Genomic DNA, 57,671 nt, shown 5'->3' with positions numbered 1-57,671 from the left:
CCGGCAAAGCGGAAGCCGGCGCCACTATCACGGTCAAAATCGGCACAAAAACATACAAAACAGCCGCGCGTAAAGACGGCGCCTTCTCCGTTGCCATCGGCCGGCAAAAAACGAAAACTGTGCTGATCGTCACCGTTGCCGACCGCGCCGGCAATGTCAGCGCGCCGGTGAAAGTGCAAGTTCGATGACAAAGCGCTGATCTAAAAACGATCTACCCTAACATCATAGCGTGACAGAAGCAGACAGTGCTTGTATATAGCAATAAGAGAGGGTGTCCCAGTCCTTTTTGGACACCCTCTTTGCTCCTTTGCTCGTCCCTTTTTATAAAATTTGAATGGACACCGGATAAACGTATGGATGCGGCGGCGGGGAAACCACCTTCCAACGCTCTGCAGCGATGACTGGAACGGCAGCTCCGTGAGATCGTACTATTTGTAGCCTCCCCTCTATTTCGAGCCACATATCCTGTTTATACTGACCTGCTTCGCTAAATTCAACTAAAAATCCAATCACGCTCGCATCAGCTAAGCAATGAGTGATAAGAAACCTAGATAGAATAAGTTGATGTGGCTTCAATCCGTCTTCCTTATACACAAATCCTGTCAGTTTGATTTTTCTTCCATCATATCGTTCAGGATGGGTTTGGATCTCCTCATAATAAGGAGCAAACAGTTCATTGTCCATCTCAATTACTGGGGCTGTTTTTAACCAGTCCATTTTCTCGTTATACTCTTTTTCGGAAAGATGATGCCCGCCCGTCCCCTCACCGCTCTGGCGATTAGCGGCCGGCGAATTTGGTTGCCGCTCGCTCCCCTCGACCGGAAGCTGAATCACCCCTTTTTTTTGTGCCAGTGAAGCGTCTAAAATGACCGGAGGAAACGCAAAACCAGCCAACAGAGGAAAGAGAAGAATGCATGTACTGACAGCATTCGCTCTCATGGAACTTATTGAATGACTATGCTCGCACCCGTCATGGCAGTGATGATCATGAGGGTTCTGCTCCCATATACGGAAAAGCTGGACAAGTAGCAGCACGACAAACAAGATAGCAGCCAGCTGACTTACCCATACATACTTCGGATTGACATACTTAGTAATGTCACCAGTAATATGGAGGTAAATAAAAAAGAGGGAAAAACTCGCCAACATGACAGCTTGGCTGAACATCCACCAACGAAATCGCATTCGTTCACCACCCTTGAATCATGTTCGCCACCCATACGCTCAACCATACAACCGCTGTAACCAACATAAGCAAAACAACGACAAACCTCGCCCGGAAAACATTAAACAGCATGATCGTATTTTTTAAGTCAATCATCGGGCCGTAGATTAAAAACGCGAGGATCGAAGAAGTGGAAAAAATGTTTCTAAACGAGGCAGCAATGAAGGCGTCAGCCTCCGAACATAAAGACAAAAAATAGGCCAACCCCATCATTGTAAGCATCTCACCGGCGTCACCGCCGCCAAACAAAAGGAGCGACTCCGTATGTACATGCGTCTGCACCCAAGCGGCGACACACGCGCCGATCATTAGATACTTTCCTGTATCAAAAAACTCATCAATGGAATGTTTCAGCATTTCTTCGAACCGATAAAACAATGAAGTTGATTTGCGCCTTTGCACCGGTAAGGAGACAGGTCGCCTCAGCTGATTCGAGGAAAAGAACAGACTGATGCTCCACGCAATCAACAGCGCGGCCGCAAAACCAAGCCCCATTCGCCATCCCGCGATCGTAGCATCGTTTCCAAACGCCATATACGTCGATAAGATGACGATTGGATTAATCAGGGGACCGGTTAAGAGAAATCCTACTGCCGCCCCTAACGGCACGCCTTTGCTAACCAGCTTTCGCACAATCGGAACAATCCCACACTCACACGCCGGAAAAAGAGCCCCAACCACACATCCCATCGCAACAGCCTTAAAAGAATGGGCAGGAATCCAGCGCCGAATATGCTCCTCGGTTACAAAAATTTGAATCGCCCCTGCTACAATAACACCAATGAGGACAAACGGAAGTGCCTCGATCACCATACTTAAAAAAATAGTCACAAACTGTCGAAACGAGTCCGGAATCTCTGCCGCCCATAACCCCCCAAACCACTGGCTAAACACGATCAAATACGCTGCGACCCCTATAACCACAATCCCCGTCATATCGATCAACATTGAAGAAAACAAGCGCCTCATTCCTCTTCCCCTCCCCCGCAGCCATGTGTTAAGACATTTTTCACTTAACCTAGGAGGCCGGTGATTGGTGATTGACTCGTGATACGGCTTTGCCATCTCATTTCCCAACTAGAAAAATTTTGTTGCCTCGATCCTAATTTTCACGCGTCTCCCCATTGATGAAGGGAAGCCGCGGTTTTTCACCGACCTTGTAGTCTAAGTTGGAATAAAGAATGACTGATTTTATGTTTCGGTTTCGTCCAAATACAAGCGGATATGTATAAAACGATGAATGATCATCTAGATGAAAAACCGACTTTCAACTGAACATAATTAGGACATAAACGAACCGATGTACGTCGATTTATTGTATTAAAGCGTAACCATTCCTATTTATAAACGATATGTCGGACTGCCCGATTACATGTCCACTTTTATACGACAAGTTTTTCTTTCAACCCTTCTTGAAATACGTACTAGCCCACTTTATTCTTGACTACGTATGAGTCGTTCTTTCACTCGGCCGGTAAAGGAGGACGCAGGCAATTACTATATACATGCTCATTGAAAAATGAACATTTGGCTTCTCCTGCAACGAACTTCCTCTTCCATGGCTCAGCTTGCAGGTTGAGTCTACAGGATCTTTGGAAAAAATGATGCAGCGCGTAGGGTGTGCAGGATAACGGAGAGGCGAACTCTTTATGTTGCATATATCACCACAACATGTACTTGACAGACGGTACACTTCTCTGTACAAATGTATGCAAAACACGACTTGTTTTCTGTTCTTTCTTGGATGCATCAGTAAGAGATGTGTGATGAAAAAATCAAGTGCAGCTTTTGGTAAAGAGCAAAAAATAATGTAAAGTCGCGAAATGTGAGTGAACAGCAAACCCGCTTCCCAAAAACAAAGCCAATCTACGAAAAATCGCAAGCACATGCATCGGTTGCGGACAACACAATGCTTAAGTGGTTGTGTGATTGAAGGGCGCCGACAGTAAAAAACCTCGCTTCCGCATGAAGCGAGGCTACCGTAAATTAAACCCTTTCCCCTCGACAAATTCTTTCATGTACATCCGGACCGAGCGGCTCAGCATATCGGCCATCTGCCCCGTCCATGTATCGCGGCGGCGTCCGTTTGTCCGCTGCTCATAATACGCCGAAACCGTGTCGTTGTAGCGCTGCAACTGTTCGAGGAACGGAGCGCGATCTTGGTTGTATTCGTCCTCATGATAAACGTGCGCAAACGGCAGCCGCGGCTTGCGGTCCGGCGTTTGCGCCGGATAACCGACGGCAAGGCCAAACAGCGGAATGACTCGTTTCGGCACGTTTAAGAGCGCACACACGTCCGGCAAGTTGTTGCGCAATCCGCCGATATAGCAGATGCCAAGCCCCATCGACTCGGCGGCGATGGCGGCGTTTTGCGCCGCTAACGCGGTATCGATGAGCGCCACCATAAACTTTTCCGTGCTCTCAAGCGACGGGATCACGTCTTTTCCTTCAAGCTCCCCGATGAGTTCATGGCGATGAAAATCGGCGCAAAAGACAAAGAAATGGCCGTTATGCTCGACATAAGACTGATTTCCCGAAAGCTCGGCGAGCTTCCGTTTTTTCTCCGGATCTTTCACCCCAATGATCGAGTACGCCTGAATGTAGCTTGACGTCGACGCCGCTTGGGCGCATTCAACGATCGTACGAATTTGTTCATCCGTGAGCGGCCGATTTTCGAAGCGACGGATCGAGCGATGTTGCAAAATCGTTTCGATAACGGGATTCATCTTGTACACACCCTCCTGTACAATGAATAGCTTGCCATCCATGATTATCATAGCAAAAAAGAAAGAGCCGAAAAAACGATCGGCTCTTTCCTGTCATTACTGTCCAAACCGCCCTTCTTGGTAATCGCGGATCGCTTCGCGGATTTGTTCCGGCGTGTTCATGACAAACGGCCCGTAAGCGACGACCGGTTCGTTTACCGGCTCGCCGGCGTAAAGAAGGAGGCGCAATTTTTCATTGGCGGTCACGCTCAGCTCCGTTTCCTCGCCGCGGTCGTGGCGGCTTAGCAACAACACTTGCCCCGCTTTCCCTTCCGTGCGGTCAGCACCGAACGTGCCGCTTCCTTCTAAAATATACAAAAAACCGTTGTAATGGCCCGGCAAATCTTGGGCGACGGTAACTCCCGGTTCAACCGTCATTTCGACCATCGTCACCGGAACGATATTTTTCGTCGGCGCTTTGACACCTTTCGATGACCCGGAAAAGACGCGGATCGTTGCCCCCTCTTCCTTGCGCACAGGCATGTCTTTGGCGCGCAAGTTTTGGTAGCGCGGCTCGGTCATTTTATGCGCGCTCGGCAAGTTGATCCATAGCTGAAGGCTGTGCACGGTCGAACCGGGCGCCGGATCTTCCTTATGGACGACGCCGCGGCCGGCGGTCATCCATTGCACATCCCCGGGTCCGAGCGTGCCGTGACCGGCTTTGCTGTCGAAATGTTCGAGTTCGCCGCTGATCACGTACGTGACCGTCTCAATGCCGCGGTGCGGGTGAACATCAAAGGCGCCCCGCTGAAAAATATCCTCCATCAATAGCAAAAACGGGTCATACTCTTGCCAATTCCCAGGCTCGAGCACTGGGCCACTTTGGTGAATCGGACTGTGGGCGGTCATTTGCACCGTCTTGATATGACGAATGTGGCGTTGAACAGCCATAACGTCTCCTCCTCGTTTTCCATATCGAATCCAATCGGATTAGAGAGAGCCGGCCATCGCCAATCGCTCCCTTTCCCCCATCGTATCCGATCCCACCAAAAACAGGCAAATGATCTGCTCAACAGCCAGGCGCCGCCGGGGCAGACCAAAATAAGGTTCATCACCACAGCGTGTACTTGACAAGTGAGACTTCGTTTCATGTCACCATGTATAAAATTGTTGATTTACTGTTTTTTTCAGAAAAGATCCATGGGCGGCGATCTTCCCTCCACCCGAGGATGAAAATCCGCGCCAGTTCGGCATTTTCACGGAAGGAAGTATGGCATGTTTTGAAACAGTCAAGCACACCTTTTAGCGAAGAGCCCAAAACAAAAACCTGCCGGAAATCGGCAGGTTGACGTTCCTATGTACAATGGCGGAGGAAGAGGGATTCGAACCCCCGCGGGCTGTGACACCCCTAGCGGTTTTCGAAACCGCCCCCTTCAGCCAGACTTGGGTATTCCTCCGTACGAAAATGGAGCCTATCGGATTCGAACCGATGACCTCCTGCGTGCGGGGCAGGCGCTCTCCCAGCTGAGCTAAGGCCCCAAGCAAGGATCGGGAAGACAGGATTTGAACCTGCGACCTCACGGACCCGAACCGTGTGCTCTACCAAGCTGAGCTACTTCCCGTTGATTGCTTACCCTTGCGACAATTTTTATTTTATATGAACCTCGCAAGAAAGTCAATGATTTTTTATCACTTTTCCCCACCGCCCGGGCTTGACAGGTTTTCCACCGCCTGCTGCATAGCGGCCCCCCTTTTTTTCCTATACTAAAAAAAACACGGCGATCGGACGCAACGCGGAAACGTTCCATGGTCAACGGTTTCCCCTCCACCTAGGGATGAAAACGACCGCTTGCTGCACGACATGTTCGCGGAAAAGGGGGAGAGCCCATGAAATTCATCCCGCCGGCGCGGCGCAAACGAGCATATTTGTCACAGTTTACCACCACCAACCTCCATTTGCGCCATCCGCTTGTCGTCGCCTTTTTTTCCTTTTCGTTTCCCGGATTCGGCAATTTGATGCTGCACCGTTACGCCACGGCTTTTATTTTAATCGTTTGGGAGCTGTTTATCAATACAAAAGCGCACGTCAACGCCGGAATATTGTACTCGCTCCTCGGCGATTTCGAAAAGGCCAAAGCCGTTCTTGATGAGCGATGGCTGATGTTTTATGTCGCCATTTACATATACGGAATCTGGGACAGCTATCGCGGCGCCGTTGACATGAACAAGCTGTATTTGCTCGCTGACCGGGAAGACGCACCCATTCCCCCGCTGCGAATGGGGGGATGGGACATCAATTACTTGGACAAACGTAAGCCGTGGCTGGCGCTCGCTTGGTCGGTGCTCGCCCCCGGCCTCGGCCATTTGTACGTTCATAAGGTGATTGCTGGTTTGTTTCTGTTCGGCTTTACCATTATCGTTTCCTATTTTGCCCGCTTGCCCGAAGCGATCATTTATACGCTCACCGGCCGCTTTGATGAGGCGGTGCGCATCGTGAATATGCAATGGGCGCTGTATTTGCCTTCCATTTATTCGTTTGTCTTCTACGATGCGTACGTTTCAGCCGTCGAATACAACAAGCTGTTTGAAAAAGAGCTGTCCAACTATTTGCGCCGCCGCTGCCAACCGAAACCATTTCGATGGCCTATTTGATCAGGAGGCTTTCTATGATTGTCGTTGCCACTTTTGAAAACCATTTGTTCGTCGAACTGGTAATTTCCGCTTTGCGCGAAAAAGGAGTTCCTCCACACCATCTGTTCGCCGTTCCGCTTGACGGCCGCCCGGAGCCGCCGCAGCTGTTAGATACGATCCACCGCGCGGACGGCTTGAGCTTTCTCGATCTAGCGGCGATTTTCGGGACGTGTTTCATGCTGCTTGGTTCGATTTACGGCTATGTATTAACATGGGGACCGATCATTTGGGGGGTGATCGGGGCGGTGGTCGGCATCTCGTTCGGCCTGTTGTTGAAATGGGGGCTCAACCGAAACACGGCGCGCCGGCAAACGAACAGGCGCGCGGAAATCGTTCTCCTCATCCGCTGTGATGAAACGCAGTGGCCGATGATCGAGCGGCTGTTATGGAATCATCATGCGCTCGGCCTCGCCGGCATCGACGATGAAAAGAGAGCGCGCCAATGACGGTCGCCATGGCGCCCGCAACATAAGATGCTAACGCGCCTCGCTTTGCCGATGTACCACGCCTTCCCGTTTTGGTCCGCCCGATGCCGGCAGCCTACCTTTCCCGTTTTGGAAGATTCACCGCTCCCGTCGAGGTGCAACCTTTTTAATACACGTCGCGCCGTGCAAAGACAACAAAAGCGACAGCGAGAGCCATAAGTCCCCACACGGCCAGCACCGTCATGGAAAAGCCGAGCGTCATTCCTTCAATCGGAGGAGCGGCGCCTTTCAAGTAATCGGTGAGCCGCAAATTGACCATAAACAAATACTTTGCGGACTGCCATGACGACACCATGTTCGACAAAATGGCGCCCGAAATGAGAGCCGCCAGCATCACTCCCATCACCGCCGCTGTGCTCCGAAACAGCACGGAAAGCATCAATGTCAACGTGCCGACGACCGTGCTGACAAACGCGGCTAACCCAAACTCCATCAAAATGTATTTCCATTGTGGAATCATATGCACATTGTCCGTATTCAAGTCCTCGCCTTGGGGAACAAAACCGGTCAACAACGGCAAATGAAAGCCGCCATACCCGAATACAAGGCCGGAGATGGCATACGACAGCACCGCTGTTGTCAGCATAATAAACGACACGGACAGCAGCAAAGCGATATATTTGCTAAGCAGCACTTTCCACCGTTTGACCGGTCGGACGAGAAGCAGCTTGATCGTTCCAGCGCTCGCCTCCGAGGAGACAAGATCGGCCGCCACCACCATGACGAGCAGCGGCAAAAACAAGTCGATGGCGTTTTCGATAAACGTGCGCATAAACGTCGGCGCCCCTGGGGCGGACGGATTCACGTTGTGCTCTAAGTAATACTGTTGCTGCTTGAGGCGGATTTGTAAATATTTGCGCCACTCCTCGGACATGCTCGGCGACTGGAGGCGATTTTGCAAGTCAACGATTTGCTGCTGCAGCTGCGTCCGCCAGTCGGTCGTGCCGAGCCGTTTTCTCAACTCTTCCGTCTCCCGATATTGAGCGTATGTAAATAAGGCGACGAGCACCGCCACAATGGCGGCGATCACCCATAGCCGCTTTTTGCGGACGATTTTCAGCATTTCATTGTACACAAGCTTACTCAATCGTTTCGCCCCCTGTCAGCTCGATAAATAAATCTTCGAGCGTCGGCAGCCGCGGTTCAATGTGAGCTACCGCCACGCCGGCGTGGACGAGCTTAGCGTTCCAGTCAGCGAGCTTGGCCGGCTCATACGGCGTGACAATCTCCTCCCCGTCCGCCCGCAGCACCTCCGTCTCCTCAGCGAGCAGCGCCTGCGCCTTGTCAGCCGGAGCGACTTTCCAAACAACGCGCGCTTGTTCGTTTAACAGCCGCTCGACTGTATCAACAGCCAGCAGGCGCCCTTTCGCCATAATAGCGACGCGGTCGCACATGAGCTGAATTTCGCTTAACAAGTGCGACGACACGAGAACGCTCAGCCCTTCCGTTTCCGCCAAAAAGCGGATGAAGGCGCGCATTTCACGAATGCCGGCCGGATCAAGGCCGTTGGTCGGTTCATCCAAAATGAGCACCTTCGGCTTCCCGAGCAGCGCTTGGGCGATGCCAAGCCGCTGCCGCATGCCGAGCGAATACGTGCTTACCCGGTCGTGAATGCGCTGCTCGAGCCCAACGAGCTTCGCCACTTCCATGATTCGATCGGCGCCGATTCCCGGCATCATACGGGCGAAATGTTCAAGGTTTTCCCACCCGGTTAAGTACGGGTACATTTCCGGATTTTCGACGATGCAGCCGATTTGGCGGATCGCCTCGGTAAACTGGCGGTGAAGATCATACCCGCCAATCATCACCGTCCCTGACGTCGGGCGAATGAGCCCAACGAGCATGCGGATCGTCGTCGTTTTGCCCGCGCCGTTCGGCCCTAAAAAACCGAACACTTCCCCTTCGTGCAAAGCAAACGAAACGCCTCGGATAATTTCTTTGCCGCGGATCGTTTTCCGCAGTTCATGGACCGCTAGTGTCACCGGTTTCATCATCAGCGATTCTCCTCCGTCAGCGTAATCAGCGAAGCGACACGCTCTCCGATTCGTTTGTATCCTTCTTGGTTTGGGTGGAAATGATCGCTGTACAAATAGTCGTTGACGTGCAAAGCAAACAGATCAAACGTTGGCACCGCGACGACGTTCGGATAGCGAGCTGCCACTTCCGCCGTGACAAAATTCCAGTCGCGGACGACGGCGGACGTGCGTTTGGCATCGCCTAAATCGCTGAACGGGTTGTATAAGCCGATCGCCAAAATGACGGCATCGGTGTTGAAGCGCCGAAGCATGGCAAAAATGCGGTCAAGGTTCGCCGCATACTGCCGTTTTGCCGCGTTCAGCTCTTTTTCATTCAGCCGAAGCGCTTCCCCGCCCCGAAACAGATCGTTGCCGCCGATCGTCATGACGATCAGATCGGCCATGGCGATTTGCCGCTGAATCTCAGGCTGGCCGAGCTGGCGAAGCAAGCCATCGGAGCGCAGGCCACGAACCGCCAAGTTCGTAACGCGAATCGGCGCCTCCGTCTGCTTTCGCAGCTCATCGACCATATAGCCGACATACCCTTTGCCGCTTTCATCGCCCGTCCCCCGCGTCAACGAGTCGCCTAAAGCGACGATATCGATATCGCCATCGCCCTTCTTTGCCCCGTGGACCGAGGGCTGCGTTTGCTCCGGGGGCTTAGAGGGGGGAGCGAGCTGGTCTTGCACGGCCAACACGAGCCCGCCAAGCCAAAGCGCTGCTGACATGGCGGCAGCCGCGATCACAAGCCCCACAACGCCCAGTCGCATACCATTCACCTCATTTCATTTGCTTTGTCGCTGCCTTTCACCATCGGTTTCAGCATCGTTAGTTTGCTCCGGCCGCCGTTTTATTCGCCAACGTTTTGGATTTGGATTCCAGTACTTCCTCAGCTTTGCCGCTGCTTCCTTTCCCACCAGCCATGCCCCGGCCCAAAACAACATTTCGGCGAGCATAACGGCGCTCGTCACCACCAATGCCTTGACGGAAGCGGAAAACGGCAAAAATGGAGCGATCGGCGGAACGACCCAAACAACGAACGAGGCGATGATCAGTCCGACACCGATGCGCTGCCTAGCGGACGGCTTTCGCTTCACTCTTTCGCCCCCTTTTGCCTGAATGACAAAAGCAAACACTCACGTATTTCCACTCTAACATATTATCCTCGTTTTCCAAAACGGTTCGCTTGGCTTCCCATGCGCGCCGGCAAGAAGGAGAGCTCGCTTCAACGCCGTCCGCCCGCAGCATAGGGCAGAATCGAAGAAGAGGGTGTTCCCAAAGGATCGGAACACCCTCTCTCATTGCTATATGACACTAAACACCCTCTCCACACTATATGCTGTGTCTTTCTTGAGAGGAGACCGCCTTTTGGGTCATTCCCCCATGATTTACTCGCGCAATCGCTTCTCGGAATCGTTTCCTAAGTAGAAAAAACTTGTTACATCAGCCTCTATGTTCACACGTTCAATCATCGTTCAAGGCAAACGGCTGTTTTTTACCAACGTTCTAGCCGAACCGGCCGAGTTCATTTCCTGATCACCGCTGTTTCTGGCAGTAGTCGATGATTCCCATCGCGCACACTTGCAAATCAAGCTCGATCGCCGCATGCGCTGACGATGAAGATGGAACGCCATGATCGTCAAGAAACGCCATGATCTCGTTGCGCAACCGATGTGCTACCTTTTTCACCAGTTCGGAAACCGGCGCTTCCGAATGACGGTCGACCGCTTCTTTTCCCGCCGTCACGAACTTCGGCAGCCAAAAACGAAGCTGGCGGAAAGCTTCCTGCGGGTCATCGAGCATGCCAAAATGGCCAAAATAAATGCGTTCCGGCCTCAGCTCCTCCAGCCTTGCCGCCGACCGCTCCATGGCCTCGGGATCAAACTGGTTTGGGGATGTGGAAGGCAAACAAAACGTAAGCCCCGCCTCTTGCAGCTGCGGATAAAAAACGCCGATCGTATCGCCGGTGAATACGCCGCCGCTGTATGAATCATAAATCGAAAAGTGGTGGTTCGCATGCCCCGGCGTATCGTAAAAGGTAAGCGTCCGCGCGGCGCTCAGCGCGAGCGTCTCCCCGTCCTCCTTCACGATCACCCGTTCTTCCGGCACCGGAACAATCGGAGCAAAGAGCGCATCAAATTGGGCGCCATACACCGCTTTCGCTCCAGCGATGAGGCGCGATGGATCGACTAAATGCCGCTTCCCTTTCGGATGGACGACGACCGTGGCGTTTGGGCAATGCTGAAGAAGCAGTCCGACGCCGCCGGCGTGGTCCAAATGAATATGGGTCACGATGATATAGCGAAGATCCGCCGGGTCGATTCGAAGCGCTTTCAACCCAGCGAGCAAGCGTGGCACCGACGGGCTTGGGCCTGTTTCCACGATCGCCAAGTTCTCTTCGTGCAGCACGTATGTACCGGTGCGGTGCGGCATACCTAAGTCGTATAAATCGATGAGCGATAGGCGATCGCCTAAGGCAAGCGGATCCGCCATATTCCCCTCTCCTTTCCATCGATGATGCAGAATATTCTAACATAAAACCGCCGTTTGCGCTATTTCTTTGCGAACAAAAACAGAGACAAGTAAACGACGCCCTGCAGCCAGTCTAGGAGACCGGTGATTTAAGCGGACAAGCCGCTGATCAAGCCAGTTTCTCAAATAGAAAAGCCTCGTCGCATCAGGATCACCTTTCAAACGATCCCCCATTGCTCAAAAGAAACAACCGTTTTTCACCAGCCTTCTAGAAGGCCGGTGAAAAAGTACACGCCAAGGCAGGGATGTAGGGGGCTTATGTCGAAAAAGGAAGAAGAATCTTTGAATGGAGCGTGAGCAGATCATGAAAGCCCCCAAACATCCTTCGACTCAGCCTCGTCTGTTTCAAGTCATCGACATGGAGGAACTGGTTCCCCCACATCATATCCTGCGCCAAATCAACGAAGCAGTTGACTTTTCCGTCATTCACGATTGGGTGGCTCCCCTGTACACGGAAAAAACGGGTCGTCCGGCGGCGGATCCGGAACGGCTGCTTCGCCTGATGCTGCTATCGTATTTGTTCGACCACTCCGAGCGGGAGTTGTATGAGATCCTCCCCATGCATGCCGGATACTTGTGGTTTTGCGGTCTCGACTTTGAATCCGTGCTCCATCCGGATCCTCATCACCCCACACTGCCGGATCGAACGACGCTCGTCAAAACACGGAAGCGCTGGCGCCAACACGGAATCTTTGATCGGCTGATGACCTACGTGGTGGATCAGTGCATCGCGGCAGGGCTGGTCTCGCCGGATGTGCATGCGGCGGCCGATGGCACTCAAGTGCGGGCGAATGCTTCGATCCACAGCTTGCGGGAAGTCAAGCTCGCTCCGGTGGAACCGTTGGAGGACTACCTCGCCCGCACCGCCCGGGAAGATGAACAGGCCGAGTCCCCGGAGGCGGACCGGGATCCCGATGACGACCCGCCTTCTCCGTCTCCCCCATCAGGGGAACGCGTCCATGCCGGAGAACGAGGAAACTTCCGTGGAACTACGTTTTCCAACCAAACCCATCGAAGCGTGACGGATCCGGATGCCCGGTTGTACAAGAAAGGCAAAGGACAGGAAGCGTATCCTCGGTATCTGGTGCACGACGTCATCGACGTCCAGTCGCGCGTGATTTTGTCCAGACGAGCCAGCCTCGCCACCGGAACGGCGGAGCGGGAGACGAGTTTGGAGCAGCTGGCTTCCATTCGGTTTCGCCACCCGTCGATCACGATTCGAACCTTGTCCGCAGACAAAGCGTATGGCACCACGGAGTATTTGAAAGAGCTCTTCGTCCAAGGCATCACGCCGCTCGTGTCGCTGCGCCGCAAGGAGATGGAAGAAATTCCAACCTGGAAGCGCCGGGCGAAGGATCCCGCTCAGGAAGCACAACGCCAGGCGAAAGTCCGGGAAGTTCAGATTCGCAACCAAGCGAGGCTCATTCAGCAACAGGGCGGTTATCGATCCATTCAAGCCCTTCGCACGCGTTGTGAGCATGTGTTTGCCGAAGGGAAGGAATGTCATGGGCTGGACCGGGCCCGAAGCCGAGGCCTTTACGCCATGGAAGAACAGGCGCTGTTGACCGCCGTCGTGCAAAATCTGAAGCGATTGTGCCGGTTTCGAAAAAAACGAGGGGAGACCGGCTCTTTGGCGTGCGCAAAAATGGAAGTTGGAGCAGGAAGTCCTGCTCGTCCTCCCGTCCTTTGGCGCCAAATGGCGGGGAGAATGGTCTCCAAAATTCGACATGAGGGAAGTCTATGCCCCATTAATTCACCGGCCTTCTAGGCATCACCGGATAAAGGCGGCGCGGCGACAACGAAAAAAGCGGCTCCTGTGTCAACAGGAAAACCGCTTCACGGCACAGTCGGTTAGGAAGCCATCTCCTTGCTCCCCACTCCTTTCCGTCCGTTCCGTACAGCCAAGATCACCGCCGCCGCCCAGCCGATCACGATAAGGCCATAAACGGTCGGATACACGGGCGCCGGCGCCTCCCAAGCGTGTAGAAGGGTGCGGACATTCGTCAAAATGATGAGACCGCCAACTAGCACCCCAAGCAAATGGGACGGCAGTTTGCGCACAAGCCAAGCGGCAATCGGCGCAGCGATGATCCCCCCCGCCATCAGCGTCAGCACCCAATACCAGTTGACCTGCTCCCAGCCGAGGGAAATCGCAAATCCAAGCGTCGCTGAGAGCGCAACGGCAAATTCGGACGTATCAACGGTGCCAACGACCTTGCGCGTCTCCATGCTCCGATTCGCGAGCAGCACCGGCGTCGCAATCGGCCCCCAGCCCCCTCCCCCAGTGGCGTCAAGAAAGCCGGCCGCCAATCCGAGTGGGACGAGCTGTTTGTTCGACCATTGTTTTCCCGAAGCTGATGGCGCGCGGCCGTTCAATACCAAGAATCGATAAATAATGTAAAAGCCAAGCACCAATAAAAACAATGAAACGTACGGTTTGATCAAATCTCCCGGCAAGTTGCTTAAAAAGCAGGCGCCGACAAACGCGCCGACCGATCCGGGAATAATCAGCTTCACCACCATAGCGCGGTCGACGTTGCCAAATTTCCAATGGGAAATACCGGACGCCGCCGTCGTCGCCACTTCCGCCAAATGGACGGACGCTGAAGCGACGGCCGGGGCGATGCCGAACGTCAGCAAAAGCGTCGTTGATGTGACGCCGTACGCCATCCCGAGCGATCCGTCAATGAGTTGAGCAATCAATCCTACAAACAGAAACACAATCAATTTTTTCATGATTCTCCCTCCGTTTGCCATAGTTGAGCACGTTACTTATTATTTAAATCCAACTATTCATAGTTGCCAACTATGATTTTTACAAAAATAAAAAAATTCATTCCCTCCCCATCATCCGGCTCTTCATCAAAAGTCGGACTTGATTTTATGCTTCCAAGAAAGAACAGAACAAATCATGTTTTGCATACACTTGTCCGGTGAAGTAAACCGTCTGTCAAGTACATATTATGGTGATGAACTTGACCGAATCATAACGAAACACAAAAAGGAGGAAGGGTCTGTCAAGTACATATTGTGGTGATGAACCTACCATCCGTTGTGAACAGGAAGAAACATATCGAACGAAAAAAGGCGCTCTGCGTTTTGCCCAGAGCACCTTTGACAACGAGGCCGCCACCGCGACCGCTTCACCGGATGGCGGCCTGCCGCTCCATCATCCGCTTAAAACTTTCCTTGGTATCGTTCGATTTCCCACGCATGAACCGCCGTGCGGTAGCTGTTCCATTCGTCTTTTTTCATCGCTACGTATTCATGGAATACATGCTCGCCGAGCGTTGCACGGCCGATTTCGCCGTCTTCGAACGCCGCGATGGCAGCGCCTAAGTTTTCCGGCAAGTTGTCGATGCCAAGCGCCGCGCGGCGTTCTTCTGACATATGGAAAATGTCTTCGTCAATCGCCGCTGGAGGCGTCAACCCTTTTTCCACGCCGTCAAGGCCAGCCGCTGCGATGATGGCGTAAGCCAAGTACGGGTTGGCTGACGGATCCGGGCAGCGCAGTTCGACGCGCGTCGCCATACCGCGCTTCGCTGGAATGCGAATGAGCGCTGAACGGTTGGAAGCCGACCACGCGATATAGCAAGGCGCCTCATACCCCGGCACCAGCCGTTTGTACGAATTGACAAGCGGGTTGGTCACAGCCGCAAAATGTTTGACGTTTTTTAACAAACCGGCGATAAACTGGTACGCTGTAGCCGACAACTGATTGGCATCGTTCGGATCAAAGAACGCGTTTTCCCCGTCTTTGAAGAGAGAGATGTTGACATGCATCCCCGAACCGTTGATGCCGAACACCGGTTTCGGCATGAACGTCGCGTGAAGACCGAATTTGCCGGCGATCGTTTTAACGACCCATTTGTATGTCGTCGCGTTATCGGCCGCCCCGAGCGCGTCCGCGTATTTGAAGTTGATTTCATGCTGGCCTTCCGCCACCTCATGGTGCGACGCTTCGATCGTAAAGCCCATCGCTTTTAAGGCGCGGTAAATTTCAAGGCGAACGCGTTCCCCTAAATCTTTCGGGGACGGTTCAAAATAGCCGCCGTTGTCATGAAGCTCAAGCGTCGGGTTGCCGTGTTCATCCGCTTTGAACAAGAAAAATTCGAGCTCCGGGCCGACCGAAATCGTGTATCCTTTTTCCGCCGCCCGCTCAACCGTTTTTTTCAGCACGTTGCGCGGGTCGCCTTCAAACGGCGTGCCGTCCGGGTTGGTCACCGAGCAAAGGAAGCGCGCTTCTGCATAACCTTCTTCCACCGTCCACGGCAACACCGCGAACGTATTCAAATCCGGCAACAAGTACAAGTCAGAACGATTGATCGGTGAAAATCCTTTGATCGACGAACCGTCGAACATGATTTTTCCGCCGACGACGTCATCAAGCTGCTCGGCCGTGACGGTGACATGCTTTAAAATCCCTTCAATGTCGACGAACTGCAAATGAAGCAGCTCTACATTTTTTTGTTGGATCGTCTCTTTGATTTGCTCCAACAGCCCCGTTTGTGTAGAGGAAACGAACAAATTTGACATGTTACATTACCTCACATTCGTACGTTTATTTTTCTAACATGCTTTTATTATAGAAAAAGAGCCGCCGTTTGGCAACCCTTTTTTCATTAATTTTTCTGTATTTTTATAACGTTTTTTGGAACCGTTTACAAAACAAAGTGCGAAAACGCGAATGTTTATACAAAAACGAAACAGCTTGCGAAACGATGTTTCCTGCAAGCTGTCCTTTGTCATCCGCCATCAATGTTACATTTTCTCCTTGCGGCGTCGCCATGATCCGGACGGGATGAGCGGCAAACCGACCGCTTTTTCCGGCCGATAAACGTACACATATCCTTCGAGCGGTTGACAGACATCGCGAACCCATACTCGTTCGTATTCATTGTCGTCCCGTCCTTCCCCGTAGTCTTCAAGTTCATCCATCGCCTTGAGCCCCTCTTCCGTCACCGTCAGCCATTCCCCCTCCACTTCCCTCTCTTCTCCGAGCACAAGTGCGGGGTACAACCCGACGTTGTATAAACGGCCCTTGACTTTTCCTGGGCGTACGTCGCGAACGTACGGCGCCGCGATAGGGTGATTGTCCTCACCCGTCAGCAATGTTCCGTACACAAACACCCGATATCGTCGTTCCGCCATCTTCTCGCCCCTCCCTTTTGTTTACATAATAATGATTATGAAAACTCAAAGGATGAAACAAAAACAATGGAAGCCCTACCTCTCATCCATCCTTGCCGCTCCGTGGCGGCGCCAGTGTGAATTTGTTGAGCGATTGGCGGCGCAAAAAAGCCGTGTCGGCTGCATCCGCTGAGCAACGACACGGCGGTGACAATTTCGTAACGAACGAATGGCGCTTTTCTTAGCATACCTGTTTGAGTATGAAATGTCAATCATTTTTTACGACGATGGTTTCCATTTAATGCTGCAGCCAATGCTCGGCTTTTGGTGTTCCGGCACCGGACGACCCGCCAACAAAGCGTCCAGCGCGGCACGAATCGATTCCCCGGTCACCGGAATGCCGTTGCTTGGGCGCGAATCATCAAGCTGGCCGCGGTAGACGCATTTCAGTTCGCGATCAAAAATGTAAAAATCAGGCGTGCAAGCCGCATCGTACGCTCTTGCCACTTCCTGCGTCTCATCGTATAAATACGGGAACGGATAGCCGAGTTCTTCGGCCACCTTTTTCATGTTTTCCGGCGAGTCGTCCGGATATTGTTCAACATCGTTCGAATTGATAGCGACAAACGACACCCCTTTGGGCATATAATCGTTGGCTAGGCGGACAAGCTCGTGCTGGACATGTTTGACAAACGGACAATGGTTGCAAATAAACATAATGACGGTCGCCACATCCGACTTGACGTCATCTAGGCGGACAAGCCGGCCGTCAACGACGTTGGTCAAGGCGAACGGCGGCGCTTGTTTGCCGAGCGGGAACATGTTCGACTCGACAGCTGGCATGATGACCACCCTCTCTCTCCTGTTTTCTTCCTCATTATACCAAAGAACCGCTCAGCATGCATCTTTCATCGCTTGGTGGCCCGGCGAGCGTAGCTAACAAATGTTCGCAATCCTCGGCCGGAATTCTTCCTGAACGTCACCCACAACGATTTTACTCACACCGCTCGCTTTGTTGTTGCTCGCTCCCATCGAGCGAAGCGCTCTGCCCATCCTTGACCAGCCAACCGCCCAAACCGGACGACACGGCCGCGCATATGATGCCACATAGAAGAGAAAGGAGGCTTCTGCCCTTGCTTTACATGAACAAACAAATGACCCCCCGCGTATACAGCGCGCCGCCTCCTCCATCCTCTCAAGTGATGTTTTCTTACCGGCGGACGGCCACCGATGAACGGCTCGACCAGCAACACGAGCTGTTGACTGAACTGGCCGACACGCTCGCCCGCCTCGAGCAGACGATCGCCGCTCACCAGCAACTCGAAGGCGAACATCAGCACCGATGGCAAGAGCGATTTCAAAAGGAGGAGGAGGCACGCCAAGCGCTCATTGAGGCGCTGACCATGCAAAACGAAATGATGCATCGCCTCGAGCAGCGAGAAGCCGAACGTCAGCAGCAAACAGAAGGCATGGCGAGCCGCTTGGCGGGACAAGAAAAATTGTACGAAAAGCTGATCGATCAGCTTGAGCTGCAGCACATCTTTCACCAGACCGTGATCGAGCGGCTCGAAGCGCAAGAAGCGGCACAATACAAAATCACTCGCCAGCTTGACAGCTTAAAAGAGGCGCTGTACGAACGGTGTTCGTTTATCGTCGACAGCATCAAACAACTCGTTGTTTCCTTTCTCCCCGGACGCAGTCCAAACACTCGCCAGTCAACGGCCAAACCGAAAGAATCGCTCCACTTTTCGAAGGCCGGTAAATGAATGAAAGAGACGCCTTAGTTCCACTCGAGAAACCTTGTCAAAGCTGTGCTGTCGATCAAGCCGAGCCGGTTCGAGCAAAAAACTCGTTTTTCACCGGTCTCTTCGGGGTGATGGAAGGAAGCGCGCCGCTTGGCGGCGTCATTTCCCCAATCGAAACCCTTAGCGGCATCAGCGTAGCTTTTTACACGTTCCCCTAACGGCACGATCGGTTTCTGACCCGCCGCGCCGGGCAAATCGATGGACAAAACACAGCGAACCGGAGCATAATAAGAACTAACCATTTTCAGCTGACAAACAGAGGGGGAATGATGATGCCGCTCGAACTCAGCGTCCTTGACCAATCGCCGATCGCGGAAGGCACAACGGCCGAGGAGGCGCTTGCCAACACCGTCCGGCTCGCCCAGTTCGTCGAAGAACTCGGCTACAAGCGCTTTTGGGTGTCCGAACATCATGACACGAACAGCCTCGCCGGCTCGTCGCCAGAAGTGCTGCTTGGCTACATCGGAGCGAAAACATCGCGCATCCGCATCGGCTCCGGCGGGGTGATGCTGCCGCATTACAGCGCCTATAAAGTGGCGGAAAACTTCCACGTGTTGGCCGGCTTGGCGCCCGGGCGCGTCGACTTAGGCGTCGGGCGGGCGCCCGGCGGCATGCCGCGAGCGACGATGGCGCTTCATGAAGGAAAGCAACGTCCGATCGACCGCTATCCAGAACAAATTGCCGAGCTGCTTGGCTACCTGCATGATGCACTCCCGCCCGTGCATCCGCTTTATGGCGTCAAAGCAACGCCAATCGTGCAGTCCCCTCCGGACGTATGGTTGCTCGGCTCAAGCTCGGAAACGGCGAAGCTGGCGGCGGAAAAAGGGCTGCCGTATGTGTTTGCCCAATTTATTAACGGCGACGGCGGCGAAGCGGCGATGCGCTCGTATCGCGAGCGGTTTGCGCCGTCCCCGTATCTGGACAAGCCCCGGTCGATGGTCGCTGTCTTTGCCGTTTGTGCAGAAAGCGAGGAAAAGGCGGAATGGATCGCCGGCAGCCTCGATTTGACGCTGCTGATGATTGAGCAAGGGATGGCGGTCAACGGCATTCCCGCGCCGGAGCAAGCGGCAGCGTATCGATACAGCCCGTACGAACGCCAACGGGTGGCGGACAACCGGAGGCGGATGATCGTCGGCAGTCCGGCGCGCGTCAAAGACGAGCTCTACCGGCTAAGCGAAGCGTATGAAACAGAAGAAATCATGCTTGTTACGATTACATATGATTTCCACGACAAACTCACTTCGTTTCGGCTGATCGCCGAAACGATATGGGGGTGAACCGATGCGGATCGTTTCTATTAATGTCGGAACACCGAAAACGCTCGACATCAACGGTCAGCCGCTCGTGAGCGGCATTGACAAAACCCCAGTCGCCGGGCCGGTGGCCGTCGGCAAACGCCATTTAGCCGGAGACGGCCAAGCCGATCTTGTTCATCACGGCGGCGAAGACAAAGCGATTTGCGCCTACCCATCGGAACATTTTGCCTACTGGGAGCGGCACTATGGCCGGCCGTTTGCGGCCGGGGCATTCGGGGAGAACTGGACGCTTGCCGGTTTGACCGAGGACGAGGCATGTCTAGGCGACATCTATGCGGCCGGCACGGCGCTCGTGCAAGTGTCACAGCCGCGCCAACCGTGTTCGAAACTCGCTTTGTTCCATCAGCTTCCGGGATTGCCGAAAGCCGTCATTCAGACAGGGAAAAGCGGATTTTACCTGCGGGTGCTGAACGAAGGCGTCGTCGAGCCGGGGGCAGCGTTGCTCCTTGTTGAGCGCGGCCAAGGAGCGTTGTCGATCGCCTACATCAACCGCATTTACTATCATGAGCGGGACAATGTCACCGCCATGGAACAGCTTGCCTATCATCCGGCACTGTCAGCGAGTTGGCGGGAAGCGTTTCTTCACCGTCTCGCCGCCCGGACGGAGCCGTAACCCCTTTCCGCTGGCGCAGACCGCCCGCTGCGCGCCCAATGCCTCCTTCATCCGCCTGCGCCGTTCGGTTCTATCTGCCGACCGATTCGTTTCGCTACGCCCGCTGCCTGCCGCGCTCCCAATAGCGGCGGTACAATTCGGAGTAAAATCCTTTGGCCTCAAGCAGCTCCTCGTGCGTCCCTTGCTCCACGACTTTTCCTTCATTCAATACGAGAATGCGATCGGCGTTTTGCACCGTGTTCAACCGGTGGGCGATGACGAAGCACGTTCGGCCGGCCATCAGCCGCGCGAGCGCTTCTTGAATGCGCACTTCCGTCACCGTATCAATATTGCTCGTTGCCTCATCCAAAATCAACACGGCCGGATCGGCGATCATCGCCCGGGCGATGGCCAGCAGCTGCCGCTGTCCTTGGCTGATTCCGCCGCCGTCCGCCGTCAAAACCGTATCGTAGCCGTTCGGTAATTTCGTGATGAAGGAATGGGCGTTCGCTTTGCGCGCTGCTTCCTCCACTTCCTCATCCGTCGCCTCGAGCCGGCCGTAACGGATATTGTCGCGAATCGTTCCCGCGAACAAAAACGTATCTTGAAGCACAAACGCCATATGGCGGCGCAAGCTCGCCCGTTTGATCGTCCGACTGTCGCGCCCGTCAATGACAACAGTCCCCGCATCCGGATCATAAAAGCGGGCTAACAGCTGAAGGACAGTCGTTTTGCCCGCTCCCGTCGGACCGACGAGCGCAACGGTTTCTCCCGGAGAAACGGAGAAGTTCACGCCGCGAAGCGCGGGGCGCTGCTTGTCGTAGGAAAACACCACATCGCGAAACTCGATGCGCCCGTGAAGCCGATCGATCTCTTCCGCTTCCCCCTCATCTTCCTCTTCTTTTGGCAAATCGAAAATTTCCAACACCCGTTCAGCGCCGGCCAATGCTGACAGAAGCGTATTCCACTGGTTCGCCAAATCGTTGAGCGGGCGGGTAAACTGTCGGGCGTATTCGACAAACACGACAATGGTGCCGACCGAGATCATCCCTTTGACCGCCAGCCATCCACCGACGCCGGCGATCAAGGCGAAGCTAAGGTTGTTTAAAAAGTTCATCAGCTTCGGAATAAAGCCGGAATACGTCTGCGCCCAAAATCCCGCCTGTTTCAGCTCGATATTTTTGCGCACCACTTCCGCTGTCATCCGCTCTTCTTGGGAAAACAGCTTCACCACTTTTTGCCCTGACAAAGCTTCTTCAATCAATCCATTCATCTCGCCAAGGGCGCGCTGCTGCTCGCGAAAGCGCACTTGCGTCCGCCGCGTAATCCAACGCATGCCGGCGTACATGAGCGGCACAACGACCAGCGTCACCGCGGTCAAAATGAGGCTTTTGAACACCATGACGGCGATGGCGCCTGCGAGCGTCAATGTGCTCGAAACGACTTGAATGACCGTGCTGTTGAACGTCTGGCTCATATTGTCGATGTCATTCGTAATTCGGCTCATCAGCTCGCCTTGCTGACGGCGGTCAAAAAAGGAAATCGGCAGCTCATGGAAGTGGCGGAACAAGCGGGCGCGAATCGCGTGCACCGTCCGTTGGCCGACGGCGATCATCCAATAGTTTTGTAAAAACGTCGCCGCCCCCAAAGCGGCATAAATCGCCAGCAAAAACAAAAGCGTTGTGAGGAAGCCGTCCGTTTTCCTCTCAACAATATACACATCAATCGCCGAACCGATGACATACGGTCCGGCCAGCGCCAGCGCCGTGCTGGCGACCACCATCCCCAACGCAGCAAGCAGCTTTCGCTTTTGCGGAGCGATAAACGCCCAAAGGCGGCGCAGCGTGCCCATGCTGCTTTTGGCCCGCTGACGCCCCGGCTGCCGCGCCCCATGGGGGCTATGCCGTAGTGACATGGCTTTGTCCCTTCTTTCCTTCCTGCGTGGCGACGATCCGCCGGTACAGCTCGCTCGCCTCCAGCAGCTGTTCATGGCTTCCTTGTGCGGTGAGACGGCCGTCTTCCAACAACAAAATCGTATCAGCCATCATCGCCGTGCTCACCTTCTGCGTCACGATGACCATCGTACAAGCATAGCGGCGAAGCGCGGCCAGCAGCTTCGCCTCCGTTGCGGCATCGAGCGCGCTCGTGCTGTCATCAAGCAACAGAATCTGCGGCCGGCCGACGAGCGCGCGGGCGATGGCCAAGCGCTGCTTTTGCCCGCCCGACAAATTGACGCCTTTTTGGCCCACGACCGTCTCGTACCCATCGGGAAACGTGGCGATCGTTTCGTGAATTTGAGCGGCACTTGCTGCCTCGACCAGTTCTTCCATGGTCGCCTCCGTCTTGCCAAAGCGAAGATTATCGGCGATGGTGCCGGAAAAGAGCAGCACCTCTTGCGGAACGAAGCGAACCGCCTCGCGCAGCTGCTTCGCCGGCCACTCGCGTACGTCGACGCCGTCGATCAGCACCCGTCCGGCACTCGGCTCATACAACCGCGGGATCAGCTGAAGAAGCGTTGATTTCCCCGCTCCTGTCGCCCCTAAAATGGCGACCGTCTCTTGCGGGCGAACGACAAACGACACGCCGGAAAGCGCATCGCGCCCGCTGCCCGGATAGCGAAACGACACGTGTTCAAAGCGAATCTCCCCGCGCTTGGCGGCAGGAGGCTCGACGGTATGGCCGCCGTCCCGCTCGCTTGGCGCGTCAAGCAGTTCCGCCAAACGAGCGGCGGACGCGCGCGCCCGCGACCACGCCATCGTAATAAACGTGAACATCGAGAGCGCCGCCGTCGCCCGCGTAGCATAGTTGACCACCGCGACGACTTGCCCGGCGCTCGCCGTTCCCGCCTCAACGTCATAACGGCCGAAAAACAGCACCGCGACGATGGCCGCATTCATGACAAACAACAAGACCGGGGTGATCGTTTCCACTAGGCGAAACACGCTGATCGTTCGCTCCATCAGCGCATCGTTCGCCCCTAGAAACCGCCCTTGTTCATACTTGTTTCTCACCCACGCTTTAATGAGGCGCATGCCGGCCAAATTTTCGCGCATCACGCCGTTCACCCGGTCAAGCGCCCGCTGAACGGCAGAAAACGACGCTCCTGCCTTTTTCATCACCCACAATAAAAACGCTGCTGACAGCGGAACAGCCACCGCCAGCACGAAAGCAAGCCGGGCCTGAACGACAAACGCCATCCCGACGCCGAAAATGACAAGCAGCGGCGCACGCAAGGCAATGCGCAAGCTCATAAACAGCATATTTTGCACTTGAGTGACATCATTGGTCATGCGGGTAATCAACGAGGCCGTCGACAGCTGTTCGATCCGCGCCAGTGACAGCGATTGGATTTTCGCAAACAACGTTGTGCGCAGCGCAAACCCATATTCTTGGCCGACATAGGCAGCGGCAAACGAGTTGGCGATGCCCGCGGCAAACGCTAAAAACGATGCGCCCAGCATCACGCTTCCCCACGTGGCGATGGCGGTCAAATCCCGGTTCATCACGCCCTCATCAATGATTTTGCCCATCAAGAGCGGCTGCCACAGCTCGATGACCAACTCCGTCAACATCAACAACCAAGCCAACGCCATCCATTTCTTGTGCGGGCGCAAATAAACAAGCACCTGCCGCATGTTGTGCCACTCTCCTCTCCACTTTGCGGCGCCGAACCGCCATCGATTTCTCACCCTTGATTTTATTCTAAACCCGAAATATTGTTTTGACAACGAAGACGTGCGCGGAAAAAGGAACAGCGACCGATCAAGGCTGATGGCCTTCGTTCCCCCCATGGTGACCCGACGGCCAACGGCATGGAAAAACCCTTGAGCCTCGAGCGCTCAAGGGTTGACACCAAGCACGATGGACGGCGCCGCGATATCGCGCCACAAGCTTCTTCCGTCTCCATTCTATCGGAGCGGGTCTTCCATGCTTCTCGCACACCAGCGCGGATCTTCCGTGTTCCCCGCACATCGGCGCTCGTCTCCCCTGTTTACCGTCTTGTTCTCCTGAGAACGACCGGAAAGCACGCGGCGCTGGGAGCAGCCGCTTCCATCTCCGCCTTCTGCCCACCGCTGTTGCCACGCCTCTAGCAACACCGCCTGCTCGATCGGTCCGGCGGAAGACAGCGGCGCGAGAGCGAGCACTTGCTGTTCATCGGCGGCAATCGGGAGCAGCCGATCCAATTTGGCGATGAACAAAATTTTTTCGATCATGGCGTTTTCCCCAACGACAATAGCCATGGCGCGACCGGCGCTAACCACTCGTTTAAAAAAGCGGACAAGAAGCGCCAGCCCGGTGCTGTCCAAAAATTGGAGTCCGCTTGTATCGACGATGACTAGCGGATGTTCAACGGCGGCGGCCGCCGCCGCCAATTTTTGTTCCGCAGCGAGCTGCGTATGATAGGCGAGCCGTCCGGTGAGCACGACACAATCGTATGCAGGTTTTGCAATCCGTTCCAGTTCAAACAAAAATCGATGCTGTTCCATCATATCCCCCTATCGTTGGCCAGTCTCCTTCCGTCCGCGCCATCCGCCCGCCAAACATCGGTGAACCCCTTTGCCTTTCCCATCAAACGGCGCAAGGAGGCACCTAGCGCGTTCGGGCGCCCTTTCCGATGAAAAAACAGGCCGGTTGCCCGCCGCGTGTTTTCATCCATCGCCGCCCTCCCAGCCCGCCTTTCGCTTCATGGCCATCACGAGCACCCGGCGGCCATCCGTCCGCTCCATCCACGCCATCGCGTCCATCGCCTCGCGGATCAACAGCAGGCCGCGCCCCGATTCGGCGAGCAGCACATCAGCGAGCGTCATGCCAGCAAGCTGCTCAATCGTCTCCAATGAAATGCCGTCGCCTTCGTCTTCCACCATCACTGTCACATCGTCAGCAGTGACAAAAAAGGAAAGCGAAATCGTTCGGGAGCCGCCCCCTGCCCGCTTGGCCTCCTTCACCGCATTGACCACCGCTTCATGCACCGCCAGCACAAACAGATCGGCATCGCGGACGGCCAAAAGGCGCGCAGCTTGTTTAGCGATGAAATCGAACCACTCAACCGCCTCTTCGCCCGCTTGGCAAGACACAACCCAACTCAGCCACACGTCCGCTCCCGCCTCACCCGCGGAGCGTAATCGACAACAAACAAATGTCATCCGCCGGAGCGGCGAGCGGGGGACCTTCATTCATCAGCCGTTCAAGGAAGCATTTATCCGGCAAGTGACGGCACATTTGCGTGCAAGTGCGGATCGTTTCCATGCTTTGCAAAATGGACGGCTGAATTTCTTCTAAAATGCCATCGGTGTACAAAAGCAGACGAGCCCGCTTGTCATAATGAACGACCCCTTTTTCAAACGGCAAGGAAAACGGGCTGCCGATCGCCAAACCGCCTTTGTCCAACTCATGGATGCTTCCGTCCTCAAAAACGAGCAAGCCCGCTGGGTGACCAGCGTTTGTATATTCAATTTTGCGCTCTTTTGTGTCAATCACCAAATAAATCATCGAGAACAAGTAGCGAATGTCATACACTTCCTCCGGAAACAAGGATTGCACGTGCTTCTCGAGCTCGCTCGCCACTAAAACCGGATCAACGACGCGAACGATCAGCCCGCGCAGCAGCGAGCGAAGCAGCATGCTCACCAAAGCCGACGAAATGCCATGACCCATGACATCAATGACAATGACGCCATAACGGTATAAATCAATTTGATAACAAGCGTAAATATCGCCCGACAAATCGTCGGATGGGATATAAACGGCCTCCATCGTCACCGTCTCGTTTTGAATGAGCGGCGTCAATAAGTTTTGTTGAATTCGTTTCGCCAATTCGATTTGCCGGCGATGCTCGGTCTCTTTTTGCTTCCGCCTCGTCACATCTTCCGCCACCATGACGTACCCGTGAGAACGGGAAACGGGAATGATCGTATACGAAACATTAACCGGCACACCATCACGGCGCTGCGCCACTCCCTCGCCGCATTGCGGTCCGGCGGACGGAAACGGAAGCAACGCTTCACCGCCACGAAACAGCGTCCAAACCGGACGACCAACCGCTTCTTCCCGCCGCCACCCGAACAGCCGCTCCGCTCCTTGCCCCCAATCTTGCACAGTTCCATCCCGGGCCAGCAAGACAACGGCAAACGGCGCAGACGCGTAAATGGCGTGCAACACATCAGCTGGCTGGAGGCCGTCAGCCGGCGACGCAGCAGCACGCTCCACGAACTGCCAAAGAAGCCATTCCCCGTCGCGGCTCCACAGCAGCGAAACGCGCATCCAACTCGTACAGATCCGCCCGCTTTTTGTCATATGACGCGCTTCTCCTTGCCAACAGCCCTCTTGCCGCACGCGGCGGATGATATCGTCAAACCGAGCGGCCGACCATCCGGCGGAAAATAAACTGGCAACCGGCCGGCCGATTAACTCATCTTTGGAAAACTCAAGACGTGCAGCTACCCGCTCACTGACCGCCAAAATCAAACATTGGGAACTGGTGATGACAATGCCTTGATTCAACTGCCCCGCATCTTGCTGATCGATCGCCTGTACGTTCACCTTCACTGTCGTTCAACCCTTTTTCTTCATAATCAGTCTGTCGCCCTCAGCTGACACCGACTTCGCGAAACAAAACGCGCCGCGGCGCCGGACTTCCTCCTCTAATCTCACGGCGCAGCCGCCTCATTGTTCCGGTCGGGAACAATGGCGCTATTGTTCCCTATTCGCTATGAGCGGCTCGTTTCCTGCTTCCGTTTCCAAAAATCATCTAGTCCGTTTGTCTTATTTTGTCGGCTGGCTGAATCGTTGGCGAATCGCGGCGATGACAAGCAGTGAAACCGGAATGATGACTTGCAGCGGAACATGCAAATAAAACGTGACGATTTTCAATCCTTCATGAATGTGCTCGACATAATTGCTGGCGATAGCGACCGACAACAATAGGACGAGCAGCCCGAGCGGATAGACGAGCCGCTGATAGCTCGAAATGCCAAGCAAGTTGGCCGCCCCGACGACCCCGGCATAAAAAAAGACGGATATTTTAAAAAAGCCGCCGATGATCAACGCAATCATAAACAACACGTCAAGCCGCTCTAAAAAATGGGCCACTTGCACGCGGCGGATCGTATCCAAGAGCGGAAACGACGAACGCGACACCGCATCGGGGCCGAGGACGGCCGTATTGATGGCCATAATGATCGCCAAATTGATGCCGCTTAGCACCATTCCCCCCAAGGCCACTCGATTCACTTTGACCGGATTGTTCATATACGGAAACAACATCGTAAAGACGATCATTTCACCAAACGGAACGTACAGCGTTTCGGTCCAGACCGTCTTCCACACCCGCCCCCAGCCTTCCTCCAACACCGGCTGCAACTGAGTCACATCGACCAGCCCTGAAACAAACACAAGAACAAAGCCAGCGAGCGCCAACAAGTACAACACCGTCAAAAACAGCTCGCCAGTGCGCGCCAACACTTCAATTCCTTTATAAACGCCGTACATGACGGTGAGCGCCATAATGGCGTTCAGCACAAACAACGGCGTTTCCGGGTAAGCGAACGTCAACAGCAGCTCCCCGAAATCGCGCAGCACGCGGGCGGCAATATAAAGAAAATACGTAATATACACAACCGCCAACAGCTTGCCGAGCGGCGCCCCAACGATTTGCGGCAAATAAGCGGTCAGCGGCTGATCGGGATAGTACTCGAACAGCCGGCGATAAACGAAAAACAACAGCAGGCCAAACGCCAACCCAAGCAAAATGGCGATCCATACGTCTTGCTTCGCATCCACCCCAAGGGGAATGACGATGGCGCTGCCATGTTCAAACAGCACAACCAACACAAACAATTGACGCGCGTTGATTTTGACGGATTCCAACCGACTTTCACCGCCTTTGTTCTAGAAGGCCGGTAATTGAAGGGGGGATGCTTACCAGCCTTGTTTCTCAAAAATAGAAAAGCGTTGTGGCATCGGCGCTGTTTTCCGCCGATTGTCCATCAAGGGAAACAACGGTTTTTCACCGCTCGTCTCAATGACGGGTGATTTAAGGGAAAATGCTGCTGACCCCACCTATTTCTCAATTAGAAAAACCTTACAGAATCAGCTTTTCTACGAAAATGCCGAACTGGCGCGAGATTTTCATCCCCGGGTGGAGGGCAGATCACACTGTCCATGGATCTTTTCTGAATGAACATGCCGCCGATTGATGTGTGACAGCGGTTTTTCACCGTCCTTTTAAGGTTTCATGCGGCCGTCATTCCTCTATATATGGCCGATTCCGCAGCCCGGTGCGGCGGATGTACAGATCAGCCGTGACGGTGACGTCCAGTTCGGGAAAATAGCGGTCGTGCCACTCTTTCTCAATCTTTTTCCATAAGCGCGGGTCGGCGCGGCGAACCGCTTCGCCAAACCCGAACACATCCGTTCGTTCCCGCTGGGCCGTTTCAATGGCTTTGGCCACCTCCTGCTTGACCTCCCGTTCAAATTCTTTTTCTAAACGAAATAGGACGCCAGCGTCGGCTAAGTTGACCGGCACGTGCGCTTCGCTGATGTCGCCTTCCGCCTTAATATGAACGGAGATGGACGGCCGTCCGTTGTTGACACTCGCCTCTACATCGGTTTTCGCCCGCACTGCGCGGTAACCGATTGCTTCGTTTTTATCTTGCCATGAAATCGTCAAATTGGTTTGCCGAATGCGGTCAAGCACCCACATCATGCCGCGCGCGGTCGGTCCGTTCACCCAACGGACAAGGCGGTCGTTTTTAAACAGCGCCAGCCCGTCCAATGTGACACGGGCGTCAGGCACGGATGACTGCACGTTTTCTTGCCGCTTCCCTTCCTTCGGGTTCCCTTCAATGACTACGCCGGTAACGATCGGATTTCTTCCAGGCGAGGCCAAACTGCGAATCGCCCACCATACATCGGTGTTCATCGTCTGTCCCCACGCCAGTTCTGAAAACTCGAGCGTTTTAGTAATTTGATTGGCGGAAATTTTATCGATCGGCGTCAACACCGAAAGCGTGTCTTTCGCCGAATGGCCGTGGGCGATCACTAAGCGCGCCGTCGTTCGGAACTGCTGATTGCGCTCCAAGGCATCGAACACCCCATCCAACCCTTCGCGCGCCACTTCTTCTCCGACGACGACCAAGTTCGTATGGGCGTAATACAAAAGGCGCGAGACTTTTTCCGACGCTTTCCGGCTCGCCTCGACCAAACTGTCCCCGGTTGACGTATAAATCGACACCGGTACCCCGGCCGCCCCGCCGCCGCGCTGCGTCGCTCCGGCGACGTTGCCCGGGTTGACGACTTGAAAGGACGCGAGATACTTGCCGTTTTCCGTTTTATCGAGGCCAACGGCAATGACAAACGCCAAATCGGTCAACTCTTTTTTGCTCCAGCAGCCCGAGAGCAAACAGACGCAGACGGCAAACGGCAAAAACACGGCGAGCGGCCGTTTCATGACTCATCCCCCTTCTCTTGGCGCGATGGTGCCGGCGGCTGCGGCTTTTGGCCGCCTGATTGGCGGACAATGTTCTTTTGGTTGATCAAGCGCGGTCGCTCGCGGAACATCCATGTCGGGACGCGGAACAACGTGTCACCGGTGTTCGAAGGAATGAGCGGAGCGAGCGGTGACATATACGGAACGCCGAACGAACGCAAGCTGCATAAATGAATCGTCATGACCAAAATGCCCATCATAATGCCGTAAAACCCGAACATCGCCGCCAAAAACATGAGGCCAAAGCGGATCAGACGCGCCGAGATGGCGATGGCAAACGACGGTGTGGCAAAGCTGGCGATCGCCGTAATCGAAACGACGATGACCATCGCTGACGACACAAATCCCGCCTCCACGGACGCCTGACCGATGACTAACGCCCCGACGATCGACACCGCCTGGCCGACGGCGCGCGGCAAGCGGACGCCGGCCTCGCGCAGCACTTCAAACGTCACCTCCATCATAAGCGCCTCAACAAACGCCGGAAACGGTACGGATTCACGCTGAGCGGCGATGGCGATGACGAGCTGGGTCGGGATCATCTCTTGGTGAAACGTCGTCGCCGCGATGTAAATGGCCGGGGCGACAAGGGAGATAAAGAAAATGAGCACGCGCAAAAAACGAAGGGCCGTCGCGATGTCAAAACGGGCATAATAATCTTCAACCGCTTGGAAAAATTGAATGAACAATGCTGGTGCGACAAGGACAAATGGCGTCCCTTCGACAAAAATAGCGACCCTTCCTTCAAGCAAATTGGCGGCGACAATATCGGGCCGTTCCGTATGATACGTCGTCGGAAATGTGGTAAACGTCTGATCCTCAATCAATTGTTCGATATAGCCGGACTCGAGCACGCTGTCAATGTCGATGCGGCGGAGGCGCGCCTTCACTTCCTCGATGATTTCGTCATTGGCGATTCCTTTCACATACATGATGGCGACATCGGTTTGCGTCACCGTGCCGATTTGCATCGTCTCGAGCCAAAGGTTCGGGTTTTTAATGCGGCGGCGAATCAGCGCCGTATTCGTGCGCAACGACTCGGTAAACCCTTCGCGCGGGCCGCGGATGGCGATTTGGGTTTGCGGTTCTTCAATCGAACGGTATTGCCCACCTTTTGTGCTCGCGCTAATGGCCAACGCCGCCCCATCGAGCAAGAGAATCGTCGCTCCGGAAAACAGGTTGAAAAACAGCCGCTTCCAGTCACTGACTTGCTCGATGCCGCCCACTGCGGCGAGCTTTTTTTCAATCCATTGAAACCGCTCTTTTTCCTCGAGCGCGAGCGGAAACGACGCCGTAAGGAGCGGCATAAGCAAAAACTCGTACACGTTTTTTTCATCGACGAGCCCGTCGACAAAGACGATGGCCGCTTTCATTTGCGTTTCTTGGCCGAGGGAAAAACGGCGAATGACGACATCGCTGCTTTCACCGGTCGCCCGCCGAATGATGTCAATGTTCACCGCCAGTTCAGGTGACAGCGGCTCTTCTGGGACGTCCGCCGCTTCGCCGCTATGGTCGGTCCCTTCCTGCTGCACGCCGTCGTTCATCCGCTCCTTTTGCCGACGCATCCCCCACTGAAACAGCATAGTCCTTTCCTCCTTGCTCCGTGTCACGTTTATCCTCCATTATAGGCAATCCGCCAAACGTGTATACGGGGGTGTATCATTTCTCCCTTGCCGGAGAACACTAAACGAAAAAGCGGCAGGTGGCTTGCATTGAAAGTCGTCTTCCTCTCCCTCGCCTTTCTGCTGCTGTTAGGTGGGACGGCGGTAGGAATGGACTGGCTCCTAGGATTAACGCTGCGACAATCGCTGCATAACGTGCTCAATCCGTTTCGCGTGATGGAAACACCTGAGCTGTTTCTGTTATTTCTTTTTATCGCTTTTTGGCTGCTTGACTTGCTCACCGTATGGCTTTGGCGTCGGAAAAAGACGGCGTCTTAACGGACAAAACGGGCAGAGGATCGGCCCCTGCCCGTTTTTTATTCGTTCATTTTTTGATCAGGTCATCTCCCACATGCCGCCGTTCGAGCCATTGACGCACATGTGTATAGTTTTCCGCGAGCCCCAAGCCGAACGAATCGCCGTCGCTTTGCAGCAGTTCGACGTCTCCGTACCATATGCCCACGGTGCCCATCATGTTTTCAACCGGTTCGTTCCACAAGTCTTGTTTCAGGGCGCCGATAAACGATTCAATTTCCTTCGGCTCAGCTAAAACAAGCACCGGCTGCCCTGTATTCATGTTTCGTATCGTCACTTGGCGGATCGGCGAATATCCGCCCGGGCGAAGCAGTAAATGGTACTGCTGTTTATACTCTTTCGACTCCATAATGCGGCGAAAATGCGTCATATACGGTTCGACCGGCACTTCATAGCAGCGGAGGAGGCGCGTGCCGTCTTTGAGCACATAGCCGATCACCACCGACTGAACGTTGCCAAGACGGGGCGGCGACGGTTGATCGTGCGCGAGCTGCTGATGAAACGCCCGCACCGCCTCGATATTTTCTTTCGTGCGGAGAAATTGGTCATATTCTACAAACGAGCGGCCAATCTGCTCCGGGTGTTCAAAGTTCATCGTCGACTGGCCAAAGTACACTTGCTTAATGTCTGCCACTGCCGGCACGCGCTGCTCATAGCCGGTAAGATCGATGCGGATGAGAAAGGCAAGAACGGCCATCACCGTCGCAAACGCGACATACCCTTTCCAGCGGTGAAATACGCGCCACGTTTTCGCGATGACCATCTGGGCAATCGCGTACCCAAGCAAAGAAAACGTTATATAGCCGAAGACGATCCAGCCCCATTGCCGCTCCACTTCTCCAAAATAAAAGCCGCCGACAAGCCACGAGCAAAACGCAACCCCATACACAAACAGCGGACGGAGCGCCGGAAACGCCAGCGCCTGCCCGGCCGCTTCTGCCGGCCGCCGCTCATACAGCCAAACCGCGAGGCCAAACAAAAGAAGCGCCAACAGCAGCAACAATCCCGCCTCCCCCGCGTTCATCGCCTGATCCATCAACATCGCATAGCGAAGCGGAATCACCAGCCGATCCAACTCTGTTGATAAATAATACGCATCCGGAAACCCAGACAATAATAATGATAAATTCGTGTAAATCAAAATCAGCATGCCGGCCGGGAAAAAGAGAAAAATATTCGTCAGCACGACATGAAGCGCCGATTGGCCGACGAGAATGCCTACAGCGATGCCAAGGGCGAAGATGACCGTTTCCATGACAACCGTTTCACCGAACCAGCGCCATACGTCCGCCGGCTCGATCGGCCATGGCAGGTCAAGCCCATACAGGTAGCCGATGGCAACAAGAGCTACTGTAAAAAGCGGCACAACTAACATGAGCCAGCCGAATACGATTTGGCTTGTGAGCAATTCGGTGCGGCGGATGGGTAAACTATGAATAAAGTCGGCCGACCGTTTGTCATGCATGTAGCGAAGCGCCCCAGCCGATGCCAGCACGGGGACAAGCCAGGCGATCAATGTTTCCAACCCATTGGATATATAGTATACATTTTCCCACTGCGGCACATTGCCCACTTTCGGGTCATATTCGGAATACGCGAGCGCGATCGGCAGCACGATCGCCGCCAGCCATAGCAGCGAATGAATGATGGCAACCCAGCCGATTTGACGAAGATTTTGCGTCCACATGGCACGATTAGCCGACCACCGTTTCACGGACATGAGCATCGCCCCCCATTTCATACATAAAAATTTCTTCGAGCGACAGCGGCAGCACATCAAGGATTAGCGGATGAAACGTGCGGACCGTCTCCTCTATGCGCCGCTTTTCCCCGCGGACAATCAGGATGGCGATGCTGCCGCGCTCCTCGCGGTGGACGATATCGAGGCGTTCGGCCAATTCGCCCGGAAATCCATCACGAAACGCCAGCTGCAGTTTATGCATGCCGGCTCGCAATTCATCCAAATCGCGCTCAAGCTGCACCACACCGCGCGCCATCAATCCGACCGTGCCGCATAAATCTTCGAGTTCGCGCAAATTGTGCGATGAGATAACGACGGTCATCTCCCGTTCGACCACCTCATCAATCAACAATTGTTTGACATGGCGGCGAACGAACGCATCGAGCCCATCGAGCGGCTCATCCATAATGAGCACATCCGGCTGAACGGAAAAAGCGAGCCAAAAGGCAGCTTGGCGCTGCATCCCTTTCGAAAACTGCTGAATTTTTTTGTTGACATCCAATGAAAACGATGACTGCAGCTCGACAAATCGCCTGCGGCTGAACGATGGATACACTTGTTCGTAAAAATCGGCCATCTGCTGAATCGTCGTCTGAGGAAAGAAATAGACCCAATCGGGCAAAAATAAAATCCGTCGTTTCACCTCCATGTTTTCCCATACCTCGTCACCGTCGACCGTGATCGTCCCGCGGTCCTGGCGGAGAATGCCGGCCATCAGCTTCAACAGCGTCGTCTTTCCCGCGCCGTTCGGTCCAAGCAGCCCGTAAATCGATCCTTTCGGCACAGTCATCGTCGCCCCGTTGACGGCGGGAAACCGGTCAAACGTTTTCGTCACGTCTGCGAGTTGAATCATCGCTCTCCCCCTCTTTCTCCCCTTCTATGATCCATTGCCATAACTGCTCGTTGGTCACTCCTAAAAACCGCGCCTCTTTGACAAGGCGGACAAACTGTTCGTAAACGGCAGCGATCGCCTCCGCATTCGGCTCTTTCGGGCGCGGCGCGACGAAACTGCCTTTTCCCGGAACGGAATAAATCCAGCCATCGCGTTCCAGTTCACGGTATGCTTTTTGAATCGTATTCGGGTTGACCATCAGCTGTTTCGCCATCGCCCTGACCGACGGCAGCTGGTCGTGCGGCCGCCATAATTCGCGGATGACCATTTCTTTCATTTTTTCCATCAGCTGCTCATAAATCGGTTGCCGGCTTCGTAAATCGAGCTCAAACATCCTCCCCTCCTCCTCTCGTTGTTACAACCGTACTATAACTAATAGTACACATAAAACAAGAGAAACACAAGCGTCGTTTTTTGATGATCCGCTTGTTTCAGCACGCTAATTTCTCCGTCCGCTCCCAAAAAGCAAAACGCCACTTCACGGATTGAAAACGTCTCATGTTTGCGAAGCAAGCTTTGCAGCTGGTTGAGGGTGAGGCGGCTTTTTTCAATGCCTCATAATCGATGACGCCGTTTCGAATGAGCAGCGTTGGTTTTCCTTCGCTCCATAGACGGAAGGAAAGCCACTTTTGGCTCGCATACTCGACCAAAAGCAGTATCGCTCCCCAAAGGGTGATCGAATAGATGATGTACCAAAGGTGAATATGGTCGTCATACAGCGCATTGCCAAGCAGCTCACCAAGCACGATGGCGACAATAAACGTAAACGGGCTCATTTGGCTGATCAGCTTTTTGCCGGCGATTTTGACGACGGCGAACAATAGAATCAAGCCGATGACAAGCTCAAGCGTCAACTGGAGCCATTTCATGCTGCGCCCTCCTTACCATGCTGTGAATTTTCGCTCTTCCTTTGTATTGTGCCTCTGACTCCTCAGAAGTTTCGCTATTGGGTTGACGTTTGAAAGAATAAATCCCCCTGTACTGGAAACACTACTAAAGATAGTCATAGAAAGAAAGGGATTCATAATGAACGGACAGACGCTCAGCGTTCTGCAGGTTTTATGTATGGTTATGCTGTCAGTTGGGCTGCTGAATCATGTGATCATTATCCCCTTTATGCTCGAGGCTGCTCACCGCGATGCATGGATCGCCGCCTTGGGAGCATTGGGGGGCTTGCTCATCTGGCTGCCGCTTCTTTATTTCATCCTTAAACAATTGAATGGCGAGCGGCTGTTTGACTGGCTAAAAAACCATTTTTCAAGCCCAGTAGCCTATATGGTGGCCGGTGTCAGCACCATATTCTTGCTTCTTCATAGCTTTGTTACATTAAATGATACCATCACGTTTACCACAACTTCTTATTTGACGGCGACGCCGCGGTGGGCGCTGATTGTTCTCATCGTCATCGTCTGTTTTTATAACGCGTATCGAGGCATCGACTCGATTGCTAATACAGCGATGATTATTTGGCCGTTTGTCATTGTCTTCGGCTTTTTTGTCATGCTGTCAACCACTCCCCATAAAGACTATTCGCTGCTCAAGCCGATGCTTGAGCACGGCATGGCGCCTGTGCTTCGTGGCATGATGTATGCTGGGGCGGGGTATGCGGAAGTGGTCGTTCTTTTATTCCTCTCTCACCGCCTGCCGCGCCCGTTTTCATGGAAAGCGCTTGCCGCCATCGCCTTCTTGACGGCCGGTCTGAGCATCGGTCCGACGATCGGGGCCATTGTCGAATTCGGACCCGAACAAGCGACACGTCTTCGCTATCCGGCGTTTGAACAATGGCGGATGGTCAGTTTAGGGACGTACATCGAACATGTCGACTTTCTGTCGGTCTATCAGTGGCTGTCCGGTGCTTTCATCCGTCTTTCTTTGGCAACGGCGCTGATTGTGGAACTATTCCCGATCCGCCATTCGCAAACGCGCCGTTGGGTGCTTATCGTTCTTTACTTAGCGATCACATTGGCAGCCTTGGCACCAGGTAGCGATGAACAATTTTTACGTTTTGTCAAACATTGGGTATTGCCATCATCACTGCTGTTTAGTCTTGCACTGTCTGTTGTGTTAGTCAGCTTAGCTCTATTGACATACCGTAAAGAGAAAAGAGGGATGGCATGATGAAACAGCTCATGCGCGCCGCCCAAGGTAAGCGGCTGAAAGACGATTACACCGGATTGGAGACTGTGATCATCTCCGAAGAGGCGTTACGAATAATGTACGCCAAATGCAGCGACGTCATCATGACAGAAGCGGCCGTTCCATCGTTGCTCCCTGACGGATTATCAAAAACTGTACACCTGTTATTTATCTATTGTGAAGAACTGTGCGATACGCAAATGTTGCAAAAGACCATCTATCCAATGTTCCGCAAGCTTTGTGAACAGCATTCATGCCTTTCGACCGCTGACATCGAAACATGCAAGCCACCCGCACTCGAATATATGGGGCACGAAGTGCGAATCGATGACCTCAACCTGAGACTGTTTAGCGGCGATTTGCTCATTTACTTTCGCGAGGCCGGTGCTTTATACGCAATGCCGCTTGCCAGCCCGCCCAACCGTGACCCAGAGGAGCCGAATACGGAGGTGTCGATTCGTGGACCAAAAGACGGGTTTATTGAAGAGATCAACAAGAATGTGGCGCTCATCCGCAAGCGGCTGCGCTCCCATCGACTCGTCTATGAGCCGTTCATCATCGGTACGCGCAGCCAGACAAAAGTCGGGCTGCTCTATGTTGATGATATTGCGAACACAGCCATCATCGATGAGGTGAGAAGCCGTCTGCTCAGTTTATACATCGACTCGGTGACCAGTACGAGCCAAATTGAGGAATGGCTATCCGACAGTCCGTTTTCTTTGTTTCCGACGTTTGGTTATACCGGACGGCCTGATTTTGCCGTCAATTCGCTTCTTAACGGCCGTTTTATCATCTTAGTGGACGGAGCACCGACCGCCCTGATCGGTCCGGGCAATTTAACCTTTTTGCTGAACACATCGGAAGATAACAACACGTTTTTCCTGTTTGTTGTGTTTCAGCGTCTGCTTCGGCTGGTTGGTACGTCGGTTGCCATTTTTTTGCCGGGCGCCTGGGTCGCCTTGACTTCCTTCCATCCGGATCAGTTGCCGTTCACCTTGCTGGCCACGCTGATTTTATCGCGCCAGGGGGTGCCGCTTCCGGTACCGCTGGAAATGTTTGTGATGATGATTTTGTTTGAAGTGTTTAAAGAAGCTGGAATGCGGCTGCCGATCGCCATCGGGCAGACGCTGTCGGTTGTTGGCGGCTTGATTATCGGACAAGCGGCGATCAACGCTGGACTTGCCGCCCCGGCCACACTCGTTATTGCCGCCATTTCTGTCATCTCGACATTTACGCTTGTCAATCAAAACATCGCCGGCAGCGTCACTTTGCTGCGCTTTATCGTTCTCACTTTCGCTTCCGTTCTTGGTTTGTTTGGGTTTATCTTGTCGCTGTTTCTCATTTTGACTTATGCGGTCAACTTGCGCACTTTCGGCATTCCGTATTTGACGCCGCTGGCGCCGCCTTCAAAAGATATCGGGAAAGTGTTTATCCCGAGCACGTGGAAACAGTTCCGCACGCGCGACCGCATCGTTCGTCCGAATGATCTCGTTGCAAAAGAGAGGGAACGAAAATGAGGAAGCAGGTCATTCCCATCATCGCCTCTATCATGCTGCTTGGCGGTTGCTGGGATACGCGCAACATCGATCACATTGTCTACATTCATTCAATCGGGGTCGACTACAAAGATGGCCAAGTAATTGCCTACGTGCAGTTGGTCGGTTTCACCGCCCTTGCCAAAGTCGAAGCGGGGGGCGGCAAAGAAAAAGCGGCGGTTTCCATCGGCAAAGCGCTGGGCGAAACATTTAACATCGCTACCGACAAGATCTATCCTTCCATTCAACAAAGAGTGTCGTGGGGCCATGTCAAAAGCATTGTCTTTACGAAACGCGCCTTGCAAAAAGATATTGTGGCCGATGTGATCGATGTGCTGAACCGTTACAATGAAATTCGCCATACAGCGTGGGTGTACGCTACTGATGAGCCGCTTTCCGACTTATTTGAAACAACGCCGCTGCTAAATGCTTCCTCATATTATTCACTGTTGTCTAATCCGGAAGAAATTTTCCAACAAAGTTCGTTTATCCGCCCGATCCGTCTCAGCCGATTGATTGCTGCGATGGATGAAAAAGCTGATACAGCTAGAAGGCCGGTGAATTAATGGGGCATAGACTTCCCTCATGTCGAATTTTGGAGACCATTCTCCCCGCCATTTGGCGCCAAAGGACGGGAGGACGAGCAGGACTTCCTGCTCCAACTTCCATTTTTGCGCACGCCAAAGAGCCGGTCTCCCCTCGTTTTTTTCGAAACCGGCACAATCGCTTCAGATTTTGCACGACGGCGGTCAACAGCGCCTGTTCTTCCATGGCGTAAAGGCCTCGGCTTCGGGCCCGGTCCAGCCCATGACATTCCTTCCCTTCGGCAAACACATGCTCACAACGCGTGCGAAGGGCTTGAATGGATCGATAACCGCCCTGTTGCTGAATGAGCCTCGCTTGGTTGCGAATCTGAACTTCCCGGACTTTCGCCTGGCGTTGTGCTTCCTGAGCGGGATCCTTCGCCCGGCGCTTCCAGGTTGGAATTTCTTCCATCTCCTTGCGGCGCAGCGACACGAGCGGCGTGATGCCTTGGACGAAGAGCTCTTTCAAATACTCCGTGGTGCCATACGCTTTGTCTGCGGACAAGGTTCGAATCGTGATCGACGGGTGGCGAAACCGAATGGAAGCCAGCTGCTCCAAACTCGTCTCCCGCTCCGCCGTTCCGGTGGCGAGGCTGGCTCGTCTGGACAAAATCACGCGCGACTGGACGTCGATGACGTCGTGCACCAGATACCGAGGATACGCTTCCTGTCCTTTGCCTTTCTTGTACAACCGGGCATCCGGATCCGTCACGCTTCGATGGGTTTGGTTGGAAAACGTAGTTCCACGGAAGTTTCCTCGTTCTCCGGCATGGACGCGTTCCCCTGATGGGGGAGACGGAGAAGGCGGGTCGTCATCGGGATCCCGGTCCGCCTCCGGGGACTCGGCCTGTTCATCTTCCCGGGCGGTGCGGGCGAGGTAGTCCTCCAACGGTTCCACCGGAGCGAGCTTGACTTCCCGCAAGCTGTGGATCGAAGCATTCGCCCGCACTTGAGTGCCATCGGCCGCCGCATGCACATCCGGCGAGACCAGCCCTGCCGCGATGCACTGATCCACCACGTAGGTCATCAGCCGATCAAAGATTCCGTGTTGGCGCCAGCGCTTCCGTGTTTTGACGAGCGTCGTTCGATCCGGCAGTGTGGGGTGATGAGGATCCGGATGGAGCACGGATTCAAAGTCGAGACCGCAAAACCACAAGTATCCGGCATGCATGGGGAGGATCTCATACAACTCCCGCTCGGAGTGGTCGAACAAATACGATAGCAGCATCAGGCGAAGCAGCCGTTCCGGATCCGCCGCCGGACGACCCGTTTTTTCCGTGTACAGGGGAGCCACCCAATCGTGAATGACGGAAAAGTCAACTGCTTCGTTGATTTGGCGCAGGATATGATGTGGGGGAACCAGTTCCTCCATGTCGATGACTTGAAACAGACGAGGCTGAGTCGAAGGATGTTTGGGGGCTTTCATGATCTGCTCACGCTCCATTCAAAGATTCTTCTTCCTTTTTCGACATAAGCCCCCTACATCCCTGCCTTGGCGTGTACTTTTTCACCGGCCTTCTAGACTCCCTTATTTAACAATCGAAGACAATCGTTGGGCGGAAAATAAGAAGCCAAAACAAATGTTGGCTATATCCGGCGTTTGTTTTCTTCATGATTACCGTTTGCAAGGGTGTGAGCGCCGTTCCGATTTGCAAGGGCTCCGCTGGATTGAGCGGGACATTCGGCGCACCCCGATTTATGTCAAGCAAAAAGGGAAAACTGTTGCCTCCCTAATCGTCCATGATCCAAAAACGAAGTGGTCGGTTGGCGTGAAGGACGGAGAGCCTGCTTTTACTATAAACGTTGAGGCGCAAGGAAGTCTCCTCGAACTGCGTGAACCGCTCTCACGAAAACAACTGACCAAACTGGCGGAACAAACGGTTAAACAAGAAATCCACCGCTTATATGAACTGGGGAAAGAGCGACAGATCGATATATTGAATCTAGCGGAACAACTGTATCGCGAGCGTCCGAATCTCTGGAAAAAACATCAGACCGACGGCCTCATCCCACTCAATAACAACACGCTGTCCGTAAACGTCAAGCTCGTCATCAGCGCATCCGGAAAAGAAAAGCTGAATTTTCGCGCCGGCGATTGAAAAGACAAAAACGGAGCGCCCTCTTGCCTGCGCTCACGCCGGGAAATGGGGCTTTCTCCGCTGGCGAAGATCAAGTATAATTAGCCATATTAAGATCGATTTTGCGGAACGGGGGAGAACGATGGACGCTCATACGGAACGAACGAGCGCCGCCAACATGACGGTCTATCCGATTTTGTTCGCCATCAGCCTCGGACATTTCTTGAATGATGCCATGCAGGCGGTCATCCCGGCGCTCTTTCCGATTTTGCGCTCGACGATGGAGCTATCGTACACCGAAATCGGCTGGATTGCGTTTGCGCTAAACATGACGTCGTCGGTCATGCAGCCGGTCGTCGGTTTATGGACGGATCGGCTGCCGTCGCCGCGTTTTTTGCCGCTCGGCATGGCGGCGAGCTTGCTCGGCATGGCCGGGCTCGCCTTGGCGCCGAATTTTTGGTTTGTCTTGTTGTCTGTGCTGTTGGTCGGAATCGGTTCAGCCGTCTTCCATCCGGAAGGATCGCGCGTCGTTTATTTGGCGGCCGGTGCGCGGCGGGCGTTCGCCCAATCGATTTATCAAGTCGGCGGCAATACCGGCAACGCCTTGGCCCCGCTGTTTACCGCCCTGATTTTTGTGCCGTTCGGCCAAAAGGGAGCCGCTTGGTTTATGCTTGCCGCGGCTGTCGGCATCACCTTGCTTTGGCGCGTTTCGCACTGGTACGGTCATGAACTCGGCCGCCGTCCGGCGCCAAGCAAAATGAAAAAGGCGCAGCGCACCGATCCCGGACACCCGGTGGCGTTTGCGCTTGCCTTGCTCGTCTTTTTAGTGTTTGCCCGTTCATGGTATTCCGCCGGCATCTCAAACTATTATCAGTTTTACTTGATGGAAACGGCTCACATCTCGGTGCGCGAGGCGCAAGTGTACTTGTTCGCCTTTATGATCGCCGGCGCGATCGGAACGCTCGCTGGCGGGCCAATTGCCGACCGGTTCGGCAAGCGCAACTTGATTCTCTGGTCGACGCTTGGAACCGCGCCGTTTGCGCTTGCCTTGCCGCACGCGCCGCTTCCGCTTGCGCTGCCGCTGTTGCTGATCGCCGGTTTTGTATTGTCGTTAAGCTTCGCAACGTTTGTCGTCTACGCCCAAGAACTGCTGCCAAATCATGTCGGCATGGCGTCCGGCCTGATCGTCGGCTTGGCCTTTGGTATGGGGGCGCTTGGCGCCGTCGTGCTCGGCAACATCGCCGACTTGTCGTCGCTCAACACGTTGATGATGCTTTGCAGCGCGCTGCCGCTGTTTGGCGCCTTGGCGATTTGGCTGCCGAACGACGAGAAATGACAAAACTATTTTCCTTTCAACCGATTTCCGGCTTATAATGAAGACGGAATGAGGTTCAAGTAGATTAGGGGATCGTTTTATGGCGGGGCTGTATATTAATCAACACGTTTTGAACAATTTATTTTATATTTTGGTCGGCGTTTTTGCTTTTTCGTTTATTTATGACCACAGCGCAGCCATCCGGCGCCGTCCCCTTTACAGCCGGGTGCTGCTTGGCGCTTGCCTGACGTTGGCGGCGGTGTTATGCATGAAGTTCCCGATTTACATCGACCCGGCATGCGTCCACGATTTTCGGCAAGTTCCGTTTTTGCTCGGAACGCTTTATGGCGGAGGCGCGGTCGGGGCGGTGTTGTTGACTATGCTCATGTTGGCGCGCACGATTTTGTACGGCTTCCAGCCATTGACATTGATCGTTTACGCCATCATGCTGGCGGCTGCGGCCGTCGTCTCGCCGCTGTTTCGCCGCCTGCCCCGCCCCAGCAAGCTGTTTACTGCGCTTGGGCTGACGTTTTTGTTGGCGGTGCTCACCACCTTTGTCGCTGTCGTGATCGCCGATTTCCAAGTGACGAAACCGTATATCATCTACTTCATTCTGATGCCGCCGTTTGTGATGATGTTTGCGGTTTATTTGATGGAAACGCTCCACGAAGCGCAGCTCGCCCGAGCCGAGCTAATGAAAATGGAAAAAATGGAGATTGTCAGTCAGCTGGCCGCCAGCATTTCCCATGAAATTCGCAACCCGCTCACTGTCGTCAAAGGGTTTATCCAGCTGCTGCAAACCGGGCCGCTGCCGCGGGAAACCGAGGAGCGATACATCCGGATCGCCTTAGAGGAACTGGAACGGGCGGAAGCGATCATTCGCGATTATTTGACGTTTGCCAAGCCGGCACCAAAAGAAACGGAACCGATCGATGTCGCCATCCAGCTTCAAAAAGTATTGCAGATGATCGCGCCCATGGCCCATATGCACTCGGTCGACCTTTCTTCCTCGCTTGACCATGGCATCGTCATCGGGAACGTGCAATATTTCCAACAATGTTTTTTGAATCTGTTCAAAAACAGCATCGAAGCGATGCCAAACGGTGGAACGCTCCGCGTGACAGCGGAACATCGGGGAACCGCCGTCGTCATCACCGTTTCGGACAACGGCGTTGGCATGACAAAAGAGCAAGTGCGCCGTTTCGGCGAACCATACTTCAGCACGAAAGAAAAAGGAACGGGTCTTGGCGCCATGGTTGCAGTCAAAATTATCGAACAAATGGGCGGGACATGGAACATTGAAAGCGCCGTCCAAAAAGGCACGACGCTGACGATCACCTTGCCGGCCAGCCGGGTGCAGCCGCCGACGGCGGAACGAAGCGCAGCCGGCTGAGCGACAAAACGAGGGTGTCGCAACCAAATCCGGACACCCTCGTTCGTTGCTATATACGTGCTGACTGCTTCTGCCGCCCGATATGTTCGCCTATCTTGAAGGCAGCCGACCTTTTCGGCCAGCCCCGTTTGGTTGTTTGGCATCGGCGCGATCATTGAACTTCTTCGAAATAATCTTTGTAAAACCCGCCGACTTTTCCGCTGTTGTCCACGACAAAATAAAACTCGTCCGTTTCGTTTTTCACTTCGTACACGTTGCCCGGCGTCAATACGTTGCTGACCATGTATTTTTCCGCATTCGTATGGACGCATTTCACTTTTTTGATCGTCGGCCGGGTCGCCCATGTGTAATGGATCATGGCGTCATCTCCTTTTTTCATTTATGCTGCTTCCTCTACTATTGTAACTGCCGCCCCCTTTCCTTGCAACGTTCCGCGCCCAGCCGGCCGCCTCGCCGTTGGCGGCAGCGGACAGCCGTGCTATAGTGGAACTGTATGCACACTCGCCAACAACGAGGTGATCATGTCTGAAAGGAGAGATGCTGATGTTTTTGCCTTCATTTCGTTTAGACGGAAAAACGGCGCTTGTGACCGGAGCCGGGCGCGGCATCGGCCGGGCGATCGCCATCGGATTCGCCGAAGCCGGAGCGGACGTAGCGCTCATCGCTCGCACGAAAGCCGATTTGGAAGAAACGGCAAACCACATTGAATCGCTCGGGCGGAAAGCGTACGTATGGCCGATCGATGTCACCGACCGGAAAGCGGTGCACGAGGCGGTCACCGGCGTCAAACAACAAGCGGGGGCTCTTGAAATCGTCGTCAACAACGCCGGCATGAACATTCGCACCCCAGCTTTAGAGGTGACAGACAACGAGTGGGAATTGATCATGAACACCAACTTGAAGTCCGCGTTTCTCGTCTCGCAAGAAGCGGGACGGGTGATGAAAGAGCAGGGGCGGGGCGGCAAAATTATCAACATTGCCTCGGTCGCCGGCCATGTCGCCTTGCGCACCGGCGTCGTGTACGCCGCAACCAAAGCGGCGCTCATCCAAATGACAAAAGTGCTGGCGTTTGAGTGGGGGCGCTACGGCATTCTCGTCAACGCCATCGGCCCATGGTATTTTCGCACGCCGCTCACGAAAACGTTGCTTGAAGACGAAGCATACGTGAACGACATTTTGGCCGTTACCCCGCTCAGACGGATCGGCGAGCTGCCCGAACTCGTCGGCCCGGCCGTATTTCTCGCCTCTGATGCGGCCAGCTACATCACCGGTCAAACGCTGTTTGTCGATGGCGGCATGACGATTCATGGGTTTTGATAAAGTGCGGCCTTAGCGGGTACGCTATAAACGTCCTAGAAGGCTGGCGATTGACTAAGAAAATCAAGGCGCAACCCGCCAAAACCTTGCAAATGTACACGAAACATTGTCGGTTTGTCAAAAAACGGCATTGTTCGATCAGCCTCCCCTTGCGTCGGATGAGGAGAAACGAGACGTTGAGGCTACGGGGGTTCTCCATTTGAGAAACAAAGCGGTAAAGAAACCTGTTTCCTTTCATCGCCAGCCAGCTAAATCATCTCGACAAGGAGGCCCACGACCATGAGCGACCAAGAAAGCAAACGGCAATTTCAGGACGACTTGGACCAATACCGGATGGACAACGTCACCCATGCGCCGAAACACTACGTGTACCAAGTCGGTTACGAAGCGTCAAGCGGCAACCCGACCGGCGACCATCGGGACGCGAAAAAAACGCGCGAATGGCCGCACAGCTGAAGAGGTTGGCCTCAAAAAACCATCGTGTTCAGCCGAAGCAACGGCGTGAATACGCCTGATGCGGCGAGCGGAGGGGGACTCGTGAACCCCCTCCTGTTGCTTGTCGGCATGGAAATCGTTCAGCCAAAAACGAAACGGAAGCGACCGGCTGAGGCACCTCTGGTTACGGCTCGTCACGCACCGCCTCAAATTCGATGATGCGCCCGCACGGCTCAACTGTCGTTTCGCCGTTTGTTTCCACTTCCCGGAAAATCGGCTGCTCAACGCGGCGGATAGGGCGGTATCCTTCTTGTTTCATCCGCTGTAAACAGGCGGCAATCGTTTCACCTTCGGCTACAGTAAACCGTTTTTTCTTCATTCCGTTCGGCGTTCGTTCCTTTTCCGGCCAAACGACCGGTGCGCCTCCCTCCTTTCCTTTGTTATTTTGCCCGAAAAAAAGAAGCCGGATCCTTTCTGTCCGGCTCAGCGCGTCTTTTGCACATATTTTCGGTACAGCCCGTACAGCTCCGTCGCCTTGTACGTCTCGATTTTTTTCCGCCCGACCGGATGGCGGGCAATGCCTGCCTTTTTCAACTCGGCGACAAGCCATCCTTTCGATCCGACATGCGCCATGGGCGCTCCCTCCTTTTGCTTGGCTTGTCTTTATGTATATGCGCCTACGCAAAAGTTGAGAACGCCCTGAACAACAGCGATTCGCGTTTGCCGCCATGCCCTTTCCCACGCTTTTTTTCTTTTTTCTCATTTGAGTTGTTTCTTTTTTCATGACCGGGCGGACGCGGCTTTTCCTTCTTTTCCTTCACCTTTGGCGGCACGGATTCAGGCGCCTTTGGCTCACGTTTTTTGTGTTCTCGTTCCGCTTGTTTCACAAGCGGCAGCGAGAAGCGGACAGCAGGTTGGCCGGCCAGCGCCTTCTCCATGATCCGGCGGAAAAGGCTGGCCGCCGTTTCCCCGCTCGTCGTCGTCAAATAATGCGTGCGATCCGGCCGGTCATAACCGAGCCAAAGCGCACCGACCAACTGCGGCGTATAGCCGACCATCCATTGGTCTTTCACCCCGTCGATGCCGGGGATCGTCATTTCCGTCGACCCGGTTTTGCCGGCGAGCTCCCGCCCCGGGATGGCGGCACGCTTCCCGGTTCCTTCGCGGATGACGCCTTCGAGCAAAAGCGTCATTTGCTGCGCCACTTTCTTGGACGTCACAACCGTTCGCCGCGGCTTCCACTCCGCCACCTCGCGGCCATAGGCATCGACGATTTTCGTAATGAGATGGCCGTCCGGACGGGAGCCGTCATTGGCGAATACAGCGTACGCTTCCGCCATCTCGAGCGGCGATACGCCGCGGGACATGCCGCCGAGCGCAATGCCGAGCTGGCGGTCCTCTTTTTCCAACGGCAAGCCGAACCGGTGCAGCGCCTCCATCCCTTTGTCAAGGCCGATTTCGTTTAACAGCCAGACGGCCGGCACGTTGAGCGAATGGATGACCGCCTCATACATCGTCACCGTGCCACGATACGTGTGATCGTAGTTTTGCGGACGGTAGCCGCCGAAATCGAGCGGCTCGTCTTTGAGCGGCGAAAACGGCCCGTATCCTTGCTCGAGCGCCGGCGTGTACACGGCGAGCGGCTTGAGCGTTGACCCCGGTTGGCGCCTGAGCTCCGTGGCGCGATTGAACCCGCGGAACACATGGCGGCCGCGGCCGCCGACTAACGCCTTCACCCCGCCTGTTTTCGGGTCGAGAAGCACCGCTCCGCTTTGGACAGGCACACCGTCCGGGCTTGACGGAAACAGCGAATCATCCGCATACACCGCTTCAAGCGCTTGCTGCATGTTCGGGTCAAGCTCCGTGTAAATGCGGAGCCCCCCGGAAAGGACATCGCTTTGCGTCAAGCCATAGCGCGTGATCGCTTCGCGGATCAGCTCATCAACATAATAAGGATACTTCCCGGCATACGGATCACGCTTCGGCTCTTGCTCGATCGCGATTCGCTCGCTTTTCGCGGCGCTCCATTCTTGATCGTCGATATAGCCTTGCTCTCTCATCAGCGCCAACACCACGTTGCGCCGAGCGATAGCTTTGTCGTAATGGCGGAGCGGCGATAAGGCGGACGGCGCTTTTACAAGGCCCGCTAACAGCGCCGATTCGCTTAGCGTCAATTCGGAAACGTCTTTGCCGAAATACGTTTTCGCGGCGCTCGCCACTCCCCAAGCTCCGGCGCCAAAATAAACGCGGTTGATATACATTTCTAAAATGTCTTTTTTGCTGTACGTGCGCTCGATTTTTTGGGCAATCAGCCATTCCTTCCACTTCCGAGCCAACGTTTTTTCATTCGTCAAAAAAACGTTTTTCGCCAGCTGCTGGGTGATCGTGCTGCCGCCTTCGACCCATTCCCCGGCGCGAACGTTGCGCCATACAGCACGCAAAATTCCGTAGTAGTCGACGCCGTTATGCTCATAAAAGCGGCGGTCTTCCGTCGCGACGATGGCTTGGAGAAAATGGTTCGGCACACGCTCAATCGGTACTTCTTCGATGTTCGCCGCCGCCAGCTTGCTTGCCACGCGGCCGTGTTCATCATAAATGACCGTCGCTGTCGGCAGCGGCTTCTCAAGAGCGGCGATATTTTGCCGGTTAATCGCCCAATGAAGGGTGGCAACGAGGGCGCCCAACGCCAAAGCGATGGCAACGAGCGCTCGGAACCAAAGCCGTCTTCGCCTCGCTTGTCTCATTTGCTGTCTGCTTTGCCGCTCCACAATGTTCCCCCCTGTCGCTTCGTCACGATTATATGATTCGCAGCCGGCCGCCCGTTTTCGTCTCTTTTTCATGGCTCAAAACAAAAAAGAAGCGGCCGTGTGCGCCGCTTCCCTTGTTTACGCCGATGGTGATTTCTGTTTTTTTCCTTTTAAGAAAAACGCCATGACGAGCGCCACCACCGTTAAGCCAGTCGCGACGAAAAAGGCGTCGTTGATTCCTTCCACCGTGGCGCGCTGCTGCACTAAACCGTACAGCAGCTGGGCAATGGCGTCATCGCTCGGGATGACTTGCTTCAGCTGGCTGACGAGCCCCATAAAGAACGGATCGTTTTCCGTCATTTCATTGCGGTACGTTTCGACATGAAACTTGGCCCGGTTGGACATGATCGTCACCAAAAACGCCGTTCCGAGCGAAGCGGCCACTTGGCGAATCGTATTCGACATGGCCGTACCATGGCTATACAGATGGCGCGGCAAGGCGTTTAACCCTTCGGTCATGATCGGCATCCCGAGCATCGACATGCCGAACATTCGGAAAATGTAGAGCCAAATCAAATGGCTGTATGGCGTATCCATCGTCAGCTTGCTGAACTCCCACGTCGTCACAGCGGTGATGATCAAGCCGACAATAGCAAGCAGCCGCGCGCCGATGCGGTCGAACACCCAACCGGCAATCGGCGACATGATCGCCATGACGATCGCCCCCGGCAGCAACAGTAAACCGGCATCGAGCGGCGTAAAACCGCGCAAGTTTTGCAAATACACGGGAAGCAAAACCATCGCGGCAAACATCGCCATATTGATGACCGAACCGATGACAGTTGCCAACGTAAACACCGGGTAGCGGAACACGCGGAAATTGAGCACCGGGTGTTCCGAACGGAGCGATCGCCATGTGAACATGATGAGAAACAGCACGCCGATAACGAGCGACACCACGACCGCCGTCTCGCCCCATCCTTTGCTGCCGGCCTCGCTGAAGCCATATAAAACGCCGCCAAACCCAATCGTCGAGTAGATCGCCCCTTGTACGTCCAGCACCGGATTGCCTTTACGCGGCGCATGTTTCAGCCAGACGGAGGCAAGCACAATGTCTACCAGCGCGATCGGCAACACGACGTAAAACAGCAGCCGCCATGTGTAATGCTCGACAAGCCAGCCGGACAGCGTCGGCCCGATCGCCGGCGCAAACATCATGGCGATTCCCACCGTCCCCATCGCCACACCGCGGCGTTCCGGCGGGAAAATCGACAACATAATGAACATCATCAGCTGCATAATAATGCCGGCGCCCACCGCTTGCGTCAACCGCCCGGCAAGCATGACGGCAAACGACGGAGCGATCGAGCAGACAAACGCGCCGATGGCAAAAAACGACATGCCCGATAAAAACAGCCGTTTCGCTGGAAACTTGGCGATTAAAAACGGACTGATCGGGATGAGCACCCCGTTGACGAGCATATAGCCGGTCACGAGCCATTGAATCGTCGACGTTTCGACGTTGAAATCTTGCATCATATGCGGCAAAGCGACATTGATTAACGTCTGGTTCAAAATGGCGACAAACGCGCCGAGCATGACGGTCGCCACAACCTTGCCGCGGCTGCCGATCTCCCCGAGGCCGCTCGGCCCGCCGCCCGCCGCAGGACGTTCCTCTGCTTCCGTCGAAAGCGGCGGTCTTTCCGTTTCCTCTACCGGCTGAACGCGCCGGTCGGCCGCTTCGTCCTTTGCTTTCACCGCCGCCCGTCCACGCCGGCGCAGTACGATATTGGCGGCCGCCAAAATGAAAACGGCAAATATGATATAGCCAATGACAAAAGCTGTCATCATCGATCACCTACTTATGAATGCGGACGGTGACGTTCATGCCCGGCACAAGTCCGGCTCCGCTATAGTTGTCAATGGAAATCGTCACCGGAATGACTTGGGTCACTTTCGTGTAGTTGCCGGTTGCGTTCGAGCTTGGCAGCAGGCTGAACGTATTCGCTGTCGCGGTTCCGATTTTTTCGACTTTGCCGCTGAACTTGCGATCCGGATAGGCGTCCACATAAATATCGACGTCTTGCCCGGCTTTCACATCTTCAATATCCGTCTCTTCAATATTCGCCGTCACCCACAAGTCGTTTAAATCAAACCCGCGAGCTAGCGGCGTTCCCGCGGCGACAAACGAATCTTTGATCGCGCTTTGCTGGGCGATCGTCATCCGGTGCGGCACGGTCACCGGCACCGTCGTTTTCCCGTCAGACACCGCACCGATTTCTTCCCCGGCAGAAAACGTTTTTCCTGTCTCCCCTCGCCAAGATGTCAGCTTTCCGGACAGCGGCGCAGCAACCGAGATCACTTGCCCGTCAATGCGGGCGTTGTCCGTTTTAATGTAGTTGGTCGTTTCATTGATATAATAATAGGCGGCAAATCCTCCACCGACAAGCAAAATGAGCACAATGATATTGAATACGAGCAAACGTCTGACATTCAACGCTCATTCCCCCTCAAGCAAAATCGTTTTGATTTTCTCATGCAGCTGCAAAAATTGTGCGATTTCTTCCTCTGAAACCCGTTCTTCGACGAGGCGAAGCCGCCGGCGCAGCACCGACTGCTCGCCAAACGCCAAGGCGACAATTTCTTTCCCTTTTTCCGTCAAGCTCAAAATGACCGCGCGCCGATCTTGTTTCGACGGCTCGCGAACAACAAGGCCGGCGCCGACGAGCCGGTCGACCGTACCGCTCACATTGCTGTTGCTTAAATTGAGCTTTTCCGCCAAATCGTGAAGGCGGATGTGTTCCTTTTTCATCAGCGTGTACAGCACGACCAGTTGCACTTCCGTAATCCCGACGCGGGCGGCGTCTTCACGAATAAGGCGATACAGCGCCTTTTGCGTCCGAAACACCGCGTACATTAAGTCACGGCTTGTTCCTTCCATCACTTTCCTCCTTTCATTCATCACTCAAATAATTTCAATACGAATTATTTCTAAACGAAATATGATTATAGCATAAAAATCGGAAAAAGCAACTATATTGTTCCCAGTGGTTTCAACTCATCATCCTACAATGCAAAGAAAAAAGCGCCCCATTTGGGACGCCTTTGTCTGTCGCTGGCAGAATCCGCGCCGCGGTTGCCGTCGGCTGAATGCAGTTTCTCAACCACGCTCCACCAAGTGGGTGTTCGCAGAAGCGTTCCTGCCGTCCTCCATGACGAATATTGAGGCATGACATTCCCGCTTCAATGTAGAACTCCCTTTTTATTGCCATCGGTTGAAACTTCATTCTACAACGCACAACGCAGCAGCGGATTGGTGATTCTTATCATACACGATGTTCTTTCCGTTGGCAAGAGGGACAACCATCCATTTTTTCAAACGGGATACACCCCGTGCTTCCGCTCAGAAAAGACCATATACTTGGACATATAGGCTTCAAATCGACGAATCAGTTCGTTGCGCAACTCGTTCGGCGCCACGATTCCATCAACGACGAGCTCGGAAGCGAGCCGATAAATGTCGATGTCGCGCCGGTATTCCTCGCGTTTTTGTTCGACAAATGCTGCCCGCTCTTCTGGCGGCAGCTCGGCGATTTTGTTGGCGTAAACGGCGTTGACGGCCGCTTCCGGCCCCATGACGGCGATTTGCGCGTTCGGAAGCGCCAAACAGCAATCCGGTTCAAACGCCGGCCCGGCCATGGCGTACAGTCCGGCCCCGTACGCTTTGCGGACGATGACCGAGATTTTCGGCACCGTCGCTTCCGACATGGCGGCAATCATTTTCGCCCCATGGCGGATAATGCCGGCCCGCTCGACTTTCGTGCCGATCATAAAGCCAGGGACGTCGGCCAAAAACAAAAGCGGGATATGGAACGCGTCGCAAAGCGTGATGAATTTCGCCGCTTTATCAGCCGAATCGTGGAACAACACGCCGCCTTTGACGCGCGGCTGGTTGGCGATGATGCCGATCGGCTGGCCGGCAAGGCGCGCCAGTCCCGTAATGATTTCCGGCGCAAACAGTTTTTTGATTTCACAAAACGATCCTTCGTCAATGATCCGCTCAATCAAATCATACATGTTGAACGGTGCATTTTGATTGTCCGGCACAATGTCTTCGATCGTTTTGTCAAACGATTTCGGCGGCTTGGCCTCGACCACCGGCGGCTTTTCGCTGTAATTGGACGGAAAATACGACAAGTAACGGCGCGCATAGGCGATCGCTTCTTCTTCCGTTTTCACGAGCACGTCGCCGCAGCCGGAGACGGTGCAATGCATGCGGGCGCCGCCCATCTCTTCGAGCGTCACTTTTTCCCCGATCACCATTTCCGCCATGCGCGGCGAGCCTAAGTACATCGAGGCATTGCCTTCCACCATGATGACGATATCGCAAAACGCGGGAATATAGGCGCCGCCGGCGGCTGATGGACCGAACAGCAGGCACACTTGCGGCACTTTCCCCGACAGTTTCACTTCATTGTAAAAAATGCGCCCCGCCCCGCGCCGGCCGGGGAACATTTCCAGCTGGTCGGTAATGCGGGCGCCGGCCGAGTCCACCAAATAAATGAGCGGACAGCGCAGCTTTTCCGCCGTTTCTTGGATGCGAATGATTTTTTCGACGGTGCGCGCCCCCCACGAGCCGGCTTTGACGGTCGAATCGTTCGCCATCACGCAGACCGTGCGGCCGTTGATTTTGCCGATGCCGGTCACCACCCCATCAGCCGGCAAATCGCCCGCCAAACAGTTGGCAAACAATCCGTCTTCCACTTCCAAACCGTGATCAAGCAGCAAATTCAGCCGCTCGCGGACAAACAATTTCCCTTGGGCCGCATTTTTTTCATGATATTTTGGCGCCCCGCCTTTCTTGATCTCGGCCGCTCTTTTTTCCAGCTCCGCGGCGAGCGTGCTGGGTTGGTTGGCTGTTTCCTTCATCTCGTTGTTTTCCCTCCTTGTTTTGATGATCTGGATGTTCCATCCTGCGTGTTCGTCCGGAACAAGGTTGGATGCCGTTTCGGATCCCCGCGAAAAACCGGGGCGGCGAAAGCGCGTTGTGCGGCTTCCGTCCCCCTCCTCGTCTAAGCGGGCTTACTCGCCTTTGTACACCGGCTTCCGCTTTTCTTTAAACGCCTGCAACCCTTCCAACCGGTCTTTCGTCGGAATGGTCGCCTCATAGGCGAGCTGTTCAATGGCAAGACCGGTCTCCAAATCAACGTTAAATACGCTTTGGATCGCCCGTTTCGCCTGCCGGACGGCAATCGGCGCGTTTTCGGCGATTTGCCGAGCCAATTCAAGAGCACGATCCATCAGCTCGGCGCGCGGCACGGCGTATTCGACAAGGCCGATGCGCTCCGCCTCTTTGGCGGTGATGCGTTTGGCGGCAAAAATCAATTCTTTCGCTTTTCCGATGCCGACAAGGCGTGGGAGCCGCTGCGTCCCCCCCGCTCCCGGAATGATGCCGAGCGACGTTTCCGTCAGCCCAAGCTGGATGTCGTCGGCAGCAAACCGGATGTCACAAGCCAGGGCAAGCTCCAACCCGCCGCCAAACGCCGAGCCGTTTAAAACGGCGATGACCGGCTGCGGCACTTTCTCCACCTCGTTGATCGTTTTGCTGATTAAGGCAACGGTTTGCCGCACTTCCGTTTCATTCATCCCCGCCCGCTCTTTCAAATCAGCGCCGGCGCAAAACACTTTGTCTCCGGCTCCGGTCAGCAGGACAACGCGCACGTCTTTCCGAAATTTGATCTCTTGCAACAGGCTGCCAAGCTCAAACAGAAGCGCTCTGGACAGCGCGTTGGCCGCTTCCGGACGGTTTAAGGTCACAACGGCGATGCCATGTTCTTGTGTTTCAAACGATACAAGTGTGCCCACGTGTTTCCCCCCTATGATCGAACCGTTTGCAAATAGCGGCTCGGAAGCGGGCGGCCGATTTTGTCGCGGATAAACAAAGCCGCTCTCGTCAGCCGCTCGACATCGATGCCGGTGTCAATCCCCATGCCATGAAGCATATACACTAAATCATCGGTGGCGACGTTTCCCGATGCCCCTGGGGCGTATGGGCAACCGCCGAGGCCGCCGAGCGAGCTGTCAAACGTCGTAATCCCCATTTCCATTGACACTACAATATTGGCGAGCGCCGTCCCTCTCGTGTCATGGAAATGCATCGCGATCCGATCAGCCGGAAAACGGCGGAGCACCTCGGCAAGCACGTCTTCAACTTGTTTGGGCGTCGCCACGCCGATCGTATCGCCAAGCGACAGTTCGTCAACCCCCATCGCCAGCAGCCGGTCGGCGACCGTGAGCACTTGATCGACGGGGACCGCCCCTTCATACGGGCAGCCAAACACTGTCGAGACGTAGCCACGCACCGTTTTTCCGGCTTGTTTGGCCGTCTTCACAACCGCTTCAAGCACCGGAAACGTGGCGGCGATCGTTTTGTTAATGTTTTTTTGGTTGTGCGTTTCGCTCGCTGACATGAAGACGCCGACTTCATCCACCCCAGCGCCAAGCGCCCGCTCAAGCCCCTTTTCGTTCGGGACGAGCGCCGCATACGTGACGCCGTCTTTGCGGCGGATGCCGGCTGCGACTTCGGCAGCATCGGCGAGCTGCGGAATCCATTTCGGATGGACGAAGGAAGTCACCTCAATGTACGACAGCCCCGTTTCTGACAATAGGTTGATCCAAGCGATTTTATCGGCGGTGGCGATCGGCGCTGCTTCGTTTTGCAGGCCGTCGCGCGGGCCGACTTCTTTGATCGTCACCTTCGCCGGCCATCGGCTCATGCGCTGCTCCCCCTTTTCGCTTCGTCTCCGCCGTTTTGTCGTTGACCGTGTCAAACGGCTCCCTTCCCCTATCGTTGGCGGGTGTTAGTCAAGGGCGAATCCGACTCTCCCCATCCCCCTTGATGCTCAATGGGGTCTGTGTGGAGTTTTCATAAAACGTTGGACGCTACCTGTTGGCGGAACCGTCTGCTTCCCTACTCGATCTCAACGAGCACGTCGCCTTCGTTCACGAAATCTCCTTCTTGCACATGAATGTGCTTCACAACGCCGGACGTCTCAGCGGCAACTGGAATTTCCATTTTCATTGATTCCAAAATGACGACGTCTTGCCCTTCTTCGACGCGGTCACCGACGGCAACGACAATCTTCCAGACGCTTCCGGCCATGGTGGCAGTGACTTGCTTCATCGTTTCTTCCTCCGTTTCTGCTTCATTTTGTTTTCGTTGGCTGCCAATAGTTGGCGAGAAAATCGGTCGTCGTTTCCCCGGCACGGAACGCCGGATGGGACAATACGGCTTCCAGCAGCGGAATGTTCGTTTTAATCCCTTCCACCCGATAGTCGCGAAGCGCGCCGAGCAAGCGTTCAATCGCCGTTTGTCGATCCGGACCTTTCGCAATCAACTTCGCGATCATCGGGTCGTAAAACGGCGTGACCGTGATGCCGCTTTGAACCGCTGTTTCATGACGAATCCATTCGCCCTGCGGAGCCGAAAACGCCGTAATGCGACCGGGCGATGGGTAAAACGTGTTCGGGTCTTCGGCATAAATGCGCACTTCAATGGCGTGCCCGTCGCGGCGAATGGCTTCCTGCTGATAGCGGAGCGGTTCGCCAGCGGCGATGCGCAGCTGCTCTTCGACGATGTCGATGCCGGTGATCTCTTCCGTCACCGGGTGCTCGACTTGGAGCCGGGTGTTCATTTCAAGAAAATAAAAGTTTTTTTGTTCGTCGACCAAAAATTCCATCGTGCCGGCGTTCGCATAGCCGATGTAACGGGCGGCGCGCACGGCGGCTTCCCCCATCTTCCGCCGCGTTTCTTCATCTAAAAACGGCGACGGCGCTTCCTCCACCACTTTTTGGTGGCGGCGCTGGATCGAGCATTCGCGCTCCCATAAGTAAACGCAGTTGCCGCGCCCATCGGCGAGCAGCTGAATTTCAATATGGTGCGGGCGTTCAATATATTTTTCAATGTACATCGTCCCGTCGCCGAAAAACGAAGCGGCCCGCTTTTGGCTCCCTTCAAACGCTTGGCGCAGCTCCGCTTCGTCGCGGGCGATGTGCATGCCGATGCCGCCGCCCCCGGCTGATGCCTTCAGCATGACCGGATACCCAATCGAAGCCGCCGCCTCCGCCGCCGCATCGGGGCTGTCCAACGCAAACGTGACGCCTGGAACGATCGGGACTCCGGCTTTTTCCATCGTCCGCCGCGCTTCGATTTTGCTGCCCATCGCGGCAATGACGTCCGCCTTCGGACCGATGAAGACAATTCCTTCTTCCTCGCAACGGCGGGCGAACGCCGGGTTTTCCGAGAGCAGCCCGTAGCCGGGATGGATCGCCTCCGCTTTCGCCGCTTTGGCAACCTCAATGATTTTTTCGATATTTAAATAGCTTTCCGCCACGCGCGGCTTGCCGATCAAATACGCCTCATCCGCCAGCTGGACGTGGAGCGAATCGGCGTCCGCTTCCGAGTAGACGGCGATCGTTCGGATGCCGAGCTTTTGGCACGTGCGGATGACGCGGACGGCGATTTCGCCGCGGTTGGCAATCAACACTTTCGAAAACATCCTCTCACCCTTTCGCGAAAACTGAGAATGCCGCCGGGCGGTTTCGTCCGCCCGGCGCGGCGAGTTACGTCGTCAAGCCGAGGCGCTGTTTCGCCATTTCCCGTAATTTGAATTTCTGAATTTTCCCGGACGCTGTCATCGGGTATGAGTCGGTAAATTCGATGTAGCGCGGGATTTTATGGCGGGAGATGTTGCCGCGGCAAAACTCGCGAATTTCCTCGGCTGTCGCTGTTTCCCCGTCCTTTAAGATGATCCACGCCATCACTTCTTCGCCGTACACTTCATCGGGCACGCCGACGACTTGAACGTCCAAAATTTTCGGATGTTTGTACAAAAACTCCTCGATTTCGCGCGGATAAATGTTCTCCCCGCCGCGGATGATCATATCTTTCAGCCGACCGGTGATGCGGCAGTAACCGTTCTCATCCATCGTCGCCAAATCGCCGGTATGCAGCCAGCCATCTTCGTCGATCGCTTCGTTGGTCGCTTCCGGGTTGTTGTAATATCCTTTCATGACATGATAACCGCGCGTGCACAGCTCCCCTTGCACGCCGCGCGGCACTTCCTTGTTCGTGCCCGGCTCGACGATTTTCACTTCCACTCCCGGCAAGGCGCGGCCGACCGTTTCGACGCGCAGCTCAAGCGGATCGTCGGTGCGCGTTTGTGTGACGACCGGCGACGCTTCCGTCTGCCCGTAGGCGATCGTAATGTCTTTCATCCCCATTTTTTCGATGACCGCCTTCATCACTTCGACCGGGCAAGGAGAACCAGCCATAATGCCGGTGCGCAGCGATGACAAATCGTATTGGTCGAAATCCGGGTCGTTCAGTTCGGCGATAAACATCGTCGGCACGCCATGAAGCGCCGTGCACCGTTCCGCCGCCACCGTCTCGAGCACCCGCTTCGGATGAAACTCGACAACCGGCACCATCGTCGCCCCGACCGTCACGCAAGCCAACGTGCTCATCACGCAGCCGAAGC

53 protein-coding genes, 3 tRNA genes, 1 other RNA gene and 2 pseudogenes (2 of these 59 only partly in view) are annotated in these 57,671 nt (G+C 54.6%); 16 read left to right on the top strand and 43 right to left on the bottom strand.

What is annotated here, in order from left to right; translation table 11 throughout:
* Positions 1–188, top strand: the end of a protein-coding gene (locus GC56T2_RS08150) for a SpoIID/LytB domain-containing protein (protein WP_144974373.1). Its footprint begins 1,969 nt before the window's first position; 188 of the gene's 2,157 nt are visible here — the last part of the coding sequence; its start codon lies off the left edge, out of view; its stop codon occupies positions 186–188.
* 133 nt (positions 189–321) lie between these two features.
* Here the strand turns inward: GC56T2_RS08150 and GC56T2_RS08145 are convergent, their stop codons facing one another.
* From GC56T2_RS08145 to GC56T2_RS08115, 7 genes are all read right to left on the bottom strand, one after another.
* Positions 322–1,185, bottom strand: a complete 864-nt coding sequence (locus GC56T2_RS08145) for a TIGR03943 family putative permease subunit (RefSeq protein ID WP_144974371.1) — start codon at positions 1,183–1,185, stop codon at positions 322–324.
* A 4-nt stretch (positions 1,186–1,189) separates the two neighbouring features.
* Positions 1,190–2,194, bottom strand: a complete 1,005-nt coding sequence (locus GC56T2_RS08140) for a permease (RefSeq protein ID WP_144977152.1) — start codon at positions 2,192–2,194, stop codon at positions 1,190–1,192.
* Positions 2,195–3,201: 1,007 nt separating this feature from the next.
* Positions 3,202–3,951: an oxygen-insensitive NADPH nitroreductase gene (nfsA, locus tag GC56T2_RS08135; RefSeq protein ID WP_144974369.1), complete on the bottom strand. Its 750-nt coding sequence runs from the start codon at positions 3,949–3,951 to the stop codon at positions 3,202–3,204.
* Between the two features lie 96 nt (positions 3,952–4,047).
* Complete coding sequence (locus GC56T2_RS08130) at positions 4,048–4,881, bottom strand: pirin family protein (RefSeq protein ID WP_033022612.1); 834 nt, start codon at positions 4,879–4,881, stop codon at positions 4,048–4,050.
* Positions 4,882–5,294: 413 nt separating this feature from the next.
* Positions 5,295–5,387 (bottom strand) — tRNA-Ser (locus GC56T2_RS08125).
* A gap of 9 nt (positions 5,388–5,396) precedes the next feature.
* A tRNA-Ala gene (locus GC56T2_RS08120) sits at positions 5,397–5,469 on the bottom strand.
* 9 nt (positions 5,470–5,478) lie between these two features.
* Positions 5,479–5,552: transfer RNA gene (locus GC56T2_RS08115), tRNA-Pro, on the bottom strand.
* A gap of 265 nt (positions 5,553–5,817) precedes the next feature.
* Here GC56T2_RS08115 and GC56T2_RS08110 point away from each other — a divergent pair.
* Positions 5,818–6,582, top strand: coding sequence for a hypothetical protein (locus GC56T2_RS08110; RefSeq protein ID WP_033843884.1), 765 nt, complete (start codon positions 5,818–5,820; stop codon positions 6,580–6,582).
* Between the two features lie 14 nt (positions 6,583–6,596).
* Positions 6,597–7,067 (top strand): hypothetical protein, encoded by a 471-nt coding sequence (locus GC56T2_RS08105; RefSeq protein WP_144974367.1) that lies wholly within the window; start codon positions 6,597–6,599, stop codon positions 7,065–7,067.
* Between the two features lie 145 nt (positions 7,068–7,212).
* Here the strand turns inward: GC56T2_RS08105 and GC56T2_RS08100 are convergent, their stop codons facing one another.
* The 5 genes from GC56T2_RS08100 to GC56T2_RS08080 form a co-directional block, all read right to left on the bottom strand.
* Positions 7,213–8,193: an ABC transporter permease gene (locus tag GC56T2_RS08100; protein ID WP_144974365.1), complete on the bottom strand. Its 981-nt coding sequence runs from the start codon at positions 8,191–8,193 to the stop codon at positions 7,213–7,215.
* Positions 8,186–9,100 (bottom strand): ABC transporter ATP-binding protein, encoded by a 915-nt coding sequence (locus GC56T2_RS08095; RefSeq protein ID WP_144974363.1) that lies wholly within the window; start codon positions 9,098–9,100, stop codon positions 8,186–8,188. The genes GC56T2_RS08100 and GC56T2_RS08095 overlap by 8 nt, the downstream gene beginning before the upstream one ends.
* On the bottom strand, positions 9,100–9,891 hold the full coding sequence (locus GC56T2_RS08090; protein ID WP_144974361.1) for an SGNH/GDSL hydrolase family protein: 792 nt from the start codon (positions 9,889–9,891) through the stop codon (positions 9,100–9,102). The genes GC56T2_RS08095 and GC56T2_RS08090 overlap by 1 nt, the downstream gene beginning before the upstream one ends.
* A gap of 15 nt (positions 9,892–9,906) precedes the next feature.
* On the bottom strand, positions 9,907–10,218 hold the full coding sequence (locus GC56T2_RS08085) for a transporter suffix domain-containing protein (protein WP_144974359.1): 312 nt from the start codon (positions 10,216–10,218) through the stop codon (positions 9,907–9,909).
* A 439-nt stretch (positions 10,219–10,657) separates the two neighbouring features.
* On the bottom strand, positions 10,658–11,614 hold the full coding sequence (locus tag GC56T2_RS08080) for an MBL fold metallo-hydrolase (protein WP_144974357.1): 957 nt from the start codon (positions 11,612–11,614) through the stop codon (positions 10,658–10,660).
* Between the two features lie 325 nt (positions 11,615–11,939).
* Between GC56T2_RS08080 and GC56T2_RS08075 the strand changes: the two genes are divergently transcribed.
* Positions 11,940–13,421 carry a transposase gene (locus GC56T2_RS08075; protein ID WP_144972437.1) on the top strand — a complete coding sequence of 494 codons (1,482 nt, stop codon included), beginning with the start codon at positions 11,940–11,942 and terminating at the stop codon, positions 13,419–13,421.
* An 83-nt stretch (positions 13,422–13,504) separates the two neighbouring features.
* Here the strand turns inward: GC56T2_RS08075 and GC56T2_RS08070 are convergent, their stop codons facing one another.
* From GC56T2_RS08070 to GC56T2_RS08055, 4 genes are all read right to left on the bottom strand, one after another.
* Positions 13,505–14,389, bottom strand: a complete 885-nt coding sequence (locus GC56T2_RS08070; protein WP_144974355.1) for a sulfite exporter TauE/SafE family protein — start codon at positions 14,387–14,389, stop codon at positions 13,505–13,507.
* Between the two features lie 441 nt (positions 14,390–14,830).
* Positions 14,831–16,189 (bottom strand): type I glutamate--ammonia ligase, encoded by a 1,359-nt coding sequence (gene glnA / locus GC56T2_RS08065; protein ID WP_144974353.1) that lies wholly within the window; start codon positions 16,187–16,189, stop codon positions 14,831–14,833.
* A 225-nt stretch (positions 16,190–16,414) separates the two neighbouring features.
* The gene (locus GC56T2_RS08060) at positions 16,415–16,804 is read right to left on the bottom strand and encodes a gamma-glutamylcyclotransferase family protein (protein WP_144974351.1); all 390 of its coding nucleotides are present in this window, start codon (positions 16,802–16,804) and stop codon (positions 16,415–16,417) included.
* Positions 16,805–17,062: 258 nt separating this feature from the next.
* Positions 17,063–17,626: a thioredoxin family protein gene (locus GC56T2_RS08055; RefSeq protein ID WP_033844920.1), complete on the bottom strand. Its 564-nt coding sequence runs from the start codon at positions 17,624–17,626 to the stop codon at positions 17,063–17,065.
* 299 nt (positions 17,627–17,925) lie between these two features.
* Here GC56T2_RS08055 and GC56T2_RS08050 point away from each other — a divergent pair, with 299 nt between their 5' ends.
* The 3 genes from GC56T2_RS08050 to GC56T2_RS08040 all read left to right on the top strand — a co-directional run bounded on the left by GC56T2_RS08050 (position 17,926) and on the right by GC56T2_RS08040 (position 20,517).
* Positions 17,926–18,549: a hypothetical protein gene (locus GC56T2_RS08050; RefSeq protein ID WP_255516141.1), complete on the top strand. Its 624-nt coding sequence runs from the start codon at positions 17,926–17,928 to the stop codon at positions 18,547–18,549.
* A 311-nt stretch (positions 18,550–18,860) separates the two neighbouring features.
* Positions 18,861–19,865, top strand: a complete 1,005-nt coding sequence (locus tag GC56T2_RS08045; protein ID WP_144974347.1) for an LLM class flavin-dependent oxidoreductase — start codon at positions 18,861–18,863, stop codon at positions 19,863–19,865.
* A gap of 4 nt (positions 19,866–19,869) precedes the next feature.
* Positions 19,870–20,517: an MOSC domain-containing protein gene (locus GC56T2_RS08040; RefSeq protein ID WP_144974345.1), complete on the top strand. Its 648-nt coding sequence runs from the start codon at positions 19,870–19,872 to the stop codon at positions 20,515–20,517.
* Positions 20,518–20,611: 94 nt separating this feature from the next.
* Here GC56T2_RS08040 and GC56T2_RS08035 read toward each other — a convergent pair whose 3' ends face one another.
* The 8 genes from GC56T2_RS08035 to GC56T2_RS08000 all read right to left on the bottom strand — a co-directional run bounded on the left by GC56T2_RS08035 (position 20,612) and on the right by GC56T2_RS08000 (position 31,566).
* Entirely contained in the window at positions 20,612–22,411 is a 1,800-nt protein-coding gene (locus GC56T2_RS08035; protein WP_144974343.1) for an ABC transporter ATP-binding protein, read from the bottom strand.
* Positions 22,395–24,131, bottom strand: coding sequence for an ABC transporter ATP-binding protein (locus tag GC56T2_RS08030; protein WP_144974341.1), 1,737 nt, complete (start codon positions 24,129–24,131; stop codon positions 22,395–22,397). The genes GC56T2_RS08035 and GC56T2_RS08030 overlap by 17 nt, the downstream gene beginning before the upstream one ends.
* A 273-nt stretch (positions 24,132–24,404) precedes the next feature.
* Positions 24,405–24,983 (bottom strand): STAS domain-containing protein, encoded by a 579-nt coding sequence (locus GC56T2_RS08025; protein WP_144974339.1) that lies wholly within the window; start codon positions 24,981–24,983, stop codon positions 24,405–24,407.
* A 162-nt stretch (positions 24,984–25,145) separates the two neighbouring features.
* On the bottom strand, positions 25,146–25,589 hold the full coding sequence (locus tag GC56T2_RS08020; RefSeq protein ID WP_144974337.1) for an ATP-binding protein: 444 nt from the start codon (positions 25,587–25,589) through the stop codon (positions 25,146–25,148).
* A gap of 13 nt (positions 25,590–25,602) precedes the next feature.
* Positions 25,603–27,042, bottom strand: a complete 1,440-nt coding sequence (locus GC56T2_RS08015; protein WP_144974335.1) for a PP2C family protein-serine/threonine phosphatase — start codon at positions 27,040–27,042, stop codon at positions 25,603–25,605.
* 216 nt (positions 27,043–27,258) lie between these two features.
* Positions 27,259–28,362, bottom strand: a complete 1,104-nt coding sequence (locus tag GC56T2_RS08010; RefSeq protein ID WP_144974333.1) for a GerAB/ArcD/ProY family transporter — start codon at positions 28,360–28,362, stop codon at positions 27,259–27,261.
* A gap of 376 nt (positions 28,363–28,738) precedes the next feature.
* On the bottom strand, positions 28,739–29,944 hold the full coding sequence (locus GC56T2_RS08005) for a Ger(x)C family spore germination protein (protein ID WP_144974331.1): 1,206 nt from the start codon (positions 29,942–29,944) through the stop codon (positions 28,739–28,741).
* Positions 29,941–31,566, bottom strand: coding sequence for a spore germination protein (locus GC56T2_RS08000; RefSeq protein WP_144974329.1), 1,626 nt, complete (start codon positions 31,564–31,566; stop codon positions 29,941–29,943). The genes GC56T2_RS08005 and GC56T2_RS08000 overlap by 4 nt, the downstream gene beginning before the upstream one ends.
* A 129-nt stretch (positions 31,567–31,695) precedes the next feature.
* Here GC56T2_RS08000 and GC56T2_RS07995 point away from each other — a divergent pair, with 129 nt between their 5' ends.
* Complete coding sequence (locus tag GC56T2_RS07995) at positions 31,696–31,923, top strand: YczF family membrane protein (protein WP_144974327.1); 228 nt, start codon at positions 31,696–31,698, stop codon at positions 31,921–31,923.
* Between the two features lie 46 nt (positions 31,924–31,969).
* Here the strand turns inward: GC56T2_RS07995 and GC56T2_RS07990 are convergent, their stop codons facing one another.
* From GC56T2_RS07990 to GC56T2_RS07975, 4 genes and pseudogenes are all read right to left on the bottom strand, one after another.
* Positions 31,970–33,679, bottom strand: a complete 1,710-nt coding sequence (locus GC56T2_RS07990; protein WP_144974325.1) for an ABC transporter permease — start codon at positions 33,677–33,679, stop codon at positions 31,970–31,972.
* Positions 33,654–34,553: an ABC transporter ATP-binding protein gene (locus GC56T2_RS07985; RefSeq protein ID WP_144974323.1), complete on the bottom strand. Its 900-nt coding sequence runs from the start codon at positions 34,551–34,553 to the stop codon at positions 33,654–33,656. The genes GC56T2_RS07990 and GC56T2_RS07985 overlap by 26 nt, the downstream gene beginning before the upstream one ends.
* The gene (locus GC56T2_RS07980; protein WP_144974321.1) at positions 34,519–34,926 is read right to left on the bottom strand and encodes a GntR family transcriptional regulator; all 408 of its coding nucleotides are present in this window, start codon (positions 34,924–34,926) and stop codon (positions 34,519–34,521) included. The genes GC56T2_RS07985 and GC56T2_RS07980 overlap by 35 nt, the downstream gene beginning before the upstream one ends.
* A 74-nt stretch (positions 34,927–35,000) precedes the next feature.
* Positions 35,001–35,461: pseudogene (locus GC56T2_RS07975) on the bottom strand (DUF421 domain-containing protein); the annotation flags it as partial.
* A gap of 157 nt (positions 35,462–35,618) precedes the next feature.
* Here GC56T2_RS07975 and GC56T2_RS07970 point away from each other — a divergent pair.
* The 3 genes and pseudogenes from GC56T2_RS07970 to GC56T2_RS07960 form a co-directional block, all read left to right on the top strand.
* On the top strand, positions 35,619–36,710 hold the full coding sequence (locus tag GC56T2_RS07970) for a GerAB/ArcD/ProY family transporter (RefSeq protein WP_172706478.1): 1,092 nt from the start codon (positions 35,619–35,621) through the stop codon (positions 36,708–36,710).
* Complete coding sequence (locus GC56T2_RS07965) at positions 36,710–38,245, top strand: spore germination protein (RefSeq protein WP_144974319.1); 1,536 nt, start codon at positions 36,710–36,712, stop codon at positions 38,243–38,245. Before GC56T2_RS07970 ends, GC56T2_RS07965 begins: the two co-directional genes overlap by 1 nt.
* Positions 38,242–38,820: pseudogene (locus GC56T2_RS07960) on the top strand (Ger(x)C family spore germination protein); the annotation flags it as partial. The gene GC56T2_RS07965 and the pseudogene GC56T2_RS07960, both read left to right, overlap by 4 nt.
* On the opposite strand, the gene GC56T2_RS07955 reads toward GC56T2_RS07960, so the two are convergent.
* Positions 38,810–40,291, bottom strand: a complete 1,482-nt coding sequence (locus GC56T2_RS07955; protein ID WP_144972437.1) for a transposase — start codon at positions 40,289–40,291, stop codon at positions 38,810–38,812. The pseudogene GC56T2_RS07960 and the gene GC56T2_RS07955 sit on opposite strands and share 11 nt — an antisense overlap.
* 136 nt (positions 40,292–40,427) lie before the next feature.
* On the opposite strand from GC56T2_RS07955, the gene GC56T2_RS07950 reads away from it, so the two are divergent.
* The 3 genes from GC56T2_RS07950 to GC56T2_RS07940 all read left to right on the top strand — a co-directional run bounded on the left by GC56T2_RS07950 (position 40,428) and on the right by GC56T2_RS07940 (position 43,633).
* The gene (locus tag GC56T2_RS07950) at positions 40,428–40,946 is read left to right on the top strand and encodes a Ger(x)C family spore germination C-terminal domain-containing protein (RefSeq protein WP_255516052.1); all 519 of its coding nucleotides are present in this window, start codon (positions 40,428–40,430) and stop codon (positions 40,944–40,946) included.
* A 121-nt stretch (positions 40,947–41,067) separates the two neighbouring features.
* Positions 41,068–42,261 carry an MFS transporter gene (locus tag GC56T2_RS07945; RefSeq protein WP_144974317.1) on the top strand — a complete coding sequence of 398 codons (1,194 nt, stop codon included), beginning with the start codon at positions 41,068–41,070 and terminating at the stop codon, positions 42,259–42,261.
* Between the two features lie 79 nt (positions 42,262–42,340).
* Complete coding sequence (locus GC56T2_RS07940) at positions 42,341–43,633, top strand: sensor histidine kinase (protein ID WP_144974315.1); 1,293 nt, start codon at positions 42,341–42,343, stop codon at positions 43,631–43,633.
* 151 nt (positions 43,634–43,784) lie between these two features.
* Here the strand turns inward: GC56T2_RS07940 and GC56T2_RS07935 are convergent, their stop codons facing one another.
* A complete protein-coding gene (locus GC56T2_RS07935; protein WP_033843920.1) occupies positions 43,785–43,991 on the bottom strand; it encodes a DUF6501 family protein in 207 nt (68 codons plus the stop codon).
* 185 nt (positions 43,992–44,176) lie between these two features.
* On the opposite strand from GC56T2_RS07935, the gene GC56T2_RS07930 reads away from it, so the two are divergent.
* Together GC56T2_RS07930 and GC56T2_RS17780 are read left to right on the top strand one after the other, a co-directional pair.
* A complete protein-coding gene (locus GC56T2_RS07930) occupies positions 44,177–44,950 on the top strand; it encodes an SDR family NAD(P)-dependent oxidoreductase (RefSeq protein ID WP_144974313.1) in 774 nt (257 codons plus the stop codon).
* 279 nt (positions 44,951–45,229) lie between these two features.
* Positions 45,230–45,406, top strand: a complete 177-nt coding sequence (locus tag GC56T2_RS17780) for a hypothetical protein (RefSeq protein ID WP_172706374.1) — start codon at positions 45,230–45,232, stop codon at positions 45,404–45,406.
* A gap of 163 nt (positions 45,407–45,569) precedes the next feature.
* Here GC56T2_RS17780 and GC56T2_RS07925 read toward each other — a convergent pair whose 3' ends face one another.
* From GC56T2_RS07925 to GC56T2_RS07865, 13 genes are all read right to left on the bottom strand, one after another.
* On the bottom strand, positions 45,570–45,764 hold the full coding sequence (locus GC56T2_RS07925; protein ID WP_144974311.1) for an NETI motif-containing protein: 195 nt from the start codon (positions 45,762–45,764) through the stop codon (positions 45,570–45,572).
* Positions 45,765–45,868: 104 nt separating this feature from the next.
* Positions 45,869–46,018, bottom strand: coding sequence for a DUF2639 domain-containing protein (locus GC56T2_RS07920; protein ID WP_081897217.1), 150 nt, complete (start codon positions 46,016–46,018; stop codon positions 45,869–45,871).
* 44 nt (positions 46,019–46,062) lie between these two features.
* Positions 46,063–48,153: a transglycosylase domain-containing protein gene (locus tag GC56T2_RS07915; RefSeq protein WP_144974309.1), complete on the bottom strand. Its 2,091-nt coding sequence runs from the start codon at positions 48,151–48,153 to the stop codon at positions 46,063–46,065.
* A 117-nt stretch (positions 48,154–48,270) separates the two neighbouring features.
* Positions 48,271–49,980, bottom strand: coding sequence for a DHA2 family efflux MFS transporter permease subunit (locus GC56T2_RS07910; protein ID WP_144974307.1), 1,710 nt, complete (start codon positions 49,978–49,980; stop codon positions 48,271–48,273).
* Positions 49,981–49,990: 10 nt separating this feature from the next.
* Positions 49,991–50,629: an HlyD family secretion protein gene (locus tag GC56T2_RS07905; protein ID WP_144974305.1), complete on the bottom strand. Its 639-nt coding sequence runs from the start codon at positions 50,627–50,629 to the stop codon at positions 49,991–49,993.
* A gap of 3 nt (positions 50,630–50,632) precedes the next feature.
* Positions 50,633–51,073: a MarR family winged helix-turn-helix transcriptional regulator gene (locus GC56T2_RS07900; protein ID WP_144974303.1), complete on the bottom strand. Its 441-nt coding sequence runs from the start codon at positions 51,071–51,073 to the stop codon at positions 50,633–50,635.
* A gap of 182 nt (positions 51,074–51,255) precedes the next feature.
* A non-coding RNA gene (gene ssrS, locus GC56T2_RS07895) (6S RNA) lies at positions 51,256–51,445 on the bottom strand.
* 62 nt (positions 51,446–51,507) lie between these two features.
* Positions 51,508–53,061, bottom strand: a complete 1,554-nt coding sequence (locus tag GC56T2_RS07890) for an acyl-CoA carboxylase subunit beta (RefSeq protein WP_144974301.1) — start codon at positions 53,059–53,061, stop codon at positions 51,508–51,510.
* 153 nt (positions 53,062–53,214) lie between these two features.
* The gene (locus GC56T2_RS07885) at positions 53,215–53,997 is read right to left on the bottom strand and encodes an enoyl-CoA hydratase (protein WP_144974300.1); all 783 of its coding nucleotides are present in this window, start codon (positions 53,995–53,997) and stop codon (positions 53,215–53,217) included.
* Positions 53,998–54,008: 11 nt separating this feature from the next.
* Positions 54,009–54,908: a hydroxymethylglutaryl-CoA lyase gene (locus tag GC56T2_RS07880; RefSeq protein ID WP_144974298.1), complete on the bottom strand. Its 900-nt coding sequence runs from the start codon at positions 54,906–54,908 to the stop codon at positions 54,009–54,011.
* Between the two features lie 194 nt (positions 54,909–55,102).
* A complete protein-coding gene (locus GC56T2_RS07875; protein WP_144974296.1) occupies positions 55,103–55,315 on the bottom strand; it encodes an acetyl-CoA carboxylase biotin carboxyl carrier protein subunit in 213 nt (70 codons plus the stop codon).
* A 22-nt stretch (positions 55,316–55,337) separates the two neighbouring features.
* Entirely contained in the window at positions 55,338–56,690 is a 1,353-nt protein-coding gene (locus GC56T2_RS07870) for an acetyl-CoA carboxylase biotin carboxylase subunit (RefSeq protein ID WP_144974294.1), read from the bottom strand.
* A 64-nt stretch (positions 56,691–56,754) separates the two neighbouring features.
* Positions 56,755–57,671 carry the 3' portion of an AMP-binding protein gene (locus GC56T2_RS07865; RefSeq protein WP_144974292.1) on the bottom strand. 718 nt of this gene lie beyond the right edge of the window, so 917 of the gene's 1,635 nt are visible here — the last part of the coding sequence; the start codon falls outside the window, past its right edge; its stop codon occupies positions 56,755–56,757.

The sequence above is a fragment of the Geobacillus sp. C56-T2 genome (assembly GCF_007829715.1).
GTDB classification, from domain to species: Bacteria; Bacillota; Bacilli; order Bacillales; family Anoxybacillaceae; genus Geobacillus; species Geobacillus icigianus.
The sequence above is the reverse complement of the archived record's forward strand: the minus strand, read 5'-3'. Positions and strand labels throughout refer to the sequence as shown.

Coding starts and splice junctions, on each gene's coding strand:
- GC56T2_RS08145 (WP_144974371.1), bottom strand. CDS start 1,185: ATGCGATTTCGTTGGTGGATGTTCAGCCAAGCTGTCATGTTGGCGAGT.
- GC56T2_RS08140 (WP_144977152.1), bottom strand. CDS start 2,194: ATGAGGCGCTTGTTTTCTTCAATGTTGATCGATATGACGGGGATTGTG.
- nfsA (WP_144974369.1), bottom strand. CDS start 3,951: ATGAATCCCGTTATCGAAACGATTTTGCAACATCGCTCGATCCGTCGC.
- GC56T2_RS08130 (WP_033022612.1), bottom strand. CDS start 4,881: ATGGCTGTTCAACGCCACATTCGTCATATCAAGACGGTGCAAATGACC.
- GC56T2_RS08110 (WP_033843884.1), top strand. CDS start 5,818: ATGAAATTCATCCCGCCGGCGCGGCGCAAACGAGCATATTTGTCACAG.
- GC56T2_RS08105 (WP_144974367.1), top strand. CDS start 6,597: ATGATTGTCGTTGCCACTTTTGAAAACCATTTGTTCGTCGAACTGGTA.
- GC56T2_RS08095 (WP_144974363.1), bottom strand. CDS start 9,100: ATGATGAAACCGGTGACACTAGCGGTCCATGAACTGCGGAAAACGATC.
- GC56T2_RS08090 (WP_144974361.1), bottom strand. CDS start 9,891: ATGCGACTGGGCGTTGTGGGGCTTGTGATCGCGGCTGCCGCCATGTCA.
- GC56T2_RS08080 (WP_144974357.1), bottom strand. CDS start 11,614: ATGGCGGATCCGCTTGCCTTAGGCGATCGCCTATCGCTCATCGATTTA.
- GC56T2_RS08075 (WP_144972437.1), top strand. CDS start 11,940: ATGGAGCGTGAGCAGATCATGAAAGCCCCCAAACATCCTTCGACTCAG.
- GC56T2_RS08070 (WP_144974355.1), bottom strand. CDS start 14,389: ATGAAAAAATTGATTGTGTTTCTGTTTGTAGGATTGATTGCTCAACTC.
- glnA (WP_144974353.1), bottom strand. CDS start 16,189: ATGTCAAATTTGTTCGTTTCCTCTACACAAACGGGGCTGTTGGAGCAA.
- GC56T2_RS08060 (WP_144974351.1), bottom strand. CDS start 16,804: ATGGCGGAACGACGATATCGGGTGTTTGTGTACGGAACATTGCTGACG.
- GC56T2_RS08055 (WP_033844920.1), bottom strand. CDS start 17,626: ATGCCAGCTGTCGAGTCGAACATGTTCCCGCTCGGCAAACAAGCGCCG.
- GC56T2_RS08050 (WP_255516141.1), top strand. CDS start 17,926: ATGAACAAACAAATGACCCCCCGCGTATACAGCGCGCCGCCTCCTCCA.
- GC56T2_RS08045 (WP_144974347.1), top strand. CDS start 18,861: ATGCCGCTCGAACTCAGCGTCCTTGACCAATCGCCGATCGCGGAAGGC.
- GC56T2_RS08040 (WP_144974345.1), top strand. CDS start 19,870: ATGCGGATCGTTTCTATTAATGTCGGAACACCGAAAACGCTCGACATC.
- GC56T2_RS08035 (WP_144974343.1), bottom strand. CDS start 22,411: ATGTCACTACGGCATAGCCCCCATGGGGCGCGGCAGCCGGGGCGTCAG.
- GC56T2_RS08030 (WP_144974341.1), bottom strand. CDS start 24,131: ATGCGGCAGGTGCTTGTTTATTTGCGCCCGCACAAGAAATGGATGGCG.
- GC56T2_RS08025 (WP_144974339.1), bottom strand. CDS start 24,983: ATGGAACAGCATCGATTTTTGTTTGAACTGGAACGGATTGCAAAACCT.
- GC56T2_RS08005 (WP_144974331.1), bottom strand. CDS start 29,944: ATGAAACGGCCGCTCGCCGTGTTTTTGCCGTTTGCCGTCTGCGTCTGT.
- GC56T2_RS08000 (WP_144974329.1), bottom strand. CDS start 31,566: ATGCTGTTTCAGTGGGGGATGCGTCGGCAAAAGGAGCGGATGAACGAC.
- GC56T2_RS07990 (WP_144974325.1), bottom strand. CDS start 33,679: ATGTCCGTGAAACGGTGGTCGGCTAATCGTGCCATGTGGACGCAAAAT.
- GC56T2_RS07985 (WP_144974323.1), bottom strand. CDS start 34,553: ATGATTCAACTCGCAGACGTGACGAAAACGTTTGACCGGTTTCCCGCC.
- GC56T2_RS07980 (WP_144974321.1), bottom strand. CDS start 34,926: ATGTTTGAGCTCGATTTACGAAGCCGGCAACCGATTTATGAGCAGCTG.
- GC56T2_RS07970 (WP_172706478.1), top strand. CDS start 35,619: ATGAACGGACAGACGCTCAGCGTTCTGCAGGTTTTATGTATGGTTATG.
- GC56T2_RS07965 (WP_144974319.1), top strand. CDS start 36,710: ATGAAACAGCTCATGCGCGCCGCCCAAGGTAAGCGGCTGAAAGACGAT.
- GC56T2_RS07955 (WP_144972437.1), bottom strand. CDS start 40,291: ATGGAGCGTGAGCAGATCATGAAAGCCCCCAAACATCCTTCGACTCAG.
- GC56T2_RS07950 (WP_255516052.1), top strand. CDS start 40,428: ATGTTGGCTATATCCGGCGTTTGTTTTCTTCATGATTACCGTTTGCAA.
- GC56T2_RS07945 (WP_144974317.1), top strand. CDS start 41,068: ATGGACGCTCATACGGAACGAACGAGCGCCGCCAACATGACGGTCTAT.
- GC56T2_RS07940 (WP_144974315.1), top strand. CDS start 42,341: ATGGCGGGGCTGTATATTAATCAACACGTTTTGAACAATTTATTTTAT.
- GC56T2_RS07935 (WP_033843920.1), bottom strand. CDS start 43,991: ATGATCCATTACACATGGGCGACCCGGCCGACGATCAAAAAAGTGAAA.
- GC56T2_RS07930 (WP_144974313.1), top strand. CDS start 44,177: ATGTTTTTGCCTTCATTTCGTTTAGACGGAAAAACGGCGCTTGTGACC.
- GC56T2_RS17780 (WP_172706374.1), top strand. CDS start 45,230: ATGAGCGACCAAGAAAGCAAACGGCAATTTCAGGACGACTTGGACCAA.
- GC56T2_RS07925 (WP_144974311.1), bottom strand. CDS start 45,764: ATGAAGAAAAAACGGTTTACTGTAGCCGAAGGTGAAACGATTGCCGCC.
- GC56T2_RS07920 (WP_081897217.1), bottom strand. CDS start 46,018: ATGGCGCATGTCGGATCGAAAGGATGGCTTGTCGCCGAGTTGAAAAAG.
- GC56T2_RS07910 (WP_144974307.1), bottom strand. CDS start 49,980: ATGACAGCTTTTGTCATTGGCTATATCATATTTGCCGTTTTCATTTTG.
- GC56T2_RS07900 (WP_144974303.1), bottom strand. CDS start 51,073: ATGGAAGGAACAAGCCGTGACTTAATGTACGCGGTGTTTCGGACGCAA.
- GC56T2_RS07890 (WP_144974301.1), bottom strand. CDS start 53,061: ATGAAGGAAACAGCCAACCAACCCAGCACGCTCGCCGCGGAGCTGGAA.
- GC56T2_RS07880 (WP_144974298.1), bottom strand. CDS start 54,908: ATGAGCCGATGGCCGGCGAAGGTGACGATCAAAGAAGTCGGCCCGCGC.
- GC56T2_RS07875 (WP_144974296.1), bottom strand. CDS start 55,315: ATGAAGCAAGTCACTGCCACCATGGCCGGAAGCGTCTGGAAGATTGTC.
- GC56T2_RS07870 (WP_144974294.1), bottom strand. CDS start 56,690: ATGTTTTCGAAAGTGTTGATTGCCAACCGCGGCGAAATCGCCGTCCGC.